Genomic DNA, 54,385 nt, shown 5'->3' on the forward strand with positions numbered 1-54,385 from the left:
GCGCTTCACCCCATCACCGGCTCACACCGACGCCATGATGGACGACCTGGCCGCGACCCTGGAAATGCTCTGGGCCCACTGCAACATCAAGCGCGTCGGCGGCTACGCCGCCTGAGCGCGAATTCGCCACCCCCTGGTCGGCTTGCGATTCGGCGCGCGGGGGCGCATACGAAGGGCGTCGTCACCGCTTCGGAGAAGCCTCAACTTCGCAATCCATCTGAACGATCCGGCGGCTCGGCCGCCCAAATCACGTCCGCCGCCGCACACCCTTGCCGAGGCCGATCTGCTTGGCGAAGTCCGAGCGCCGCGCCGCATAAGCCGGCGCCACCATCGGATAGTCCGGCGGCAGTCCCCACCGACGTCGATAGTCATCCGGGCTCATGTCGAAGCGCGAGCGCAGGTAGCGTTTGAGCATCTTCAGCTTCTTGCCGTCTTCCAGGCAGACGATGAAATCGTGTTGAATCGACTTGTTGATCGGGACCGCAGGCTTGGGCCGTTCTTCCGGGGCGGCAGGCGCGGCATGGCCAAGCCCGTGCAGAGCCTGGTGCACCGCCCGGATGAGGTCTGGCAGGTCGTTCTGCGACACAGAGTTGCGGCTGACAAAGGCCGAGACGATGACGGTGGCGAGGGAGAGAACCTCCTCCACACCGGTGTCGGCGTCCATGTCGATACTCATCAAGCGTCCCCTGGGTACATGGCATTGCAAGCGCCAGAGGACCCCTTCGCCCAGGGTCGTCGGACTTGGCGTCAACGCCTCCATGCCGACTTGGTTCCAATGTTTGGCCCCGGGCCCGCAAGGCGCTAAAGAGCCGCCCAGGCCCGTCCCTCCCAGATTCCCGAAAGGCCCTCCCATGACCGCCCAAGCCGCCACTTTCATCGACGCCTTCTTCACCGCCACCGCCTCCGAGAGCGACCCGGCCGTCTCCAGCGTGCTGACGCGGGAGCTGAAGCGTCAGCAGGATCAGATCGAACTGATCGCGTCGGAAAACATCGTCAGCCGCGCCGTCCTGGAGGCGCAGGGCTCGGTCCTGACCAACAAGTACGCCGAGGGCTACCCCGGCAAACGCTACTACGGCGGCTGTGAGGTGGTGGACGAGGTCGAAACGATCGCCATCGAGCGCGCCAAGCAGTTGTTCGGCTGCGAGTACGTCAATGTGCAGCCCCATTCCGGCAGCCAGGCGAACCAGGCGGTGTTCATGGCGACGATGAGCCCCGGCGACACCTTCATGGGCATGGACCTGGCGGCCGGCGGGCACCTGACCCACGGCAAGAGCGTCAATCAGTCGGGCAAGTGGTTCCGCCCGGTGGCCTATGGCGTGCGCCAGCAGGACCACATGATCGACTATGACCAGGCGGCAGAGGTCGCCCTGGCCGAGAAGCCCAAGGTGATAATCGCGGGCGGCTCAGCCTATTCCCGGGCCATCGACTTCGCGAAGTTCCGCGAGATCGCCGACAGCGTCGAGGCGCTGCTGATGGTGGACATCGCCCACTATGCCGGCCTGGTGGCCGGCGGCGCCTATCCCAACCCGTTCCCGCACGCTCACATCGTGACCACCACCACGCACAAGACCCTTCGCGGCCCCCGCGGCGGCATGATCATGACCAACTCCAAGAAGTGGGCGAAGAAGATCGACAGCGCGGTCTTCCCTGGACTGCAGGGGGGGCCGCTGATGCATGTCATCGCCGGCAAGGCGGTGGCCTTCGGCGAGGCCCTGCGTCCGGAGTTCAAGCAGTACGCCCGCCAGGTGATCGACAACGCCAGAGCCCTGGCCGACAGCCTGCAGGCGGCGGGTTTCAAGATCGTCTCGGGGGGTACTGACAGCCACCTCATGCTGGTGGACCTGACGCCCAAGAACGTCTCGGGCGCCGACGCCGAGATCGCCCTGGAACGGGCCGGCATCACCACCAACAAGAACGGCATCCCCTTCGACCCGCTTCCGCCCATGCAGACGTCGGGCCTGCGGGTCGGGACGCCGGCCGGTACGACGCGGGGCTTCGGACCTGCTGAGTTCCGTCAGGTGGGATCCTGGATCGGTGAAGTCCTGGATGGTGTCGCGGCCGGCGGTGACAATTCCGCCATCGAAGCCAAGGTGAAAGCCGAGGTCCTGACCTTGACGAAACGCTTCCCGATCTACAGCTAATCCCTCTAATAGGGGTTGGATTGGCCAGGAGGGGCTAGATCATGCGCTGCCCGTTCTGCGGTCATCTCGAAAGCCAGGTGAAGGACAGCCGTCCGTCGGAAGACGGCGCGGCCATCCGGCGCCGGCGGCTGTGCCCGGAATGTGGTGGCCGGTTCACCACCTTCGAGCGGGTGCAGTTGCGTGAATTGACCATCCTGAAGCGTTCGGGGCGGCGCACGCCCTTTGAGCGCGACAAGCTGGCGCGTTCGATCGCGATCGCCACCCGCAAGCGTCCCATCGAGCCGGATCGTATCGAGAAAATGATCTCGACCATCGTCCGTCAGCTCGAAAGCATGGGTGAGACCGAGCTGCCATCCTCCGCCGTCGGCGAGATGGTGATGAAACAGCTCAAGGTCCTCGATGACGTGGCCTATGTCCGCTACGCCTCGGTCTACCGCGACTTCCGCGAGGCCGGCGAGTTCGCGACCTTCCTCGGCGAAGAGGGCCTCAGCGAAGGCTCTGAGGATGAGCGTTAGCCTCAAGCTCGCAACCTCTCTCGACGGCCGCATCGCCACCGCGACGGGAGAGAGCCGCTGGATCACGGGCGAGGCCGCGCGGGAACAGGTGCATCGCCTGCGCGCCGAGCATGACGCCGTCGTCGTGGGGGTCGAGACGGCCCTTGCCGACGATCCGGAGCTTACCGTCCGCCTGCCGGACTTTCGCGGCCCGCAACCCGCTCGCGTGGTCCTGGACAGCCGCCAGCGGTTGGCCGACGGCTGCAAGCTGGTGGCCACGGCGCGCGATATTCCGACCTACCTGATCTCCACCACGCCGCCGGAGCCTCGTCTGACCGAGGCCGGCGTGCGCGTGCTGCAGGTCCATGCCGTCGGCGACGAGCGCCCCGAGCTGCACGATGTCGTCCGCGCATTGGCCGCCCAGGGCCTGACCCGTCTGTTCGTCGAGGGCGGCGGGCAGGTGGCGGCCAGCTTTCTGCGCTGCGGCCTGGTGGACCGGCTGGAGTGGTTCCGGGCGGCCATGATCATCGGCGGGGAGGGTCGGCCGGGGATCGGCGCCTTGGCCATCCAGGCGCTTTCCGAGGCGCCAAAGCTCAAGCGGGTTGATCTTCGCGCGCTAGGTCCCGATGTGTGGGAACGTTACGAGAGGATCTGAATGTTCACCGGCATCGTCACCGATGTGGGCCGCGTCCGCGCCGTCCGCGACACCAACCGCGACCGCAGGTTCGAGATCGAAACCAAGTTCGATCTCGCCACCGTCGATATCGGCGCCTCCATCAGCCATGCAGGCTGCTGCCTGACGGTGGTGGAGAAGGCCGAGGGCTGGTTCGCCGTGGAGGTCTCTGGTGAGACGCTTTCCCTGACCACCCTGTCGGACTGGCAGGAAGGGCGTCCTGTCAATCTGGAGCGGGCCGCGCGGATCGGCGACGAGCTTGGCGGGCACATCGTCTCCGGTCACGTGGACGGTATCGGTGAGGTGATCTCCATCGAAAGCGAAGGCGGATCCCACCGGGTCCAGGTCCGCGTGCCCCGGCCGCTGCACCGCTTCATCGCCCCCAAGGGCTCCATCACCATCGAGGGCGTTTCGCTGACGGTGAACGAGGTGGAGGACGACGTCTTCGGCGTGAACCTGATCCCCCATACCTGGGACGTGACCACGCTGGGAATGTTGAACGTGGGCAGCCGCGTCAATCTAGAGATCGACATGCTGGCTCGGTATCTCGCCCGCTGGCGAGAAACAGCCTAAAGGGGGCGGCCAACGCCTTCCGGAAAGAACACATGCTCGAAGACAAAATCCGCATCCTCATCGTCGAGGCGCGCTTCTATTCCGACTTGGCCGACGCCCTGCTGCAGGGCGCCGCTGACGCCATCACCTCTCAGGGCGCGGAGTATGATGTGGTCACCGTGCCCGGGGCGTTGGAAATCCCCGGCGCCATCGCCATCGCCGACGAGGGCGGCGCCACCGGCGTTCGCTATGACGGCTATGTGGCCCTCGGCACTGTGATCCGTGGCGAGACCTATCACTTCGAGATCGTCTCCAACGAGTCGGCCCGCGGCATCATGGATCTGGCCGTCGGCAAGCGGCTGGCCATCGGCAACGGCATCCTGACGGTCGAGGACGAGGAGCAGGCCTGGGCCCGCGCCAAGGTCAGCGAGGGCGACAAGGGGGGCGGGGCGGCCCGCGCCGCGCTGACCATGATCTCCCTGAAGAGCCAGCTGACGGGCGCCCGATGAGCAAGCCCAAACAGGCCCGCTCCGTCGCGCGCCTCGCGGCTGTCCAGGCCCTGTACCAGATGGAAGTCTCCGGCGTCGGCGTCGAGGCGGTGATCCGCGAGTTCACCGACCACCGCTTCGACCGCGGCATTGAGGGCGACGGGGAGGGCGATCCCTTGGCCGCCGCCGATGAGGCCTTCTTCGCCGAGCTGGTGCGCGGCGTGGTGGGAAGCCAGCGTGAAATCGACGCCGCGGTCGTCAAGCGGCTGGCCACCGGCTGGAAGCTGGACCGGCTGGACGCCACCGTTCGCGCTATCTTGCGATCTGGCGCCTATGAGCTGTCCCATCGCGACGACGTGCCGGTCGAGGTGGTGATCGACGAGTATGTCGAACTGGCCAAGTCGTTCTTCGAAGGGCCGGAACCGGGCTTCGTCAACGGCGCCCTCGACAAGGTGGCGCAGGATGTCCGCGCCGGATGAATTCGAACAGATAGCCCGGCTGTTCCGCCCACTGACCCGCGGTGCGGCCGAGGCCCTGGACCTGCTCGACGACGCGGCGGCGATTCCCTCGCGGCCGGGCTTCGATCTGGTGGTGACCAAGGACGCCTTGGTGGCTGGCGTGCACTTTCGGCCGGACGATCCGCCCGACATCGTGGCGCGCAAGCTGTTGCGGTCCAACCTTTCCGACCTGGCCGCCAAGGGCGCCGAGCCCTACGGCTACTTCCTGATGACCGCCTGGCCTGCTGGGTTTGGCTGGGACCAGCGCCAGGAGTTCGCCCGGGGCCTTGATGAGGACGGCCTGGCCTTCGACGTCATCCTCTTGGGAGGCGACACGGTCTCCACGCCGGGACCGCTTATGGTCTCCATGACCTTGCTGGGCTGGGTTCCGAGCGGGACCATGATCCGTCGCGGCGGGGCCGAGGCCGGCGATCTGCTGCTGGTGAGCGGTCCGATCGGTGACGGCTGGCTGGACTGGGGTCCTGGCTGGGGCGAACTGGACCGCCGGTGGCTGCCTGAGACCCATCGCCTGCCAAATCCGCGCCTGGACCTCCGCGAGGCTCTGCGCGCCCATGCCAGCGCCGCCGCCGACGTCTCCGACGGCCTGGTGGCCGACGCCGGTCACATCGCCCAGACCAGCGGCCTGAGGCTCAAGATCGACCTGGACAGGATGCCGCTCTCCAAACCCGCCCGTAGCTGGCTGGCGACGCAGGACGATCAGGCCGCGGCGCTCCTGCGCCTGGCCACCGGCGGCGACGACTATGAGATCGTGTGCACCGCGTCGGCCGATCATCCGTCCCTCATCGGACTGACGGTCATCGGCGAGGTGGTGGAAGGCGAGGGGATCGAGGTCCGGGTGGGCGACCAGGTGATCGACCCCGGCCAGGGCGGCTGGACGCACAGGTAGGCTTCCGGAAACCATATCCTGCCAAGGTGCGCGCATGGACCGTCGCGCCCTCCTCGCCCTCGCGCCCCTCGCTCTGATCTCCGCCCCGGCGCGGGCGTCGGAGGCGAAGAAACCGGCCAAGACCGACGGCCAGTACGTGGACTTGTCGCCCGTGGCCCTGCCGATCGTCGTGCGGGGCTTGCTGATCAACTATGTCTTCGTCTCGGTTCGCATCCAGCTCTCGACGCTGGCCAATACGAGCAAGCTGCGCACCCGCGAACCCTATTTCCGCGACGCCCTGGTTCGTGCGGGACACCGGTCGCCGTTCTTCACCCTGGCCACCGACTACACCAAGATTGACGAGGCCAAACTGAAGGCCGTCCTGCTGCGGGAGGCGATCGCCATCGGTGGGGCCAAGGAGGTCAAGGACGTGACCCTGATCTCCCAGTCCCCCAAGAAGCGCACAGGCCTGCCGGATCCCAAAACCTTCGGGGCGCGGGCGGCCCGGTCCTAGGCCCCATTTGGGCAACACCGTTGCTTCCGGGCGCCAGTTTTGGCACCTTCACCTTCTCAATTATAAGGGGCGTCGCCAAAGGCGCTCCACTGGGGAAACACCATGGGGCCGGGAACATACCGACGCGCACGCCTTAGGCTGGCGTCGTCCCCCCTCCGCGCAATTGCAAAAGGGGCTTTCAGATAATGAGTGTTACGCTTGAGCTGGTGATCGGCGCCGGCGTTCTGGCGGTGCTTTACGGCATCCTCCAGACCGTCGCGCTGCTCCGGGAATCTCCCGGAAATGCAAGAATGCAAGAGATCGCCGCCGCCATCCAGGAAGGTGCGCAGGCCTATCTGAAGCGCCAGTACACCGCCATTTCGATCGTGGGCGTCGTCGTCCTGATCGCGCTGTACTTCCTGATCGGCGCCTATTCCGCCGTCGGCTTCCTGATCGGCGCGGTGCTTTCGGGCGCGGCCGGCTTCGCCGGCATGTTGATCTCGGTCCGCGCTAATGTGCGTACGGCCCAGGCCGCTTCCGAGAGCCTGGCCAAGGGTCTGAAGCTCGCCTTCACCTCAGGCGCCATCACCGGGCTGCTGGTTGCGGGCTTCGCCCTTATCGGCGTCGCCGGCTACTACACCTACCTGATCCAGGTTCAGGGCCTGGCGCCTGCCGACCGCGATGTCATCGACGGCCTGGTCTCCCTGGGCTTCGGCGCGTCGCTGATCTCGATCTTCGCCCGTCTCGGCGGCGGGATCTTCACCAAGGGCGCCGACGTTGGCGGCGACATGGTCGGCAAGGTCGAGGCCGGTATCCCGGAAGATGACCCGCGCAACGCCGCGACCATCGCCGACAACGTGGGCGACAATGTCGGCGACTGCGCCGGCATGGCCGCCGACCTGTTCGAAACCTATGCGGTGACCACGGTCGCCACGATGGTGCTGGCCGCCATCTTCTTCGGCGGTTCGGCCCTGCTGCCGAATATCATGCTGCTGCCGCTGGCCATCTGCGGTGTCTGCATCATCACCTCGATCATCGGCACCTTCGCCGTTCGCCTGGGCAAGTCGGGTTCGATCATGGGCGCCCTCTACCAGGGCCTGATCGTCACCGGCGTGCTCTCTGCCATCGCGCTCTGGTTCCTTCTCCCCTCGCTGGTGACCGAACCTCTGACGGTCAACGCCGGCACCCCGCTTGAGAAGACCTTCGACTCCCTGTCGTTGTTCTACTGCTCGATGGCGGGCCTGGTGATCACGGCGCTGATCGTGATGATCACCGAGTACTATACGGGCACGAACTTCCGCCCGGTGAAGTCGGTCGCCCAGGCCTCGGTCTCCGGCCACGGCACCAACGTCATTCAGGGCTTGGCCATGAGCCTCGAGGCCACTGCGGCCCCGGCCCTGGTGATCATCGTCGGCATCATCGTCACCTATAACCTGGCGGGCCTGTTCGGCATCGCCATCGCCACCACCGCCATGCTGTCCCTGGCGGGCTTCGTCGTCGCCCTGGACGCCTTTGGTCCGGTCACCGACAACGCCGGCGGCATCGCCGAAATGGCGGGTCTGCCCCCGGAAGTGCGCGTCACCACCGACGCTCTCGACGCCGTCGGCAACACCACCAAGGCGGTCACCAAGGGCTATGCGATCGGCTCGGCCGGTCTCGGCGCCCTGGTGCTGTTCGCGGCCTATACCGAGGACCTGAAGTACTTCGCGGCCAATGCTGAACCCGGTTCGTTCTTCGATGGCCTGGGGCCGGTGGCCTTCGATCTGTCCAACCCGTACGTGGTGGTCGGCCTGCTGTTCGGCGGCCTGCTGCCGTTCCTGTTCGGCGGCATGTCGATGACCGCCGTCGGCCGCGCCGCGCAATCGGTGGTGGTCGAGGTCCGTCGTCAGTTCCGCGAAAACCCGGGGATCATGACCGGCGAGGTGAAGCCCGAATACGGCCGCGCCGTCGACATCCTGACCAAGGCCGCGATTCGCGAGATGATCGTGCCGTCGCTGCTGCCCGTGGCTTCGCCGATCGTGCTGTTCTTCGTCATCAACGCCATCGCCGGCAAGGTCGACGCCTTCGCCTGCGTCGGCGCGATGCTGATGGGCGTGATCGTCACGGGCCTCTTCGTCGCCATTTCGATGACCTCGGGCGGCGGCGCGTGGGATAACGCCAAGAAGGTGATCGAAGAAGGCTTCACCGACTCTGACGGCGTCGTGCACGGCAAGGGTTCGGAGGCTCACAAGGCCGCCGTGACCGGCGACACCGTCGGTGACCCCTACAAAGACACCTCGGGTCCCGCGGTGAACCCGATGATCAAGATCACCAACATTGTGGCTCTGCTGCTGTTGGCGGTTCTGGCGGCCCAATAGTCCGCCGCGCCGACCGAACGTGAAGACGCCCCGGAGAGCGATCTCCGGGGCGTTTTTCTTGGGTCGGTAGGGCGGTGTGTCTTAGCGGCGATCGCCCGGGCGGCTGCCGGGGACGCCATCGTCGTCATTCGGAAGCATGGTGCCGCGGCCAACCGTGCCGATCAGCTGCTCGAAGATCGTCAGCTCGCGGCCCCGGGTCGGGGTTTCACGGCCATTGAAGGCGATGACCTTGCCGTCCTTCAGGCTGTACTGGCTGACGCTTTCCACCACCTCGGTGTCCTTGTTGAAGGCGATGGCGGTGACGTCGCGCCGGGTGGTCTTGGGCATCCGGAAGGCCACGGTCTCTTTGACCTGGTCGATATAGAACCAGACGTTGGGGTCGAAGGTGGAGGTGGCCGAGGGCGAGCCCAGCCGGCCGCGCACGATGGACTTGGTGTCGGCTCCGACCTTCACGTCCTTGGGATCGGCGTCGATGGCCTGGAACCCGGAATAGGTGGTGATCGGCGCGCAGGCGGCCGTGGCCATGAGACCGGCGGCGATTGCGGCGAAGGCGACACTGCGAAACATGTGCGGATCAGACCCGTTCAATTTTCCTGGGCTTTGACCTATCGCTCGCGGCCCCTTACTGCAATGCCGCCCTTAAAGACCCCTTCGGGCGAAATCGAGGCCGATATGCTTCTGGACCGTTTGTTCCGCCCCAAGCCCGCCCTGACCGCCGGCCGTGCGCTCTATGCCGCCGTGGTCGATCAGTCGCGGACGCCGGCCCTCTACGAGGCCTATGCCGCCCCGGACACCGTCGAAGGCCGATTCGAGATCTACACCCTGCATGTCTTCCTGCTGCTGGACCGCCTCAAGCGCCAGGGACCGCAGGCCAGTGAGACCGCCCAGGCCCTGTTCGACACCTATGTGTCGGCCCTGGACGCCGCCCTGCGCGAGATGGGCGTGGGCGACCTGTCGGTGGGCAAGAAGATGCGCAAGCTCGGGGAGGCCTTCTATGGCCGGGTGAAGTCCTATGAGACCGCCTTCGATTCGCTGCCGGACATCGCGGCGCTCAACGCCCTGCTGGTGCGCACGGTCTATGCCGAGGCTCCGTCGGGCGGAGCGCCGAAACTCCTGGACTATGTGCTTGCCCAGCGCGCGGCGCTGGCCGACCAGCCGTTGGACCGCCTGCTGACCGGTGACGTCGCCTGGAGCCCCGCATGAAGCGCGCCTGGAGTCAGACGATTCGGCTGCAGGAGCTGTCCAAGGGGCCGGTGAAGGTCCGCCTTGAGCCCGACGCCGAAACCCGCGCCCTGATCGCCAAGGAGATCGGGCTGGAAAGTCTGCCGGCGCTCACGGCCGACATAACCGTTCACGCGTGGCTGGATGGGGCCGAGATCCTAGGCCAGTTCGACGCCGTGGTGGAACAGGTGTGCGGCGTCAGCCTCGACGCCTTTGAGCAGTCCCTGACCGCCGACATCGAGTTCCGAGTGGTCCCGGCCGGCAGCCCCAATGCGCCGGCTGAGTCGGAAGCCGCCACCGTGGAGCTGGAATTCGACCCCGACGAACCCGATCCGCCGGACGTCCTAGCGGACGAGGAAATCGACCTCTCGGCCTACCTGATCGAGCAGCTGGCCCTGGAGATCGATCCCTTTCCCCGCAAGCCTGGCGCGGTCTTCGACTACACGCCTGACACCGCTGACCTCTCGCCTTTCGCGGCCCTGAAGAAACTGAAGGGGGAGGGCGAATGATCGCGCCATCCCTGCGCGGTTTGCATCGCCTTGCCCTGGCTGTATCGTCCTGGCGCGGTCGCAATAGAGGGCTGGACGCATTCTCTTGACCCGATCCCTGGTCATTTCAATCGATGCGATGGGCGGCGACCACGGACCTTCCGTGACCGTTCCCGCGCTTGCGCTCGCCGCCAGGGCCATGCCCGCCGACACCCGCTTCCTGGTGCACGGCGATCAAGCGGCGCTGGCCCCCGAACTGGCCCGGCACCCGGCGCTGAAGGCCCAGGTCGAGGTCCGCCATACCGACAAGGTCATCGCCTCGGACGAAAAGCCCGCTGTCGCCCTGCGCCGCGGCAAGGGCAGCTCAATGTGGAACGCTGTCGAGGCGGTGAAGTCCGGCGAAGCTGTCGCCGCCGTTTCCTCCGGCAATACCGGTGGCCTGATGGCCATCTCCAAGCTGATCCTGCGGATGAGCGTCGATGTCGACCGGCCTTGCCTGGTGGCGAGCTGGCCCGGCGCCAAGGGGCTGACCACGGTGCTGGATGTCGGCGCCAATATCGATTGCGACGCCGAGCGCCTCGTGGAGTTCGCCATCATGGGCGAGGCCTTCCACCGCGCCTTCCACGGTGTGGCCAAGCCGACCGTCGGCCTGGTCAATGTCGGCTCGGAGGACGTTAAGGGCCACGAGGAGGTGCGCCTGGCGCACGCCATCCTGCGCTCAGGCAAGTTCGACCTCGACTATCGCGGCTTCATCGAGGGCGACGACCTCTCGAAGAACACGGTTGATGTCGCCGTCACCGACGGCTTCACCGGCAACATCATGCTCAAGGCCGCCGAGGGCACCGGACGCTATGTCGAGGCCGAGCTCCGCGCGGCCCTCACCAGTTCGCTGATCACCACCGCCGGGGCCCTGTTGGCTCGGGCCGGCCTGCGCAGGTTCGCACAGAAACTGAACCCGCCCCGCGCCGCGCCCCTTCTTGGCCTCAATGGCGTGGTGGTGAAGTCACACGGGGGCGCCAAGGCCCAGGACTTCGCCGACGCCATCCGCATGGCCGCCAGCCTTTCGCAAAGCGACTTCGCCAACGAGGTCGAAAAGAATATGACGCGGCTCACCGCCGCCGTGGCCGAGTCGAGCGCGCCGGCCGTCGATGGAGCTGCAACTGTTGACTAAAGTCCTGCGTAGCGTCGTGACCGGGGTCGGGGGTTATCTGCCCGACGAGATCGTCACCAATGCCGATCTGTCGAAGACGGTCGACACCAGCGATGAGTGGATCATCGAACGCACCGGCATCCGCCAGCGCCACCGCGCCGCGCCGGACCAGCCGGTGTCGGACCTGGCCGTGGAAGCCGCGAGGAAGGCTCTGGCCGCCGCCGGCAGGACCCCGGCCGATGTCGACCTGATCATCGTGGGCACCACCACGCCGGACCTGACCTTCCCCGCCGTGGCCACCATCGTGCAACGCAAGCTGGGCTGTCCCGTCGGCATCGCCTTCGACGTCCAGGCGGTGTGCTCGGGCTTTGTCTATGCGCTGTCGACCGCCGACGGTTTCGTGGCCCGCAATCGGTCCAAGTGCGCCCTGGTGATCGGGGCCGAGACCATGACCCGGCTGATGGACTGGACCGATCGCGGCACCTGCGTGCTGTTCGGCGATGGGGCCGGCGCCGTGGTGCTGGAGCCGGGCGAAGGCGAGGGGACCACGGACGACCGCGGCCTGCTGGGCTTCGCCCTTCGCGCCGACGGGACCAAGCAGGACCTGCTCTATGTGGATGGTGGGGTCTCCACCAACGGCCAGATCGGCCACCTGCGAATGCAGGGCAACCAGGTGTTCCGCCACGCTGTGGTGAATATCTCGGAGGCCGTCGTGGCCGCCGCGGCCGATGCGGGCGTGAATGTCGCCGATGTCGACTGGTTCATTCCTCACCAGGCCAACCAGCGAATTCTTGAGGGGGTGGCGCGTCGGCTGGGCATCGACGAGAAGAAGGTCATCTCCACGGTGGCCAAGCACGCCAACACCTCGGCGGCGTCGATCCCGCTGGCGCTTTACGAAGGCATCACCGATGGCCGTATCAAGCCCGGCCAACTCCTGCTTCTGGAGGCCATGGGCGGCGGTCTGACCTGGGGCGCCTGCGTCGTGCGCCTATAGGCGAAAGCTTCAGGCCCGTACCCAGTTACGCCTTGAAGTCTTTGACCTGATGCGACAATCAGGTCATGACGGTAATCCGACGTTTCCGCGATTGCGGCCCGTCGACAGTGGTTCAGTAGGGGCGGGCGAGGATGAAGGGCGCGACAGTAACGCGAGCCGACCTGTGCGAGGCGGTTCACGAGGAGGTGGGTCTGACCCGCCAGGATTGTTCCGAACTCGTCGAGCGCACGCTCGAACTGGCCGCCCAGGCTCTGGAGCGCGGTGAACAGGTCAAGCTTTCGGGCTTTGGCGTGTTCCAGGTGCGCGCCAAGCGGGCCCGCATGGGCCGCAATCCGAAGACCGGCGAACCCGCCGCGATCGAACCTCGGCGTGTGATTGGTTTCCGCGCTTCGCAGGTCATGAAGGCGCGAGTAGACCGCGCCCTCGGAAAGTAGCCCAGGCGCCCCTGTGGCCAAGGGCCCGGACGCCTTCCGCACCATTTCGGAAGCAGCCGATGAGCTGGGTGTGCCCCAGCATGTGCTCAGGTTCTGGGAGACCAAGTTCTCCTTCATCCGACCCATGAAGCGGGCCGGCGGGCGACGGTTCTACCGCCCGCAGGACATCTCGATGCTGCGGGGGGTGAAGACCCTGCTGCACGAGGATGGCTACACCATCAAGGGCGTCCAGCGCCTGCACAAGGAACAGGGGCTCAAGCGCCTGCTCTCGGCCGCAAACGGGGAGGGCGCACGGGTGGCCGCGCCGGTGCGTGACGCAGGCCCGGTCCTGGGCCTCTCCAGCGCCCGCCTCGGCGTCGACGACCGCGAACGCCTGGTCTTCGCCCTCGACGACCTCCAGGCCGCCAAGCGCCGCCTGGACGCCCTGCTGAAGCGCGGCTGATCAGGCTGAGCCCTGGGCTTGGCGCAGATATCGCTCCTGCCGGAAATTCGCGCTTGCCCATGCGCCGCAAGAGGTTAGAAGGGCCGCCTTGCCGATGTCGGAGCGTGGCGCAGCCTGGTAGCGCACTTGACTGGGGGTCAAGGGGTCGCAGGTTCGAATCCTGTCGCTCCGACCATCGACAAGCCGAAAGGGCGCTCCCGCTAGGGGGCGCCTTTTGCGTTTGGGGCTACTTTCCCCGGTTCATCCAGGACAGCAGCGGCAGGATGGGCACGCCCCAGCCGATGCCGGCCACGGCGTAGAACAGCGTCCTGAAGAAGATCTGATCTGGGACATGTTCCCCGATCGCCGTAACCGCCCAGATATAGGCGGCCAGGAAAATCAGGATGCCGATCCCGCCGACGAACTTCCGGACACGTGCGCTCATGGCGCCGGTATAGGGCGGGTCTAGCGGCGGCGGAAGATGGCGAAGGGCGCCAGGAACAGGATCGATCCGACGGTCGCCGCGATCAGACTCCCCCAGACCCCAACCAGGTGGACTTCCAGCGCGGTGGCGATGGCGTGGCCAAGGATAGCCCCCGCCAGCCCCAGGCCCATATAGGCGAACAGGCTGTGGCGCCGGCCGAGCGCCAGGGCCGCGAACCAGCCGGCCAGCATCCCGATCAAGATCTGCGCAAACAGCCCGACGCCTTCCATAAATCCGCCTCAAGGCTCCAGTCTGGCTGTCCCGGACCATCCCCGGTTCACAAGTCACGTGCAAGTGGCGTGCAAGCGTGGACGCCAGAGAGCTTCTCAGGTAGCGGGTCGCCCAGGAACGCCGCGAAAGGTTCTCAGTCACCCCCATGACGTCTTTTCTCCGCTCGGATCGGTCGCGCCCGGTCGCCCTCTGGCTTTTCGCCGTCGCGCTCATCGTCCTGGCCCTGGTGGTGGTGGGCGGCGCCACGCGCCTTACCGATTCCGGCCTCTCCATCACCGAGTGGAAACCGCTGACCGGCGCCCTGCCGCCCATGTCGGCCGGCGACTGGAACGAGGAGTTCGCGAGATATCGCGAGATTCCCCAGTACCAGCAGCTCAACAAGGGGATGAGCCTCGAAGCCTTCAAGGCCATCTACTGGTGGGAGTGGAGCCACCGGCTGCTGGGCCGGCTGGTGGGCGCCGCCTTCGCCATTCCCTTCGCCTACTTCCTGGTTCGTCGACAGCTTCCCAAGCGCCTCATCTGGCGCTGCGCGGCGCTGTTTGCTCTCGGCGGACTTCAGGGCGCCGTGGGGTGGTGGATGGTCTCCAGCGGACTGTCGCAGTCGCAACTGGTGTCGGTGGCGCCTGAAAGGCTGACGGTTCATCTCGGTCTGGCGTTCGCCCTGCTGGCGGGCCTTGTGTGGACGGGACTGGACGCCTGGACCGGCGCGCCGCGCCAGACCGTGCCCAGCGCCTGGAACTTCCGCGCCCTAGGCCTGGCCGCCCTGATCTATGTGCAGATCCTGCTGGGCGCCCTGGTGGCGGGGAACGATGCGGGGCTGGTCTACAACGACTGGCCGCTGATGAACGGGGCCTTGTTCCCCAAGGACTATGCCGGGGCCAGCCTCTGGGCGACGCTGGCGCACAGTCAGGCGGCGGTGCAACTGCACCATCGCCTGATCGCCTACGTGCTCTTGATCCTGGCCTTGGTGGTGGCCGTGGCCGCGCAGCGCTCACGCTACCTGCCCACCGCCGCCAAGGTCCTGGCTCTCGTGGTGGCCGGGGTGGTCGTGGTTCAGGCCGCCCTGGGAATCGCCGCCCTGATGGCCGGGGTGCCGATCTGGCTGGGTATTCTGCACCAGGTCACCGCGGCCTTGCTGCTGGCGCTCGCCACCGCCTTCGCGTGGCGGGTTCGGAGACCCTAGCTCTTGAAGCTGGCCCAGGGTCCGGTGATGGCCAGGGTCACGCCCGGCCGGTAGATGTTGACGAACATTGTGGTGCCGTCGGGAGAGAAGCAGACCCCGGCCAGTTCGGCGTTGGCGGCCACGTCTCCGCCGCTGATCGCGGCGTTGCGGCCCAGGGTGTAGATTTTCCCCTGTGGGGTGATGGCCCGCAGGAAGTTGATCCCGCCGATCTTGTCCTCGCAGACCATGAGATGGCCCCAGGGCGAGACGGCGATGTTGTCGCCCATCTCCATGACCTTGATGTCGCTCGGCTCGACAAAGAGTTGCAGGCGGCCGGGCGCGTCGCGCTCTCCCGCCTGGCCCTCGTGCGGGCTGGGGACGTAGCGCATGATCTGACCGCCGCCGGCCGGGCCGCCGCTGGTGCAGGCGAAATAGAGCTCTCCCTGGCCGTAGAAGATTCCCTCTCCCCTGGCGAACCAGGCGGCCCCCTGGGTATGGCCGCGGTAGCGCAGGTCCTCGTAGGGGTTGTCGACACCGTCCAGATCTACCCAGCGCACCGGCCGGGACTCACCCTGCTTCCAGTAGACGCCTTCCCAGTTTCGGGGGTCGCCGTCAGCGCCTTCCGGCAGGCACAGGGCCTGGAGCTTACCGCCCGCCAGCAGCTTGGTCGGGTCGTTGGGCAGATAGCGGTAAAAGAGACCAAAGCCATCGCCGACGTCCTCGGTCATATAGACGACCCCCGTGCGTGGATCGACGGCGGCGGCCTCATGGCGGAAGCGGCCCATGGCCTTGATGGGGGTAGGGTCGGCCAGCCCCTTGCCGCGCGACGGCACCTCGAACACCCAGCCGTGGTCCTTTCCGGCTTCCTGCCCTGCGTTCTGGGTGGTCTCCTCGCAGGACAGCCACGACCCCCAGGGCGTGATCCCGCCCGCGCAGTTGGTGGAGGTGCCGGCCAGGCTCAGGTGTGAGCGCTCCAGGGTGCGTTTGCGCAGGTCATAGACCAGGGTCGTGGTCCCGCCGCCGAAGGCCACGCCGTCTTCGCCCCGGTCATAGACGCGGTCGGCGGCCACCTTGGCGGCCAGGGCCCGGCCAGGGCCGTAGGGGCCGATGTCGTGATCCAGAGGCTTGAGCTCGTGATTGCGGACCAGGGCGACGCGGTCATTGTCGAGAGCGAAGCAGCCCATGCCGTCCATCTTGCCCGGCGTGACCAGCCCATCGTTCATCGGGTCGCCGGCTTTGGAGACCACGGTGTAGGAGAAGCCCTCGGGCAGGTCGAAGACGCCGTCCGGGTCACGTTTCAGCGGCCCATAGCCCGCCACCTCGTTACGATAGGTCTGGGCGTCCACGCCGCCTTCCTGCGCGGCGGCGAAGCGGGAGAAGCCGGAGAAGGCGAGGGTGGCCGCCGTGGCGCGGATCAACTGACGTCGCGAAGTGAACATGGGGTGTCCGGTTTTCGGCCCCGCTGCGGCGCCGCTGATCGAGGTTTCACCATAGTCACGTGACGTTCGTTTGACGTGGTATTATAATACCCATGCCGGGAAACCCTTGTGGAGCAAGGATTTCCGCTGCATCGCTTTTCGAAGTTGTTGACAGCTGTGTCCAGTCGACGTATCAGCGCGCCTCTTTCGTCGGGATCGCCTGGTCCCAACCCAATTACGGACCCGTTCCCATGATGAAGACGACGGCTTCTCTGAAGCCCGCCGACGTCACGAAGAAGTGGATCGTGATCGATGCCGAGAACGCCGTCGTCGGCCGTCTCGCCTCGTTCATCGCCATGCGTCTTCGCGGCAAGCACCGCCCCGACTACACCCCGCACGTCGATTGCGGCGACTATGTCGTCGTGATCAACGCCCACAAGGTGAAGTTCACCGGCAAGAAGCTGACCGACAAGATCTACTATCGCCACACCGGTCACCCCGGCGGCATCAAGCAGCGCAGCGCCGGCCAGGTGCTGGACGGCAAGTTCCCGGAACGCGTCCTGGAAAAGGCTGTCGAGCGCATGCTGCCCAAGGAGAGCCCGCTGGCCCGCGCCCAGCTGACCCACCTGCGGCTCTACAATTCGCCCGAGCACCCGCATGAGGCGCAAGCCCCTGAGACCATCGCGTTCAAAGAGATGAACGCCAAGAACGTGCGGAGCGCCTAAGCATGTCGGAATCCCAAGGCTTCGAGGCTCTGCAAAGCCTCTCCTCGCAACCGGCCGCCGAGCCGGCCGTGCAAAAGATCGACAAGTTCGGCCGCGCCTATGCCACCGGCAAGCGCAAGAACGCGATCGCCAAGGTCTGGATCAAGCCGGGCAAGGGCACGATCACGATCAACGGCCGCGACCAGGAAGTTTACTTCGCCCGTCCGGTGCTGCGCATGATGATCGCTCAGCCCTTCCAGGTCACCGATCGTGAAGGCCAGTTCGACGTCGTCGTCTCGGTCATGGGCTCGGGTCTCTCGGGCCAGGCCGGCGCGATCCGCCACGGCCTGTCCAAGGCGCTCACCTACTATGAGCCGGGCCTGCGCCCGGTGCTGAAGCCGCACGGCTTCCTCACCCGCGACAGCCGCGTGGTCGAGCGGAAGAAGTACGGCAAGGCGAAGGCGCGACGCAGCTTCCAGTTCTCGAAGCGCTAAACCCGCGCGCGTTCACTCGCGTTTTGCAAAGGGGCGCTTCGGGAAACCGGGGCGCCCTTTCTGCTATCTGGACTTTGGTTTTGGTTGGATCAGCGACATGACCCACACGGTATTCATCGACGGCGAGGCCGGCACCACGGGCCTTCAGATTCGCGAGCGGCTGGTTGGCCGCACCGACTTGACGTTGCTCTCCATCGACCCGGCCAAGCGCAAGGACGCCGCCGCCCGCGCCGAGCTGCTGAACGGCGCCGATGTGGTGATCCTATGCCTGCCCGACGACGCGGCCAAGGAAGCTGTCAGCCTGATCACCAATCCGGCGGTGAAGATCGTCGATCCCTCCACGGCCCACCGGGTGTCGCCGGACTGGGCCTATGGATTCCCCGAGGCCATCCTGGGGCAGCGCGAAGCTATCGCGGCCTCCAAGCGGGTCTCGAACCCCGGCTGCTATTCGACGGGCGCCATCGCCCTGATCCGGCCCCTGGTGGACGCAGGGCTGCTGCCGGCCGACCAGCCGGTCACCATCAACGCCGTCTCCGGCTATTCCGGCGGTGGCCGGCAGATGATCGCCGAGTTCGAGGACGAGAGCGCCGCCGACTACACGAGGGCGGCCTACCGCATCTACGCGACCGGCCTGTCCCACAAGCACGTGCCGGAGATCGCCGACCGTAGCGGCCTGACCCATAGACCGATCTTCACCCCGGCCGTGGGCCGCTATCATCAGGGCATGATCGTCGAGATCCCGCTGCACCTCTGGTCGCTGCCGAAGACGCCGACCCTGGCGGCCGTGCAGACAATTCTCGCCGAGCGCTATCAGGGCGAGCAGTTCGTGGAGGTCGCCTCGCTGGAGGAAGCCCTGGCGACCAAGGCTCTTGAGCCCGAGGCCCTGAACGGCACCAACCGCATGAAGCTGTTCGTGTTCGGCGACCAGGCGCAGGGCCAGGCGCGGCTGGTGGCCCTGCTGGACAACCTGGGCAAGGGGGCCTCGGGGGCCTGCGTGCAGAACATGAACCTGATGCTGGGCCTGGACGAGGCGGCGGGACTCTAAGGTCGTCTGGAGTCAGGGATGAAACCTTCGGGCTTCCCGGCACGTATCACCTGACATGACCCAGATGCTCGATCGTCGACGTTTCCTCACCACCTCCGCCGTCGCCGTGGTGTTGGCGCCCGCGGGCTCCGCCCTGGCCGCAACGCCGGCCGCGCCCGATCCGAAGTGGAAGAAGCTCACCGACGCCCAGTGGAAGGCGCGATTGCCGGGCGACAGCTATCGCGTCCTTCGCCACGAGGACACCGAACGGCCGGGGACCAGCCCGCTGTTGAAGGAGCACCGCAAGGGAACCTTCGTCTGCCTCGGCTGCAACTGGCCGCTGTTCAAGAGCTCGGCGAAGTACGAGAGCGGCACCGGCTGGCCTTCCTTCTTCACCTCCATCGGCGGCGGCCTGATCAAGAAGCCCGACTACGCCCTGGGCATGCTGCGCACCGAATACCATTGCGCCCAATGCCTGGGTCACCAGGGCCATGTGTTCAACGACGGCCCGCGCCCCACCGGCCTGCGCTACTGCAACAACGGCGTCGCCCTGCGGTTCGTCCCGGGCTGATCACGGGCTAGGCTGTCGGCCCGTTCCGACGAGTCGCCATGCCCCGCATCTACTTCCTCACCCATCCGCAGGTGGTCATCGATCCCGCCGTGCCTGTCCCGCGTTGGCCCTTGTCGGAAACCGGCCGCCGCCGCGCGCATCTGTTCGCCGATCGCCTGAGCGGCGGGGAGGTCACCGCCGTCTGGTCCAGCGGCGAGCAGAAGGCCCTGGATGGCGGCGCCATCATCGCCGAGCGCCTCGGCGTCCCGCGCCGCATTGATCCGGAGCTGGGGGAAAACGACCGCTCGACCACCGGCTATATCGCCCCACCGGAGTTCTGGGAGGTCGTCGCCGAGTTCTTCGGCAAGCCCGACGAGAGCGTGCGTGGCTGGGAGACCGCCCGCCACGCCCAGGACCGCATCGTCACCGCCATGCAGCGCCTGGCCCGCGACGAGCCGACCCGCGGCGACATCGTGGTCGTGGCCCATGGCGGAGTCGGCGAACTGCTGATGGCCCACCTCCAGAAGGTGGCCGTCGGTCAGCACGACAAGCCCCAGCATTCCGGCGGCGGTTGCTGGATCGAGATCGACAAGTCGAGCTTCGGTCTGCTCGCCGGCTGGCGGAATATTCCAGACTAATTCAAATCCGCTCGTCCGGGCGATGGTCTTGGCCGCCCTAGGACTTCACCTTCACATAGGAGCCCGGTGCGTCCTCCAGCGGCTTGAAGGGGCCCTTGGTGGGGTCGCGGGCGGGGACCTGGTCGCCAGACTTGGCTTTCAGCCAGACGGCCCAGTGCGGCCACCAGGAGCCGGGGGTTTCCTTGGCCGCCTCCATCCACTGTTCCACCGAGCCCGGCAGGTCGCTGTTGGTCCAATGCTGGTACTTGTTGGCCACCGGCGCATTGATGACGCCGGCGATGTGGCCAGAGCCGGCAAGCGTGAAGGTCACCGGGCCGCCGAACAGTTTGGCGCCGCGATAGACCGAACGGGCCGGGGCGATGTGGTCTTCCTTCGACGACTGCACATAGACCGGGGTCTTCACCGTGGAGAGGTCGAGCTTGATGTTGTCCATCACCAGCTCGCCCTTGGCCAAGGCGTTCTCGCCGTAGAACTTGCGCAGGTAGAACAGGTGCAGGGCCTTGGGCATGCGGGTCTGGTCGGAGTTCCAGAACAGCAGGTCGAAGGGTTTGGGCTCCTTGCCCATCAGGTAGTTGTTCACGAAGAACGACCAGATCAGGTCGTTGGCCCGCAGGGAGTTGAAGGTCTCGGCCATCGCCTGGCCCGACAGCACGCCGCCGGCGGCGTCCATCTGCTTTTCCAGGTCGCCGATCCAGTCTTCATTGGTGAACAGCAGCAGGTCGCCGGCTTCGGCGAAGTCCTGCTGGGCGGCGAAGAAGGTGGCCGAGGCGATCCGCTTGTCCCCCTTGGCCGCCATATGGGCCAGGGTGGAGGAGAGCAGGGTGCCGCCGATGCAGTAGCCGACAGTGTTCACCTGGTCGACACCGGCCTGCTTCATGGCCGCCGCGGTGCCCTCATAGATGCCCTGCTGCATGTAGTCTTCGAAGGTCTTGGCGGCCATCTCCACATCGGGATTGACCCAGGAGGCGACGAAGACCGTGATCCCCTGATCGGTGAGCCAGCGGATCATCGAGTTCTCGGGGCGCAGGTCCAGGATGTAGAACTTGTTGATCCAGGGCGGGAAGATCACCAGCGGGATGTCGAACACCGTTTCCGTGGTGGGGTTGAACTGCAGCAGCTGCAGCACCTCGTTCTGGAAGATCACCTTGCCGGGCGCGGTGGCGACGTTCTCGCCGATCTTGAACATCTCGTAGTCGGTCTGGCTGATGGCCAGGCTGCCGCCGCCACGGGTCAGGTCGGCGGCGAAGTTCTCCATGCCCTGCAGCAGGCTCTGGCCCTGGGTCGACATCGCCTCGCGCAGGGCGGCGGGGTTGGAGGCCAGGAAATTCGACGGGGAGAAGGCGTCGGTGAGCATCTTCATGAAGAACTCGACGCGGCGCTTGGTCATGGGATCGACGCCATCGACCTCGGAGACCAGGGCGTTCAGCCAGTTGGAGGTGACCAGGTAGGACTGCTTGATCACATCAAAGACCGGATTGTCGCTCCAGTCGGGGTCCATGAACCGCTTGTCGCCCTTGGCGGGGGTGACAGTGGGCTCGACCGTTTCACCCCCGGCTCGGCGTGCGGCCGACTGCCAGAGTTCCAGATAGCGCTGGAAGAGGTCGGCCTGGGCACGGACCAGCCGGTCGGGCTGGGAGGCCAGCCGGCCCATCACGTCGGTGAGGGCAGGGGCCACATGGAACGGGTCGGGCTGCAGGGCGGCGGGACGCTCGGCCTGACGCAGGGCGGCCTCGGCGATGGCGCCTTGGGCGGTCAGCGCCGCGCGGGCCAGGTTGGCCGACAGCTTCTCCACCATCTCCCGCTGCTCGGCGTTGAGCTGGGCGGGCGCGAAGTCGACGCTGGCCCCGAAGGCGGCGGCGGCGGCGGCGGCGGGGTTCACGGCCATGCGTGGCGCTTCAGCCCGGGCGGACTGGTCGCGTGGCGCCTCGACACGGGGGGATTCCGGGGCGGACTTCGGCGCCTTGGCCTTGGGCGTTGCGCCCTTCGCGGCCTTGGTCTTGACCTTGTCGGAGCCGGTCTTGGCCTTGTCCGACGCCTTGGCCTTGGAGGCCTTGGTCTTGGTCGGCTGTTTGCTCATGACCGTCTTCTCCCAGGTTTGTCTTGCCGGCTCGGCGCTCGCGCTCTTTCGCCCAACGCAATCATGGCATAAGACCAGCGCCAAGATGAACGCGTCGCCTAGACTTTTCGTGATGAGTCGCTTGGAATCCTCGCGGACCAGCCTGCTGGTCTGTGCCTGCGCCGCCGCGATGCTCAGCGGCTGCGCGGTTGCCAACCCCTTCGCCACGGCCGCCGTCGACCCGGCCTCGCCTGTCGCCGCCGAGGTCGCGGCCAAGGCGCGCGCCAGCCGCAACTATCCGACCTTCGCCGATATTCCCCCCGTTCCCACCGATGTACGCCCCCTGCCGGCCTTTGGCCGCGCGGCGACCGCGGTTGAAGTGGCCGGCGCCGACCTGATGCGCGAAACCGCGCCCGGAACCTGGACGCTGACCGGCACGGAGGCCTTCGCCGGCCGTGCGCGCGATCTGGCGGGCCCCGAGATTGCCGGCGCGGAATCCACCACCGCAGCCACCGAGGCCTTCGCCAAGGCCCAGCGGGCGCGAGCTACACCGCCTCCGCCGCCGAGATAGGCCCGCGGAGGCTGACGACCTTGAACCTGCTTGGCGAAGCCCCGCACCGGGACCCGCCATGTGCGATTTCAGCTCCCTACCGCCGCGAGGCCCGCGGCCCGAGCTCAACATGACCCCTGAATTCCACCGTATCCGACGCCTTCCCCCGTACGTCTTCGAGGAAGTGAACCGCATCAAGGCGCGCCTGCGCGCCCAGGGTGTCGACATCATCGACTTCGGCATGGGCAATCCCGACATGCCGACGCCCAAGCATATCGTCGACAAGCTGATCGAGACCGCCCGCGACCCCAAGGCCGGGCGTTACTCCGCCTCCAAGGGCATTGTCGGCCTGCGCCGGGCCATGGCCGGCTACTACAAGAAGCGCTTCGGCGTGACCCTGAACCCCGACACCGAGGTGATCGCCACCCTGGGATCGAAGGAAGGCTTCGCCAACCTGGCCCAGGCGCTCACCGCGCCGGGCGACGTGATCCTGTGCCCCAACCCGGCCTATCCGATCCACGCCTACGGCTTCATCATGGCCGGCGGCGTGATCCGCCATGTGCCGGCGCCGTCGCCGGAGGCGTACCTGTCTGGGGTCAGCGCCGCCATGCGGCACTCCAGCCCCGCCCCCAGCGTGCTGATCCTGTCCTACCCGTCCAACCCGACCGCCCAGTGGGTGGACCTGGACTTCTACAAGGAGGCCGTGGCGCTGGCCAAGAAGCACGACCTGCTGGTGCTCTCCGACATCGCCTACTCCGAGATCTATTTCGACGACAACCCGCCGCCGTCCATCCTCCAAGTGGACGGCGCCAAGGACCTCGCCGTCGAGGTCAATTCGCTGTCCAAGACCTACGCCATGGCCGGCTGGCGGGTCGGCATGGTGGTGGGCAATGAGCGGATGTGCGCGGCGCTGGCCCGCGTGAAGTCCTATCTGGACTACGGCGCCTACACCCCGATCCAGGTGGCCGCCGCCGCGGCGCTGAACGGCCCGCAGGACTGCGTCGACGAGATCCGGGCCATCTACAAGAGTCGCCGCGATACGCTGGTGACCTCCATGAAACGGGCTGGTTGGGATATCCCCGCGCCACCCGCCTCGATGTTCGCCTGGGCGCCGTTGCCCGAGCAGTACAAGGATGCCGGCTCCATGCTGTTCGCCAAACTGCTGATCGAGGAGGCCGGCATCGCCGTCGCGCCGGGCGTGGCCTTTGGTGAGTACGGCGAGGGCTATGTGCGCATCGGCCTGGTGGAGAACGAACATCGCATTCGCCAAGCCGCGCGCAACGTGAAGAAGTTCCTGGCCAATTCCGAAGAGATCCTCGGCCGGGCCCACAACACCCTGGCGGCCCAATGACCAAAGATGTCTGGCGTATCGGCATAGCAGGACTCGGCACCGTCGGGGCCGGCCTGCTCAACTTCCTCTCCGAACGGCCGGGCTTCGCCCCGGCCGGTGGAAAGTCCGTGGTGACCGGGGTCTCGGCGCGCTCGCGCTCGCGGTCCCGGCCCTTCGACATCTCGAATCTGCCCTGGTTCGACGATCCGGTGGCGTTGGCGGCCTCGCCCGACAACGACCTGTTCGTGGAACTGATCGGCGGCTCCGACGGCCCCGCCAAGGCCGCGGTGGAGGCGGCGCTCAACGCCGGCAAGCCCGTGGTCACCGCCAACAAGGCCTTGATCGCCGAGCATGGCGCGGAACTGGCCAAGCTGGCCGAGGCCAAGGGCGTCCCGCTGCTGTTCGAAGCCGCCGTCATGGGCGGCACCCCGGCGGTGAAGATGCTGCGCGAGGCCATGGTCGGAGACGACATCAAGTCCGTCGCCGGTATCCTCAACGGCACCTGCAACTACATCCTGACCGAGATGGATTCCGGCGGCCGGGCGTTCGCCGAGGTCCTGGCAGAGGCACAGCGGCTGGGCTATGCCGAGGCCGATCCGACCATGGATGTCGGCGGCTTTGACGCCGCTCACAAGATCTCGATCCTGGCGGCCCTGGCCTTCGGCTGCGCGCCCACCTACGCCGCCGCGGAGATCGAGGGCATTGACGGTATCGAACTGCTGGACATCAAGCTGGCCCGGGACCTGGGCTACCGGGTCAAGCTGGTGGCCTCGGCCGATCGCTCGCCCGATGGGGTGCTGGTGCGGGTGCATCCGTCGCTGGCGCCGATCAACCACCCCCTGGCCCAGGCCGGCGGGGCGCTGAACGCCCTCTTCATCGAGGGCGCCCGGATCGGCACCATCTACATCCAGGGCCCCGGCGCGGGAGCCGGCCCCACGGCCGCCGCCGTGGCCGCCGACATCGCCGACGTGATGACCGGCGCGGTGCGTCCGGTCTTCCAGAGGCCGGCCGGCGAGCTGAAGCCCTTCACGCCCGTCGACCCGTCCAAAAGCATGGGCCGCGCCTATCTCCGCTTCCTGGTCAAGGACGAGCCCGGCGTCATCGCCGCGGTGTCCGAGACCCTGGCCGAGGCCGGGGTGTCCATCGAGAGCTTCCTGCAGAAGCCCGTGGAGAACGCCGACGGCGTGCCCATCGTGCTCACCACCCACGCGGTGGCCGAATCGGTCCTGACGGCGGCGATCGACCGCATCGCGAATCTGCCCTCAGTGCTGGAGAGACCGCGCCTCTTGCGCATCGCGCGCATCTGAGAATCTCACGATAGTCCCCGGCTATGCCGGATTCCGGCAGGAGACGTGTTCATGAGTTCCGAAGTCCTTGATCGCGGTTTGGTTATCGACGCTGTTCGGGTGACCGAGATCGCCGCCATCGCCGCCTGGAAGCTGGTGGGCCGCGGCGACGAGATGGCGGCGGACCAGGCGGCGGTCGACGCCATGCGCACGGCCCTGAACGACCTGGACATCGACGGCGAGATCGTGATCGGCGAAGGCGAGCGCGACGAAGCCCCGATGCTCTACATCGGCGAGAAGGTCGGACGCGGCAAAGGCCCCAAGATCGATATCGCCCTGGACCCGCTGGAGGGCACGACTCTCACCGCCAAGGCGATGTCCAATGCGCTGGCGGTCATGGCCTGGGCGCCAAAGGGCACCCTGCTGAACGCGCCCGACACCTATATGGACAAGATCGCCTGCGGGCCGGGCTATCCGCCCGGCATCATCGACCTCGACAAGACCCCGGCCCAGAACGTCGAGGACCTGGCCGAGGCCAAGGGCGTTGATCCCAGCGAGATCACGGTCTGCATCCTGGACCGCCCCAGGCATGCCGAAATCATCGCCAGCGTCCGCTCAGTGGCCGCGCGCATCTATCTGATCACGGACGGCGATGTCGCCGGGGTCATGAACACCGCCGATCCCTCGACGGGCGTGGACCTCTATCTCGGCCAGGGCGGGGCGCCGGAGGGCGTGTTGGCCTGCGCGGCGCTGAAGTGTGTCGGCGGCCAGTTCCAGGGTCGGCTGGTGTTCCGCAACGCCGACGAGAAGGCCCGCGCCAAGCGCATCGGCATCACCGACTTCGACCGCAAGTACGACCTGCACGAGATGGTCCGCGCCGACGCGATCTTCGCCGCCACCGGTGTCACCAACGGGGCCTTGCTGGACGGCGTCCACTATGAGGACGGCTTCGTCCACACCCACACCATCGTCATGAACTCCGCCACCCAGACGGTGCGCGAAGTGCGGATGAAACGGCCGGTGTGATGGCCGACGGTTCAACCCCGGCGGGCTATCTGGGCGTCACCAAGTCGCTCAGCGGTCGGCTGTGGCGTGAGCGGGCCGCCGATCCAGAGACCGTGCGCCGCCATGAGATGGCCCTGGGCCTGCCCGAACCCCTGGCCCGCGCGCTCGCCTCCCGTGGGGTCGAGGACGGCCAGGGAGAGCACTACCTGAACCCGACCCTCAAGGCCCTGTTTCCCGATCCGTCCAGCTTCATGGACATGGACAGGGCTGCGGCCATCCTGGTGGACGCGGTGGCCAGAAGCCGCCCCATGGCGGTGTTCGCCGACTATGACGTGGATGGCGCTTCCAGCGCCGCTCAGCTGGTTCGCTGGACCCGCGCCATGGGCGCGCCGCTGCGCATCTATGTCCCCGACCGCATCACCGAGGGCTATGGCCCGTCGCCCGCCGCCTTCCGCCGCCTGAGGGACGAGGGGGTCGAGCTGGTGATCACCGTCGACTGCGGCGCGGCGGCGATGGAGGCGGTCACCTACGCCGTCGAGATCGGCCTGGAGGTGGTGGTGATCGATCACCACCTGATGCGTGGCGACGAGGTTCCGCCGGCCACCGCGCTGGTGAACCCCAATCGGCCCGGCTGCGGTTCGGGGCAGGGGGTGTTGGCCGCCGCCGGGGTCACCTTCGTCCTGATGGCCGCCCTGAACCGCGAGGCGCGCAAGCAGGGTCTGTTCACGGCCGCGCGCCCAGAGCCCGATATCCGCGAGTGGCTGGACCTGGCCTGCATGGGCGCCATCTGCGACGTCACCCAGCTGGTGGGCTTCAACCGTGCCCTGGCCTCGCAAGGCCTGAAGGTGATGTCCGGCTGGCGCAATCCGGGCCTCAAGGCTTTGCTGGACGTCGCCAAGAGCCAGGGGCCGGCCACCGCCTTCCATGTGGGCTTCGTCCTGGGGCCGCGGATCAACGCCGGGGGCCGTATCGGGCGCGCTGATCTCGGCGCGCGCCTGCTCTCCACCGACGATCCCCGGGAGGCCGCCGATCTCGCCGCCGAACTGGATGCGCTGAACGCCTCGCGCAAGGAGGTCGAGCGCGAGGTGCTGGAGCAGGCTGTTCAGATCATCGAGCGTGAAAGCAACCAGGCCGACCTGCCGGTTTTGCTGGTGGCCGCCGACGACTGGCACCCGGGTGTAATCGGCATCGTGGCCGGACGCCTGCGCGAACGCTACCGCAAGCCGGTGATGGTGATCGGCGTCGACCGGGCCGCCAATGTGGGCAAGGGCTCGGGGCGATCCCAGCCGGGAGTGAACCTCGGCCGCGCCGTCCAGGCCGCCTATGAGGAAGGCCTGCTGATCGCCGGCGGCGGCCACGCCATGGCTGCGGGGCTCAGCGTCAAGCCCGACACCATCCCCGAACTTCGCGCCTTCCTCTGCGAGCGTCTGGCCGACGAGAGCCAGGTCGCCGCGGCGGAGGACGGCCTGGACATCGACGCCCTGATCACCACGCGCGGCGCCGACCGTGCGCTCTATGAAAGTTTCCAGCGGATGGCCCCTTTCGGACCCGGCAATCCCGAGCCGGTCTTCGCGCTCTCCGACGTGCGCGTGGAGCGGGCCATGGCGCTCAAGGGCGGCCACGTGCGGGTCACCTTGACCGATCGCACCGGCGGCAAGCTGAAGGCGGTGGCGTGGCGTTCGGAGGGCACCGAGATTGGCGCTCGCCTGCTGGCCGAGGGCGGCGGGTTGCATATCGTCGGTCGCTTGAAGCCGGACGATTGGCAGGGCCGGTCCAGTGTCGAGCTGGAGATCGAGGATGTCGCCGACCTTCGCCGTGTCGGCTGAAACCCGCGCTTTGGGGGGAACTGCGACAAGTCGTGGCGAGTGCGCTTGCACACCCCCAGGAACGCAGATATAGAGCCGCCCTTCGCCGCTGCGGTCCCTTCGTCTATCGGTTAGGACGCCAGGTTTTCAACCTGGAGAGAGGGGTTCGACTCCCCTAGGGACTGCCACGCGAAACCGCCCTCCTGCGGGCAGCCGGTACGGGCTCGGCGCCAATCCATCGCGCAAAGCGCGAGAAACACACCAAATGCGTGCATTTGGGTGAAAAACCCCCATTGACGGCTCTCCTGTTACGAGAACAGTGTTATAACTGGCCAGTATCCGTAGGGATTGGGAGATCGGGCCAGAGGGGCAAATGTCTGGTTACGAATTTGAGGGTGTGGATGCGCACGAAGACGCCGTGCGGATCAGTGGGCGGATCAAGTGGTTCGACGCGGGCAAGGGCTATGGCTTCATTGTCCCCGACGATCCTGGCCAGACCGATCTGAAAGATGTTCTCCTGCATGTGACGTCGCTGAGGAACTCCGGGCGTGAGAACGCCCTGGAGGGCGCCGTCATCGTCTGCGACGTGATCCGCCGGCCCAAGGGCTGGCAGGTGTCGGAGGTGGTGGACCTGGACGAGAGCTCGGCGCCGCCCGCCCCCGAACGGCGACCCCGCGAGGACCACGGCTTCCGCCGCGATCGCGACAGCTTTGATCGCCACGGCGGCGGCTTTGATCGGCAGACCGGTGGGTTCCCCGCCCGCAGCGCCAGACCGGCGCCCCACTCGGATGGACCGCTGGAACGGGCCAAGGTGAAGTGGTTCAACCGCGCCAAGGGCTATGGCTTTGTGGTCCGCGACGGGGAGCCCGGCGACATCTTCGTCCACATAGAGACCCTGCGTCGTTCCGGCATCGAGGACCTGCAGCCCGGCGATGATGTGATGGTCCGCTTCGCCGAGGGGCCCAAGGGTCTGGTGGTGGCGGAACTGGAGTCCATCGGGATGGCCTGAGCCTGACAGCTCCGCCTTGCCTCCGCCGTAAGCCTCCCGCAAAGGATAGGCCTCTGTCCTAGCCTGGGAGCCCGGCTTGTCGTCTCTGTCCCTCAAGCCCCTGTGGCTCGCGGCGATGGTCTTCGCCGCTGTCATGGTGGGAAGCCCTGCCGCCGCGCTGTTGCCCGTCCAGGGCTACGAGATCCGCGCCACCTATCCCCACGACACCGGGGCGTTCACCGAGGGTCTGTTCTTCCTCGACGGCGTGATGTTCGAAAGCACCGGCATGGAGGGCGCTTCCTCGATCCGCAGGGTCCGGCTGAAGGACGGCGTGGTGCTGCAGTCGGTGACAACCGACGCCGACAAGTTCGGCGAGGGCATCGTCAACTGGGGCGCGGAGATCGTCAGCCTGACCTGGCGGAACGGGGTCGGCTATCGCTGGGACCTGAAGACCTTCACCCGCAAAGGGACCTTCAAGTATCGGGGGGAGGGCTGGGGGCTCACCCAGGACGGCAAGAGCCTGATCATGAGCGATGGCACCGCGTTCCTCCGCTTCCTGGACCCCAAGACCCTGCAGGAGACCCGGCGGGTGAGAGTGACCGCCGAAGGCCGTCCGGTCACCAACCTCAACGAGATCGAGTGGGTGAAGGGGGAGGTCCTGGCCAATGTCTGGATGACCAACCGAATCGCCCGTATCGATCCCAAGACCGGCGCCGTGAAGGGCTGGATCGACTTGACGGGTCTGCCCGAGACCCTGTCGCGCCGTGATCCCGACGCCGTGGCCAACGGCATCGCCTATGACCGGCAGACCGACCGCCTGTTCGTCACCGGCAAGTACTGGCCGAACCTCTATGAGATCGGGCTGAAGCCCCTGAAGGACGCCCGATGACGCAGCCCGCTCAGATCATTCCGCCCGAGGGGTTCATCAAGTCGAGCGGCCGTGGCGACTTCTCCACGATCAACGGTCCCTATTATCACCGCGCCCAGCAGCCGGAGGGCCTGACCGAACAGGCGTTCTTCGCCGAGCAGCGGCACGCCAACGGCCTGGGCCTGGTCCACGGCGGCATGCTGACCGCCTTTCTGGACGGCCTGCTGGCCGCCGCCGTCTGGCGTGAGACCCAGACGCGCTCAGTGACCATCCACCTGTCGGTGGATTTCCTGCACATGGCCCGGATCGGAGAATGGGTGATGGGCGATGCGAGAGTGACTCGCGCCACCCGCGACGTGGCCTTCGTGGAGGGGCGCGCCTATGTGGGCGGGCACGACGTGGTCCGCGCCTCAGGCGTCTTCAAGCTGATGCACCGCCGGGCGCCGACCAGCTAGCCCAAGGCGACCTTGGCCACGAGGGTGGCCAGAAAGATCGCGCCGCCGCCGATCAGGGCCAGACGGATGCTTTCGGCATGCCGATCGAGGAACTGGGCGCGCTTGCGCATCTCCATGCGGCGCGCGCGTTTGGACTTAGATCTTGATTTTGGCATTCACGTCCCCCGCTGCCAGATTTAGCAGACGCAGGCTGTAAAGGTCGAGCCATCGCGCCCTGCGGCCTCCTATCGTTTGCGGGAAAGGCCAAAGCCTTATATCCCACGCCCGCCGGTGCTTTTCGGGGTGTAGCGCAGCCTGGTAGCGCATCTGGTTTGGGACCAGAGGGTCGGAGGTTCGAATCCTCTCGCCCCGACCAGCACCGGCCAAAACGACTTACCGCCAGGGATCCTACATGCTCGCGCGCATCTACCGTCCGGCCAAGAACGCCATGCAGTCCGGCAAGGCCAAGACCAAGGACTGGTTGCTGGAATTCGCGCCCGAAGACGCCAGAGCGTCGGACCCCCTGATGGGCTGGACCCAGACCCGGGACACCGATGGCCAGATCCGCCTGTCCTTCGATACCTCCGAGGACGCGGTGGCCTACGCCCAGACCAACGGCATCGCCTTCCAGCTCTTCGACCCCAAGCCGGCCAAGCGCATCGTCAAGGCCTACGCCGACAACTTCGCCTTCAACCGCAAGCAGCCCTGGACCCACTAGCCCAGGGTGCTCCAGGGTTTACAAAATGCCGTCGAGGCGCAGAGCTTCGGCGTCCGAGATGCGACCGGTTCGTGTGCCGACAACCGCTGAAACGGGCGTTCCGGCCTCTTCGGCGGACCGCGCCGTCGAGACATTGCGACGAACCGCATAGCTGTTCTGAATCAGATCAAAGCGAGCTTTGGCTTCATCGGCCACATTGAACCGGCGAACAGGTGCGCTGGGACCCGCCAGGATCGATCGCGCATTCAGATACGCGTACTGCCCGTCCTGCGCCAGACCACGGTAGATCGCCGCAGCTTCCTGGCGACGGAAGGTTCTTTCGTATGCGACGGCGAGGTTGAACCGATTTCTCATGGAGGGACGGGCCTCCACGGCGCGCTCAAACAGGTTGGTCGCGGTGTAGCGATCGCCGTACTCAAGTGATGTCAAACCCGTGATCATGTTCGCGTTTTGTGGAACATTCGGCGCAGACGCCAATGTTTCCGTTGCGTCCAGTCGAGCGGTTTGTTTGGTCGCGCACCCAGTGGCAAGTGCACCGAGCGCCAGGACTGTAATTAGGCGAATGGAAGTTCTCACGGCATGGCTCCAATACGTAAGAGATCGCGAGCTTCCACGGCGTATGGCGATGTGAGAGCTACAATCGCAACGTCTTGTACTCACGCTGATTTCTTAATACGGATTAACCATGGTTGGTTCCTGGGCTCTCGTGGCTTTCTCTGAAAATCGCTGATTGGAGTGGTGACCGGACGGCTTGCGAACACCGGCGCAACGCCCTATCGGCTAGTCCGCTTCAGCGATGCGCCCTTAGCTCAACTGGATAGAGCACCTGCCTTCTAAGCAGGCGGTTGCAGGTTCGAGTCCTGCAGGGCGCGCCAGGCTTAGCCGCCCGCGGCGCTGAAGGCGTCCAGGCCCTTCCGCAAATCCGCGATTAGGTCGTCGACGTTCTCCAAGCCGATGTGCAGCCGCATCAACGGCCCGCCGTAGTCGGGGCGGAACTTGCGCGTGCCGAGCTGGGGATCGCAGGAAATGGCCAGGCTCTCGAAGCCGCCCCAGGAAAAGCCCAGGCCGAACAACTCCAGTTCGTCGAGGAAGGCGTTCACAGCTGCTTCGGACGAGGGCCTGAAGACAAACCCGAACAGGCCGCACGCGCCGCTATAGTCGCGCCTCCACAGCGCGTGGTCCGGACATCCGGGCAGGGCCGGGTGCAGGATACCTGCCACCTCGGGCTGGTCGCGCAGCCAGGCGGCGATGGCGAGACCGCTTTGCCCCTGTCGCGCGAGGCGGGTGGGCAGGGTGCGCAGGCCGCGCAGCATCTGGTAGGCGTCCTCGGGCGCCACCGCCCAGCCCAGGTGGGTGACGCCGTTTTCCAGCACGCCCACCAGGGTCGGATCGGTCGCGGCTGCCGAGCCCATGAAGACGTCCGAGTGGCCGCCGACGTACTTGGTCAGGGCCTGGACACTGATGTCCACGCCCTGGACCAGGGGCTTGATCAGGTAGCCCGCCCCCCAGGTGTTGTCGGCCAGGGTCAGAATTCCCCGGGCGCGAGCCAGTCGGGCGATGGCGGCCAGGTCCTGCATCTCGAAGGAGAGGGAGCCCGGGCTCTCCATGACGATCAGGCGGGTGGCGTCACCCGCGCCGCCCACCAGATCCTCGGGTGTCTGGCGTGGATCGAAATAGCGGACCGCGATACCGAACCGCTTCAACACATGGTCGCAGAAACGGCGGGTGGGCTTGTAGATGTTGTCGACGACCAGAATCTCGTCGCCGCCCTTCAGGACGGCGAGCATGGCGCCCGTCAGCGCCGCGAGACCGGAGGGATAGAGGCAGACGCCTGCCGCCCCCTCCATCTCGGTCAGGGCGTCGCGCAAGGCGTCGTGGGCCGATAGACCCTGTCGGCCATAGGTGATGAAGCTGTCGTCGTCGTAGAGCGCCCGGGCGTTGGGCAGCAGGACCGTGGAGCCCTTCTGGATCGGCGGTCCCACGGTCTTGGCCAGCGACTTTGGCGCGGCGCCGGCGCGGATCAGGCGGGTTTCTTCGGCCATGCGGCTTGACGGCTCGGAACGAACAGGGGCGACAATGCCCGCACTCCCATAGAGCGGGTGAGGGTTGAGTGGAACCCGGTTCACCCGCACACGCTCTCTATCTTCTTTGAACTGGAACCTGAGTGAGGTCCGTGATCAAGGCGCTCCGCCAAACCGCCGCTGCCGCGATTGTATTCGGCCTCGCCGCCTGCGGTGGCGGCGACAAGGCCTCGACGCCCCCCGCGCCGCCGGCAGGGGTTCCCGCGGCGACGGACCCGGCGACCCAGGTCTTGCGCTCAAAGGCCAGCCCAACCCTGGCCGCGGTCCGGGCTCGCGGTTATCTAGCCTGCGGCGTACACCCCGGCCTGGCCGGCTTCGCCTTCCCGGATGGCAAGGGCGCCTGGCACGGGTTCGACGTCGAAATCTGCCGCGCCGTCGCCGCCGCCGTGCTGGGGAACGCCAAGGCGGTGCGCTTCACCGCCGTCCAGGCGCAGGATCGCTTCAAAGCGCTGTCCTCGGGCAAGATCGACATCCTGTCGCGAAACACCTCCTGGACCTTGGCAAGGGACGCCGCCGGCCTCGATTTCCCGGCGGTGACCTATTTCGACGGTCAGGGGTTCCTGGCCCCCAAGGCCCTGGCGCTGGCCACCGCCGACGAACTGAACGGCGCGCGGGTGTGCGTCCAGGCCGGGACCGCCAGCGAGGAGAACGTCGCCGAGTACTTCAAGGCGCGGGGCCTGAAGTACCGCGCCGTCGTGGCGGCCTCCGAGGCTGAGGCCCGTGACACCTATCAGGGAGAGGGCTGCGACGCCTTCACGGCCGATATCTCCGCGCTCGCCTCGGCCAGGTCGTTGATGAACAACCCCAACGCCCACGTCATCCTGCCCACGGTTATCTCCAAGGAGCCGCTCGGACCCGTCGTGCGCCAGGACGATCCCGCCTGGACCGACATTGTCCGCTGGAGCGTCTACGCCCTGATGGTGGCGGAGGAATTGAAGCTGACTTCGGACAATGTCGCCAAGGCCCGTGACGACGCCACCGACATCCGTGTGCGTCGCCTGCTTGGCGTTGAGGGCGATCTCGGGCCGCTATTGGGGCTCAAGGCCGACTGGGCCTTCCAGGAGATCCGTCAGGTGGGCGCCTATGACGAGGTGTTCCGCCGCAATCTGGGGCAGGGCTCGCCCCTGAAGCTCGAACGCGGCCTCAACGCCCTGTGGAACGCCCCTGCGCCAGGGTTGCACTATCCGCCGCCGGTGCGATGACCCAGGGTCAGATGGTTCTTGCAATACAGCGTTCGGTTCGGCGTCATCAACTCAACGACAGGTGAGTGGGCCCGCCAGAGGCCCTCCAGTCAGGGAGAGACGACCATGAGCGACGGTTCCGTCGATATCCGCCACGAGGCCCGCCAGCAGGCCAACGCCCTGCCGCTGGACAAGCTCAACCCGGCCCAGTCCGAGCTGTTCACCAGCGATGTCATGTGGGCGCAATTCGAGCGTCTGCGCCGGGAAAGCCCGATCCACTACACGGCTGAGAGCGACTACGGCCCCTACTGGTCGATCACCAAGTACAACGACATCATGGCCATCGACACCAATCACCAGGTGTTCTCCTCGGCCGACGGCATCGTCCTGCAGAGCCTGGAATCCAAGGCCGAATCAGCAGGCCGGCCGGTCCGTCCCAGCTTCATCTCCATGGACCCGCCCAAGCACGATGTGCAGCGCAAGGCGGTCAGCCCGGCCGTGGCGCCCAACAATCTGCACCTGATGGCTCCGGTGATCCGCGAGCGCGCCGGGGCGATCCTCGACGGACTGCCGATCGGCGAAACCTTCGACTGGGTGGACCTGGTGTCGAAGGAACTGACGGCCATGACCCTGGCCACCCTCTTCGACTTCCCCTTCGAGCGGCGGCGTGACCTGACCTACTGGTCGGACATGATGACCAATCCGCCCGGCCACGGCGTGTGCGACAGCTGGGAGCAGAAGCGCGAAGTGCTGGGCCAATGCTTCGACGCCTTCGACGACATGTGGAACGCGCGGAAAGACGCGGTGGAACCGCAGTTCGACATGATCTCCATGCTGGCCCACAACCCGGCCACCCGGGACATGGACGCCCACGAGTACCATGGCAACGTCACCCTGCTGATCATCGGCGGCAACGACACCACCCGGAACACCATTTCCGGCTCGATCTACGCCCTGAACCAAAACCCGGCTCAGTACCGGAAGCTGCGGGAAAATCCGTCGCTGATCCCGTCCATGGTGTCGGAGACAATCCGCTGGCAGACCCCGCTCGCCCACATGGCGCGGACCGCCACGGAGGATTACGAAATCGGCGGCAAGACCATCAAGAAGGGTGACCGGGTGGCCATGTGGTACGTCTCGGGCAACCGCGACGACGAGGTCATCGCCAATCCCGACAACTACATCATCGACCGCGAGCGGCCCCGACAGCACCTGTCCTTCGGATTCGGCGTCCATCGCTGCGTCGGCAACCGCCTGGCCGAGTTGCAGCTACAGATCATCTGGGAAGAAATCCTCGCCCGTTTCCCCACCATCGAGGTGGTGGGCGAGCCCCAACGGACCCACTCTGTGTTCGTGAAGGGCTACGAGACCCTGCCGGTGATCATCCCGACGCGGAACTAGAGGATCAGGCGCATCGCGCAGCGTTCCTCGAGGTTGCGAGCGCGCTCGGCCTTCAGGGTCTCGGCGAGATGCGACGGCATGTCGGCGTCGGAAATCTCGGCGAAGCCCATCCTGGCGTAGAACGGGCCGTTCCAAGCGATGTTACGGAACGTTGTCAGAGTCAGCTCGAACAGGCCTTCGGCGCGAGCCCAGTCGATGACGTGGCGAAGGAGCAGGCGGCCCAGCCCCTTGCCCTGATGACCGGCCTCGACGTCGAACTCAAGGATATGCAGGCCGCCACCCTCGCGGTGCGCGCCCAGGAACCCGATCGGCGTCCCCTGTTCCCCATCGACCACCCAGAGGGTGCCGTGGTTCAGGGCGTCTCGCCATCCTTCGGCGGGGGTCGCGGTGGATAGCGGCCCCGGTGGGATCGAGGTGTTGATGAAGGCGTCAACTGCAGAGAGCTCGATCTCCGGCAGCCGTGGCAAGTCTGCTTCAGTGGCGAGCCGAACCCTCAAGGACCGGTCACGACGCGCGTATCCGTCCTGCCTCCCCACTCGGTCCAGGAGCCATCATAGACAGCCACGTCCCGCCGCCCCAGCCGAGCTAGGGCGAGGGCCACCACGGAGGCCGTAACGCCCGACCCGCAGGTGGTGACGATGGGGGCTCCGAGATCGACCTTGGCCCCGGTGAACAGGGGGCGCAGCTCCTCGGCCGGCTTCATCGTGCCGTCGGGGTTCAGCAGGCTGTCGAAGGGGGTATTGCGGGCGCCCGGCATATGGCCCGAGCGCAGGCCGGCGCGGGGCTCGGGGACCTCGCCTCGGAAACGGGCTGCGCCGCGGGCGTCCACCAGTTGGGCGGCCTTGGATTGCAGCAGGTTCTTTACCGCCTCGACGTCACGCACCAACCTTGCGTCCAAGCTGGGTGAAAGCGTCGTCTGGGGTAGGGCGCCGTGTCCGCTCTCGGTGGCGCGTCCCTCGGCCAGCCATTTCTTGAAGCCGCCATCGAGGACGAAGACCTTGGCGAACCCCATCACCCGCAAGGTCCACCAGACCCGGGCGGAAGACCGGATGCCGAAGCTGTCATAGGCCACGACCGTGGCGTCCCGTGACAGTCCGAGCTCTCCGGCCGCGTCGGCGAAGGCCTCCGCGGTCGGCAGCATGTGCGGCAGGTCGACGGTCCTGTCGGCGATGGCGTCGATGTCGAAGAAGACCGCGCCGGGGATGTGGGCGGTCAGGTAGTCGGCGTGGCCTTCGCGGCCCTCACTCGGCATGAACCAGGTGGCGTCCACCACCTGGACCTCGCCCAGATGCACGGCAAGCCAGTCGGTGGAAACCAGGGGATCGGTCATAGCCAGCCGGGGAGGGGTAGGCCCCGCTCCTTGAGGAAGTCTGGATTGTAGATCTTGCTCTGATACCGCGAACCCTGATCACAGAGGATGGTCACGATGGTGTGGCCGGGGCCGAGATCCTTGGCCATGCGGATGGCGCCGGCGACATTGATGCCGGTGGAGCCGCCCATCACCAGGCCCTCGTGCTCGACCATGTCGTAGATCGCCAGCAGCATCTCCTCGTCGCCGATGCGATAGGCGTGGTCGATCTTCAGGTCTTCAAGGTTGGCGGTGATCCGCCCCTGGCCGATACCTTCGCTGATCGAGGACCCCTCCGACTTCAGTTCGCCGTCGGTGAAGTAGCTGAACAGCGCCGCGCCGTGCGGATCGGCCAGGCCGATGGCGACCTTCGGGTTGCGGGCGCGGAGCGCTTGCGCGATTCCGGCCAGGGTGCCGCCCGAGCCCACGGCGCAAATGAAACCGTCCACCTTGCCGCCGGTCTGTTCCCAGATTTCCGGGCCCGTGGTCTCGACGTGGGCCTGGCGGTTGGCGACGTTGTCGAACTGGTTGGCCCAGATCGCGCCGGCCGGTTCCTTGGCGTTAAGCTCCTCAGCCAACCGCCCGGAATAGCGGACATAGTTGTCGGGATTGGAGTAGGGGACCGCGTCCACCTCCACCAGCTCGGCGCCCAGCAGCCGGATGGCGTCCTTCTTCTCCTGGCTCTGGGTGCGCGGGATGACGATGGTGGTCTTGTAGCCGCTGGCTGCGGCGACCATGGCCAGGCCGATTCCGGTGTTCCCCGCCGTGCCCTCCACGATCCGCCCGCCGGGCTTCAGCAGGCCGCGCCGCTCGGCGTCGCGCATGATGTAGAGCGCCGCCCGGTCCTTCACGGACTGGCCGGGATTCATGAACTCGGCCTTGCCGAGGATTTCGCAGCCCGTGGCCTCGCTGGCGCGGGCCAGGCGAATGAGCGGCGTGTTTCCGATGGCGTCCAGGACGCTGTGTGCGACGGTCATGCCCGCTACTTAAGGGGCGTTGGCGCGTCCGAACAGGGGTCGATCAGGCCTTTACGAGACCAAGCTGCACAACATCGGTGCGGCCGGTGCGGAACCCGGCGTCGCAATAGCTGAGATAGAACCGCCAGATCTTGCGGAACTTCTCATCGAATCCGAAGTCCTTGATGTCATCCCAGCGAGCGTCGAACCGTTGCGCCCATTGGGCCAAGGTGTCGGCATAATCCGGACCGAAGCGCGAGATTCCCGTCCAGACCAGGCCCGCCTTGTCGGTCTCGGCCTTCAGTTTGCTTTCCGAGGGCAACATGCCGCCGGGGAAAATGTACTTCTGGATGAAGTCAGCGTGACGACGATAGTCCTCGAACAGCTCTTCCTGGATGGTGATGATTTGCAGGCCGGCCCGGCCGCCGGGCGCCAGCACGGTGTGGATCTTGTTGAAATAGGTCGGCCAGTAGCGCTCGCCCACGGCCTCGAACATCTCGATCGAGGCCACGCGATCGAAGGTCCCCTCGACGTCGCGATAGTCGATCAGCTTGATCTCCGCACGATCATTCAAGCCCTGGTCGAACATCCGCCTGGCGGCGAAATCGTACTGCTCCTTGGAGATGGTGATGCCCGTGACCTGGGCGCCGATCTCCTTGGCCGCGTACTCGGCGAATCCGCCCCAGCCGCAGCCGATCTCAAGCACGCTCTGGCCAGGCTTCAGGTCCATCTGCTGCGCCAAGGCCCGGTATTTGTTGGCCTGGGCCGCCTCCAGGCTTTGACCAGGGTGAGCGAACTTCGCCGAGGAATAGGTCATGCTGGGGTCCAGCCAGCGGGAATAGAAGTCGTTGCCCAGGTCGTAGTGGGCGTGGATGTTGCGCTTCGAACCCCTGCGGGAATTGCTGTTCAGGGCGTGGCTGACGAAGTTGAACACCCCGACGACGGGATTGCCCTGGGTCACCCGGCGCAGGTTTTCGAAGTTCAAGCTGAACACGCTGAGCACGGCGGTCAGGTCCGGGGTGTCCCATTCGCCGGCCGCGTAGCCCTCCGCGAAGCCGATGTCGCCGGCCGCCAGGGCCCTGCGGATGAACCGGAAATCGCGCACGATGATCCGCGCCTTGGGCCCGGGTTCGCCCTCCAGCCGCAGTTCGTGCCCGTTGGGAGTGACGAAGGTCAGGTCCCCGGCCATCCAGTTGCGCGCCATCATCCGCAGGGCGTTGCGGAATATGATGGGCACGTCGGCCAGGGCGGGCAGGCGCCGGAAGGCGCGAGGTGAGGCCGCCAAGGCGGTCAGGGATGATTCATGCGCCAGGGTCATGGCTGCAACTCCCGATCTCTAACTGGATACTAACATTGGTTTGGCGTCGGGAAAATTCGAGAACCCTTGCTGGACCTACGGCCATGTTCTGGCCCCGGATGCAGCCGACGAATTCGGACTTGTGAAGACAACGCCCGCGCGCCACTTAGGCGCCATCGCAAAGCCTTGATCGATCCGGAGTTCCGTCCATGGCCATCCTGACCCTGAACAAGTGGAACATCTCGATCGGGGACAGCCAACCGCTGGTGGTTATCGCGGGTCTGAACGTGCTGGAAGATATCGAGCTCGCCCGCGACACCGCCCGCCACCTGAAACAGGTGACCCGCGAACTCGGCCTGCCCTATGTCTTCAAGGCCAGCTTCGACAAGGCGAACCGCTCCTCGATCCATAGCTATCGAGGCCCCGGCATCACCGAGGGCCTGAAGATGCTGAAGGCCATCAAGGCTGAGTTCGACCTGCCCATCGCCACCGACCTGCACGAGTTGGATCAGGTGGAGGCCGTCACAGAGGTCGCGGATTTGGTGCAGATCCCGGCCTTCCTCTGCCGCCAGACCGATCTGGTGGTCGCCGCGGCCCGAGCCACTCAGGCCGCCGGCGGCCTGCTGCACGTCAAGAAGGGTCAGTTCCTGGCCCCCTGGGACTGCCGCAACATCCTCGATAAGATCAAGGAAGCCATCGGCGAGGACCTGGTCATCCTGTGCGAACGGGGCGTCTCCTTCGGCTACAACAACCTGGTGGTCGACATGCTCGGCATCGAGGAGATGAAGCAGTTGGGCGCGCCCGTGACCATCGACGCCACCCACGCGGTGCAACTGCCCGGCGCCAATCCGAAATCCAACGGGGCCTCAACCGGCGGCCGCCGTGAAGGCGTGCCGATCATCGCCAAGGCGGCGGTGGCGGCCGGCGCCGACGGTGTGTTCCTGGAATTCCACCACGATCCGGACAAGGCGCTCTGTGACGGCCCCAGCTGCCTGCCGCTGGATAGCGCCGAGGGGCTGCTGAAGACCCTCAAGGCCCTGCACGCGGCCCGCTGATGGACCTTTCCACCCTCCAGCAATTGCTGACCCGTCTCTCCGGCGCGCGGATCGTCTGTGTCGGCGACCTGATGGTGGATCGCTTCGTCTACGGTGACGTCACCCGCGTCTCGCCCGAGGCGCCCATCCCGGTCCTGGCCCGCGAGCGCGAGCTGGTGATGCTGGGCGGGGCGGGCAATGTGGCGCGAAACGTGGCGGCCCTGGGCGGCGACGTCGCCCTGGTGGGCCTGGTTGGCGGCGACAGCGAGGGTCACGAGGCCCTGCGGTTGATTGGAGACCAGACCGGTATCGAGGGTTTCCTGGTCACCGATCCCGGTCGACCCACCACGCTCAAGACCCGGTTCGTCTCCGGTGGTCAGCAACTGCTGCGAGTCGATCTCGAGGCCAGCATCCCGGCGGTGGGCGACGTCGAACAGCGCCTGGTCCGCACGGTCCGCGATGTGGCCAAGGGCGCGGGCGTCGTGCTGATCTCCGACTACGGCAAGGGCGTGGTCACCGACGCGGTGATCGCCGCCTGCCGGGAAGCCGGCGGCATGGTGATCGTCGATTCCAAGGCTCGCAGCTTCCTGCGCTATGGCGAGGTCGATGTGATCAAGCCCAACGCCGGCGAACTGGCCTACGCCACCGGCCTGCCCACCAGCACCAATCCCGAGATCGAGGCGGCGCTCGCCCACGCCCTGAACCTGTGCGAGGCCAAGGCGATCCTGGTGACCCGCGCGGCCAAGGGCATTTCGCTGGCCGTGCGCGGCGAAGCCGTCCAGCATTTCCCGGGCGTGCCCCGCGATGTGTTCGACGCCTCGGGGGCCGGCGACACCACCATCGCGGCGCTTGGCCTGGCCCTGGCCGCCGGGACGCCGGTCGAACAGGCGATCGAGTTCGCCATGCTGGCCTCCGGCGTCGCGGTCGGCAAGGCGGGCACCGCCACGGTCCTGCCCGAGGAACTGATCGAGGCTTCGTTGACGGCCCACATGGCCCCGGCCGAAGGCAAGATCGTCACCCCCCAGCGCATGGCCGACGAGATCGCCCGCTGGCGGGCCAAGGGTCTGCGGGTCGGCTTCACCAATGGCTGCTTCGACATCCTGCATCGCGGCCACGTGACCTATCTCAACCAGGCCCGGTCCTGGTGCGACCGGCTGGTGGTGGGCCTCAACTCCGACCGCTCGGTCACCGCGCTCAAGGGCGAGGGGCGTCCGGTCAACGATCTCGAAGGTCGGGCCATGGTGCTGGCGGGCCTTGGGGCCGTCGACCTGGTGGTGCCCTTCGACGAGGATACCCCCATCAAGCTGATCGAGGCGGCGCGTCCCGAGGTGCTGATCAAGGGCGCCGACTATTCGGAAGACCAGGTGGTGGGCGGCGACCTGGTCAAGACCTGGGGTGGCGAGGTGCGCCTGGCCCAGATCGTCGACGGCTATTCCACCACCGCCGCCATCGCCCGCATGACCGCCAAGGAGCCGACATGACCCGTCGTATCGCCTTCGTCACCGGTGGGGCCGGCTTCATCGGCTCCAATATCGCCGCCAAGCTGGCGGAGGATCCGACCCTGGACGTGGTGGTCTGCGACTGGCTGGGCGAGGCCGAGCTTGGCAAATGGCGGAACATCGCCAAACATCCCATTGGCGACTTCGTGGCGCCGGAGGCCATGTTCGAATGGCTGGAGAAGCGCTGGCGCGACATCGAGATCGTCGTCCACATGGGCGCCATCTCCTCCACCACCGAGCCCGACGCCGACAAGATCATCCACAACAACTTCACCCTCAGCCGCGACCTGTTCCGCTGGTGCGCCGACCGGCAGCGAAGGTTCATCTACGCCTCCTCGGCGGCCACCTACGGCGACACGGACGACTTCGACGACAAGGACGACCTGGCCTCGCTGGCGGCCCTGCGGCCGCTGAACACCTATGGCTGGTCCAAGGCGCTGTTTGACCTTTTCGCCGCCCGTCAGGCGGCCCGCGATTACGCGCCGCCGCAGTGGGTGGGCCTGAAGTTCTTCAACGTCTACGGCCCCAACGAGGAGCATAAGCACTCGATGAAGTCGGTGGCGTCGCAGATCTGGCCCAAGGTGGCGGGCGGCCACGCTGTGCAGCTTTTCAAGTCTTACCGCGAGGGCGTGGCCGACGGCGGCCAGACCCGCGACTTCGTCTATGTCCGCGACGTCGCCGACGTGGTGTCCTGGCTGGCCAGCTCGGAGCAGGTGAACGGGGTCTACAACCTCGGCTCTGGCAAGGCGCGGACCTTCGAGGACATGGCCAAGGCTGTGTTCACCGCCGCCGGAAAACCGGTTCAGATCGAATACACCCCCATGCCGCCGGCGATCCGTGACAAGTACCAGTACTTCACGGAGGCCAGGATGGACCGCCTCAAGGCCGCCGGGTTCAACCAGCCGATGACCGCCCTTGAGGATGGCATCACCGACTACGTGCAGACCTACCTGTCCCAGCCAGATCCCTACAGGTAGTCGATGGCGGAGCGTCCCAAGGGCTTCAAGCGGGCGGTGAGCGCGGCGGTGGCGACCTTGCTGGCCCTGGTGGTCATGGCCGCCTTCGTCTGGCGCGATGACATCGCCAGCAACGCCCTGGACCCCAAGGAACCCTTCCAGACCTACGAGCCGCCGCCCACGCCCGACTACCGCCAGCGTGCCGCCTGGGCGCTACTGCCGGCCCACCCGGACGTGTGGACCGCCGCCGATCCGCCCGCCGATGTCTTCTTCATCGGCCCTACCAGCTACGACGGCGGACAGGACTGGAATGGGCCCATCGACGACGTCCAGGCCGACAAGTTCTTCCGCCGCGTCGTGGCGCCGAACTATGCCGGGCCGTTCGTTCGCGTCGGTCGGCTGTTCGCGCCACGCTACCGTCAGGCCAGCCTCTACACCCTGCTGACCTTGCGCGAGGACGCCCGCGACGCCCGGCGCTTCGCCTATGGCGACGTGCTGGCCGCCTTTCGGGAGTACATGATCGCCGACAACAAGGGCCGCCCCTTCATCGTGGTCGGAGTGGAGCAGGGCGGGACCCTGGCCTCACGCCTGATCGCCGATGAGATCGCCCGCGATCCCGCCGTCCGGGCACGCCTGGTGGCGGCCTATCTGATCGAGACCGTGGTGCCGGCCGGCGCGCCGCCGCTGACACCCTGTGTCCGCCCTCGGGAGGCGGGTTGCCTGGCGGCTTGGGCGTCTGCGTTCGAGCACGACAGCGAGCGGGTCCAGGCCCTGAAAGACCGGTCCCTGGTCTGGGACGCCAACGGCGAGTTGGGAAACATCTCCGGCCGCACGCCCCTGTGCTTCAATCCCCTGCTGGGTGCGACCAGCAACGCCGCGGCCCCCGCGAAGCTCAACCTGGGGGCGGCTAACGCCACCGGCCTGGAATGGGGGGCTCGCCCGGCCTTCCTGACACGGCAGGTCTCGGCAAAGTGCGAAGATGGCATCCTGCGGGTTTCGCGACCCAAACCCAAGATGCTGAAGAACACCGGCTCCTGGGCCGACAAGCGCAAGGTCCCCGGCTACAACCTTTTCTACGGTGACCTGGAGGCCGACGCGAAGGGAAGAGTGGTGGCGTTGACCTCAAGCCCCGAGTTTTCGCCCCCCGCGCCGCCGATCACCAAGGTGCGGGCCGTGAAGGGCTCGGCGGTTCACCAGATTGACCGCTAGCCCGCATCCTTCAACGGCGAACTCGCCCGCCAGTCGAACAGTTCTTGCAGCACCCGCAGCGCCCTGCCGCGCTCGCTGGTGAGCTCCGGATCGCGCCCGATGATCATCCGGGCGTCGTCGCCGGCCGCCGCGATCAGGTCGCGGTGGGCGAAGGGGTCGGCGAAGACGTAGGCGGGGAAACCGCTCTGGCGCAGGCCGAGCGCGTCGCCGCCGCCGCGCAGTTCCAGGTCGGTCTCGGCGATCTGGAAGCCGTCGTCGGTGCGCCGCAGGATATCCAGCCGCCTCTGGGCGGTTTCCGACAGCGGCGGGTCGTAGAGCAGGACGCAGGAACTCTCCCGTCGACCGCGACCCACCCGGCCGCGAAGCTGATGCAGCTGGGCCAGGCCGAAGCGCTCGGCCTGTTCGATGACCATGATGGTGGCGTTGGGCACGTTGACGCCCACCTCCACCACCGTCGTTGCCACCAGGACCTTGATCCTGTTGTCGGCGAAGTCGGCCATGACGGCGTCCTTCTCCGGCCCGGTCATCTTGCCGTGCACCAGGCCGACGCCGTCGCCGATGGTGGCGCGCAGCTCGATGGCCCGCTGTTCGGCGGCTTTCAGGTCCACCAGCTCCGACTCCGAAACCAGGGGGCAGATCCAGAAGGCCTGGGCGCCGCCGGCGACCGCCTCGCGTAGCCGGGCCTCGACCTCGTCGACCCGGGTCATGGGGGCGGCGCGGGTGGCCACGGGGGTGCGGCCCGGCGGCTTCTCGTCGATGCGGCTGACGTCGAGGTCGCCGTACACCGTCAGTTCCAGGGTGCGCGGGATTGGGGTCGCCGACATGGCCAGCAGATGGACCGACTGGCCCTTGGCCTGGAGCAGTTGCCGCTGGGCCACCCCGAAACGGTGTTGCTCGTCCACGACGGCCAATTGGAGCGCCTGGAAATGCACTTCATTTTGAAAGAGCGCGTGGGTGCCCACCGCCACCTGAACCGCGCCGCTGGCGATGGCTCGCAGCTTCTCAGCCCGTGCCGCGCCCTTGTCGCGGCCCGTCAGCAGCACGGTCGTTATGCCGTGGGCGGCGAGGGGGGCGGACAGGGTCTCGTAGTGCTGGCGGGCCAGGATCTCGGTGGGCGCCATCAGGGCGCTCTGGGCGCCGGAGGCCGCCACATCGGCCATGGCCAGCATGGCGACGACGGTCTTGCCGGACCCGACATCGCCCTGCAGCAGCCGGCTCATCCGTTCGCCCGCCGCGAAGTCGCGCCGCACGTCGCCCAGGGCCCGCTCCTGGGCGCCGGTCAGCTTGAAGGGCAGGTCGGCCACAATGGCGGCGGCCTTGGGGCCGGGCGGGATTTTCTCGGCTGGCTCGGCGCGCCGGTCGGCCTTGCGCTGGGCCATGGCCAACTGGTGGGCCAGCAGTTCGTCATAGGCGAGCCTGCGGATATGGGCCGCCATCGGCAGCAGATCGCCTTCGCTGGCCGGGGCGTGCAGACGTTGGAGCGCTTCCTTCCAGGTGGGAAAGCCGCCCTTGGCCAGCCAGGCGGCATCCTGCCACTCCGGCAGGTCGGCGGCCTGGGTCAGGGCCTGCAGGGCCAGCTTACGCACGGTGCGGGCTGGCAGGCCGGCGGTGGCGGGATAGACCGTCTCCACCTCGGGGATCTCATCGGCCTTCTCCGGCGCGACAAGGTAGTCGGGGTGGCTGATCTGCCATTCCGAGCCGAACCGCTCGACCTTGCCCGAAACGATCCGCTTGGCGCCCACCGGGTTCTTCTCGGCCACCGCGTGCCCGAAGCTGCCGAAATAGACCAGGGTCAGGAACCCCGACCCGTCAAAGGTGCGGATCTTCCACGGCTGCTGCGGGTTGCGCGGCTTCTGGTGCTCGTCGATCTCGATGGTGAAGGTCTGTATCTCGCCCTCGATGGCGGTGTTCACCGTCGCGGGCCGCCGCCGAACGAGGGAATGGGGCGCCAGGAACAGCACATCGCGCACGATGGGGCCGGCCAGCTTCTCCAACAGCGGCGCCACCCGCGCGCCCACACCCTTCAGGGTGGTCACCGGGGCGTAGAGGGGAAACAGAATCTCGGGCCGCATGGCGCGATCATAACCCGAAGCTGGACGCTCGGAGCCGCCCATGATGATCTCCCGCCATGCTTTGGGGGATTTCGATGCGCAATCTGTGGACCGTGGCGGCTGTGGGCGCGCTGATGGCCGGCTGCAACCCGCAATCTGGGGCGGGTAACCAGACCGTGACGCCTGGGCCCGCATCCGTGGCTCCTGTCGAACCGGCCTCCGACACCCCGGCGCCGGACTCCGCCGTCACCGGTTTCAGCCATGCGAAGGGCGAGGACCTGTTCGGCTACTACATCCCCAACACCGAGGTGAAGAGCGGAACCTGGAAGCTCGACAACATCGCCATCCTGGACGAGGCGGAGTTCGCCAAATGGGAGGCCGGCGATACGGCCGGTCCTGCCGGGCCCGTCATGTTCGAATTCTCCGACACCTCCAGCGCCACCAGCGAGAACGAGTTGGGCCAGACGGTCTACGCCAAGCGAACCCGTATTCTGCCCACCAGCTACAGGATCGGCGGCGGCGACATCCAGGTCACCGGAACCGATGTGACTCTAGGCCAGGTGACCTTGGACGGAACCATCGACATGGCCGCCCTGAAGCGCGCCCGCGCGACGGGGCCAGGCGCCAAGGAGACGATCCTTCGCACGGGCCTGATGATCGGCTCCACGCCCTTCAAGAACCTCTCCTTCAACTGGTTCGGCGGCGACTGACCGACTGGGGTGGCGTCGGAGGGCGGGTGGCCCTATATCGGCCCGTCCACATGTCGATCGACGATACCCGCCTGCGAAAACTGAAGTTCCGTGCGTGGCACCGGGGCTTCAGGGAAGCGGACCTCATTCTGGGGCCGTTCGCGGACACCCATGCCCAGGACCTGACGCCCGAGGACCTCGATCTCTTCGAGGTGCTGCTGGAGCAGCCCGATCACGATCTCTACGAATGGATCATGGAGCGGACGGACGTGCCGCCCGAGTTCGACGGATCGCTGCTGAACCAGATCAAGGCCTTCCGGTTCAAGGTGCACGAAATCCGGGGCGACAGACATGGCGGCTGACGGTTCGCGCGCGCCCAGCGCGGCGGAGACCCGCCGCATCGCGACGGACCCCGGCCGCCTCGACCTGATCGGCGCGCCGGAGGGGTTCGACGCCCTGGTAATGGCCGACATCGTTCGCGCCCGTGGCGGCCTGTCGCTATTCGTGGCGCGCGACGGTTCGCGACTCTCGGCCTTCATCGACGCCTTCCGGTTCTTCGCCCAGGGCATCGAGGTGCTGCAGTTCCCGTCCTGGGATTGCCTGCCCTATGACCGCACCGGGCCGTCGCCGGGTGTCGCCGCCCAGCGGATGACCACCCTGGCGCGCCTCGCCGAAGGCCTGGACGCCAAGAAGCCCTCCCTGCTGGTCACGACCACGCCGGCCCTGATTCAGCGCGTGCCGCCCAAGGCCGTGGTCCAGGCCGCCGCGTACTCGGCGCGCACCGGCAATGTTGTGGAGATCGCCGATCTGGAGCGCTATTTCGCCGTCAACGGCTATGCGCGCGCCTCCACCGTCTCCGAGCGCGGCGAGTTCGCCATTCGTGGCGGCGTCATCGACGTCTTCCCGCCCAACGCCGACGAGCCCGTCCGCCTGGACCTGTTCGGCGACACCCTGGAATCCATCCGCGGTTTCGACCCTGACACCCAGCGTTCCACCCGCCAGCTCAAGGAGATCAGTCTCCATCCGGTGAGTGAGGCCCTGCTGGACAAGGACTCCATCTCCCGCTTCCGCCGCGGCTATGTGGAGGCCTTCGGCGCCCCCGGCGGCGATCCGCTCTATGAGACCGTCAGTGGCGGCGGGCGACGGGCGGGCATGGAGCATTGGCTGCCGCTGTTCTATCCGGACATGGCGACCCTGTTCGACTACCTGCCGGACAGCGCCCTGATCGGCGTCGATCACCTGGCCGGCCAGGCGCGAGACGAACGGCTGGCGATGATCGCCGACGCCTACGATGCGCGGGCCCAGGCTGACCGCAAGGTCCACTACCACCCGCTGGAGCCGGACCGCCTCTACCTCACCGCCGAGGAATGGCGCGCCCGCTTGGCCGAACGCGCCACCCGCCAGTTCTCCGCCTTCCAGGAGGCCGAGGGCGAACTGGTGGTGGACATGGGCGCGCGCCAAGGCCGCGCCTTCGTCGCCGAACGCCAGCAGGATTCGGTCAACCTGTTCGAGGCTACGGCAGCCCACGCGCAAGCTTTAGCTGCGTCGGGAAAACGGGTGCTGTTCGCCTCCTGGTCGGAAGGGTCGTCAGAGCGTCTGGGCGTCATGCTGGCCGATCACGGCCTGACCAACGTCACCCAGGCGCCCTATTGGGACGCCGCCAAGGCCGCCAATCCGAAGTTCCCGCAGCGGGTCGTGCTGCCGCTGGAGTCGGGCTTCGAAACCGACACCCTGGCGGTCATCTCCGAGACCGACATCCTGGGCGACCGCCTGGCCCGGCCGCGCCGCAAGCGCCGGGCGTCGAACTTCCTGGCCGAGGCCTCGTCGCTCAGCCCCGGCGACCTGGTGGTCCATATCGACCACGGCATCGGCCGCTATGAGGGCTTGAAGACTCTGGAGGTCCAGGGCGCGCCGCACGACTGCCTGGAGCTGCAATACGGCGCCGAGGCCAAGCTCTACCTGCCCGTGGAGAATATCGACCTGCTGACCCGCTACGGGTCGGAGGGGGACGGTGTGCAGCTGGACCGCCTGGGCGGCGCGGCCTGGCAGGCGCGCAAGGCCAAGGCGAAAGAGCGCCTGCGCGACATGGCCATCGGTCTGATCCAGATCGCCGCGGCCCGCGCAACCCGCACCACCGACCCGGTCGACCCGCCGCACGGGGTGTTCGACGAGTTCTGCGCCCGCTTCCCCTACGAGGAGACAGACGACCAGCTCTCGGCCATCGGCGACATTCTCGAAGACCTGGGGGCCGGCAAGCCCATGGACCGCCTGATCTGCGGCGACGTCGGCTTCGGCAAGACCGAGGTCGCCCTGCGCGCCGCCTTCGTGGTGGCGATGAGCGGCCAGCAGGTGGCCATCGTGGCGCCCACCACCCTGTTGGCGCGCCAGCACTACAAGACCTTCACCGAACGCTTCCAGGGCTGGCCGATCAAGGTCACCCGCCTGTCGCGCCTGGTGCCGCCCAAGGAGGCCGCCGAGACCCGCGAGGCGCTGAAGAACGGCGAGGTCGAGATCATTGTCGGCACCCATGCGGTGCTGTCCAAGCAGGTGGGCTTCAAAAACCTCGGCCTGGTGATCGTCGACGAGGAGCAGCACTTCGGGGTCAAGCACAAGGAGAAGCTCAAGGAGCTTCGCGCCGACGTGCACATGCTGACCCTGACCGCCACACCGATCCCGCGCACCCTGCAGATGTCGCTGTCGGGCATCCGGGAGATGTCCATCATCGCCACCCCGCCGGTGGACCGCCTGGCGGTCCGCACCTACGTCACCCCCTTCGACCCCATCGTCATCCGCGAGGCCCTGCTGCGGGAGAAGTACCGTGGCGGCCAGGCCTACTACGTGGTTCCCCGCATCTCCGACCTGACCGAGTTGGAGCGGTTCCTGCGCGAGCAGGTGCCGGAGGTCCGCTACGTCGTCGGCCACGGCCAGATGGCGCCGACCCAGCTGGAAGACGTGATGAGCGCCTTCTACGAGGGCCAGTACGACGTCCTGTTGTCGACCACCATCGTCGAGAGCGGCCTGGACATCCCCACCGCCAACACCCTGATCATCCACCGCGCCGACATGTTCGGCCTGGCCCAGCTCTACCAGCTGCGCGGCCGGGTCGGCCGGGCCAAGGCGCGCGCCTACGCCTACATGACCACGCCCGCCGAGAAGCAGATCACCATCTCGGCCGAGCGCCGCCTGAAGGTGCTGCAGTCGCTCGACAGCCTGGGCGCCGGCTTCCAGCTGGCCAGCCACGACCTGGACCAGCGCGGCGGCGGCAACCTGCTGGGCGAGGAACAGTCAGGCCATATCCGCGAGATCGGCGTCGAGCTGTACCAGCAGATGCTGGAGGACGCGGTCAACGACCTGAAGGAACTGGCCGGCAAGGGCGAGGGCGCCGCCGACCGGGGCTGGTCGCCGCAGATCAACACCGGCGCCGCGGTGCTGATCCCCGAGGACTATGTGCCGGACCTGCACGTGCGCCTGTCGCTCTATCGCCGCCTGTCCGACGCCGAGAAGTCCGGCGACCGCGAGGCCCTGGCCGCCGAGATGATCGACCGCTTCGGCCCCCTGCCGCCGGAAGCCGGCCAATTGCTCAAGGTCGTGGCCATCAAGGGCCTCTGCCGCGAGGCCAATGTCGCCAAGATCGACGTGGGGCCCAAGGGCGCCGTGGTCACCTTCCGCAACGAGGACTTCCCCAACCCCATGGGGCTGATGGCCTTCGTCACCAAGAACCAGGTCGCCTGGAAGGTCCGCCCCGACAACAAGGTCGTGGTGCGCGGCGAGTGGGAAACTCCGGAGCAGCGCCTCAACGCCGCCGAGCGCGTGCTGTCGGAGTTGGCCAAACTGGCTGGGGCTGCGGTCGCGGCGTAGCGGGTTGCCTCTTTGTTCCGGAACGCTAAGCTGCACCGGTCAAGAGGAGGCGGCGAATGAGAGCTTTGTGGATTGGCGCGGCGGCTGCGTGGCTAGTCGCCTGTGGAGCCCGAGCTGAGACGGCCGAGACCACCAAGGATATCAGGTGCTCGGTGATCTATTCCTATCTCATCGGCACGTCGGATGACGAAGCGGAGAAGGGCTCTCTCGCCATCGGCCTGTTCTATTACCAGGGACGTATCGAGGGTCGGGAACCCGCCCTGGACTTCGCGTCGGCGTTCAAGCGCGAGATGCTCAGCATTCCCGACGAAGCGATCGAGCCCGAGCTGAAGCGTTGCAGCGACGCGCTTCAGGCCAGTTCAAAGGAAATGCAGGCGATAGGCCAGCGGGTGGCAGCTGAGGTGAAGCCCTAGCTCGCCCGCTCCACGGCCCTTGCCGCCGCCTCTTCCAGCGCCTTGCCCACACCCGCCGCGAGGCTGACCTCGGCGACGCCGATGTCGAACTCCACCACGAAGGGCGCCTTGCCGTCTCCGGCCTCGAAGGCGGTGCAGCCGATGACGGCGGCGATGCGCTCGCCGGCCGCCCGCGCCGAGGCCTGGGGCGTGGCGGGCAGGGCCAGGGCGAAGACCTCGGGCCCGAGGCGCGCGGCGGTGTCCTCCACCCGCACCAGGCGGCCGATCATCGAGCCGATCTGCGGGATGGCGCGGTCCAGCCAGCCGCCCTGGCGCGCGGCGCCCACGTCGGGGCGCTCGGACACCTTCAGCACGCAGACCGACAGCGGCCGGTTGCGCAGGCGCGAGGCCTGGGCCAGGCGGCCCAGGTGGGTGGCGAACAGATCCCGGGTAAAGAGGCCCGTCGCCGGATCCATCAGGCCCGAGGCCCGGGCCTTTTCCAGCGCCTTGCGAATGGTGGTCTGGCGGCGATAGCTGCGCGCCAGTTCGATGACCCGCTTGGCGGTCTCGGTCTCCGGCGTCTCGGGCGAGGCCACGTCGGAGATGCCCCGGTGATAGGCCTCCGACATGGTCACATAGCTCTCCTGCTTCATGTAGAGCAGGGCGGGCGTGTGATAGAGCCGGGTGTTGCGGCGCATACCGGCAGCGATGGACAGCGCCTCCTGGCTGTTGTCCCCGGCCCACAGCACCACGGCGTCGAAGGGGCGCTCGTGCAGGTAGTCGAAGGCGGTATAGGCCGTGAAGGCGCCGACCACCTCGGCGCCCGACCGGGTCAGGGCGTTGGACAGGGCCAGGAACTGCGGTGCGGGTTCGCCGATCGCCAGCACCCGGAAAGCCGATGCATCGGGATCGGGTGTTTCCAGGCGCCGGCCGCGCTCGCTGAAGGTCTCCAGCCGCAGCTCGAACTCCTCCTCGGCGATGGCCATGCGCACCAGGGTTTCCAGGCGCAGCACCACCTGGGCCGGATGCACCGGCGCGGTCAGGGTGAGGTCGAAGTTGAGGCCGTCCAGTTCCGGGCCCGGTGCGCCGATGGCGATGACCGGCAGGCGTCGCGGCGCGCAGGCGGCCTTCAGGCGCTTGGCGAGCGTCAGGGCTTCGTGGCCGCCGCTGGCCAGGTCGACGATGGCGGCTTCCACCTGCAGGTCGCTGAGCGAGGCGATGGCGGCATAGGGGCCGCGCGCCGTGACAGTGCGCCAGCCAAGCCGGTCCAGGCCCTCGGCGAGGGGACCCGCCAGGGCGTCATCGCGCGCGACGATCAGAACTCGCGCATGGACGCCCAGAGCCATTCCTCAAACCCTTGAAACAACAAGACAGCCGACCTCGCCGCTTATAGGCGGGAATCGGCTCGCAGGCAGAATATACAGAGGTGCGCGACCGCGACAGGGACGCGCAGGTCATGAGTGTGGAGCATCGCCATGGACAAGCCGCTTTCGGGCCAGACGGCCATCATCACCGGGGCGTCCGGCGGGCTGGGAACTCACTTCGCCAAACTGCTCGCGGGAGCCGGGGCGGCCGTCGCCCTGACCGCGCGAAGGTTGGATATGGTTGAGGCCCTGGCCGGCGAGATCGCCGGGGCGGGCGGCCGCGCCATGGCCCTGCGCCTGGATGTCGCCGACGCCGCCTCCATCGCGCCCGCCTTCGCCGAGATCGAGGCAGGGCTGGGTCCGGTCTCCATCCTGGTCAACAACGCCGGGGTCGGCGGGGAGGGGCTGGCGTTGGACCTCACTGTCGAGGCGTGGGACCGCACCTTCGACGTCAATGTCCGGGGCGTGTTCTTCGCGGCCCAGGCCGCCGCCAAGCTGATGTTCGCCAATGGCGCGGCCGACGGCGGCAAGGCCCGCATCGTCAACATCGCCTCCATCGCCAGCCATACGGTGCTGCCGGGGCTGGCGGCCTACAACGCCTCCAAGGCCTCGGTCGCCATGCTGACCAAGAGCCTGGCCCGCGAGTGGTCACGGCGCGGCATCGCGGTCAACGCTCTGGCCCCCGGCTATATCGACACCGACATCAACAGCTTCTGGTGGGGCACCGAGGGCGGCCAGAAGCAGCTCAAGGGCTTCCCGCGCCGTCGGCTGATGGAGGCGGAGGATCTGGACGCGGCCTTCATGATGCTCTGCGGTCCCGCCGCTCGCGCCATCGCCGGAACCCTGATCACCATCGACGATGGGCAGTCGCTGCCGGGTGGCGGGTAGGGCGCTTGGCTCACCCGGCGTCATTGCCACTAAGCTCACCGAAAATCGCCAGGGAGTTGAGACCATGCGCCAGGGGCCGTTGACCGGACTGAAAATCATCGAGTTCGCCGGGATCGGGCCGGGCCCCTTCTGCGGCATGCTGCTGTCGGACCTGGGCGCCGACGTGGTGCGTATCGATCGCAAGGGGCAGGGGCGAGGCTCCCCGGCTGACGTGACGGCGCGGGGCCGCCGTTCCGTGGGCCTGGACCTGAAGAACCCCCAGTCCATCGAGACTTGCCTGAAGCTGCTGGAAAGCGCCGACGCGGTGTTCGAGGGCTTCCGACCGGGCGTCATGGAACGCCTGGGCCTGGGTCCCGAGGTGGTGCTGAAGCGCAATCCGAAGATCGTCTATGGCCGCATGACCGGCTGGGGCCAGACGGGCCCCTACGCCAACGCCGCCGGCCACGACATGAACTACATCGCCATCACCGGCGCCCTGCACGCCATCGGGACCAAGGACAAGCCGATCCCGCCGTTGAACCTGGTGGGGGATTTCGGGGGCGGGGCGCTCTATCTCGCCTTTGGCCTGATGGCCGGGATCATCAGTGCGCGGGAGACCGGCAAGGGCCAGGTGATCGACGCCGCCATGAGCGACGGGGCGGCTTCGCTGATGGCCATGTTCTACGGCTTCAAGGCCAGCGGCATGTGGACCCATGACCGCCGGGCCAACATGCTGGATGGCGGCGCCCACTTCTACGACACCTATCAGTGCTCGGACGGGAAGTGGATTTCCATCGGCTCGATTGAACCGCAGTTCTATGCTCTACTTCTTGAAAAAACAGGAATTACTGACCCTGCGTTCGCAGGCCAGATGAACCGTGGCGAATGGGACAACCTGCGGGCCAAGCTGGCCGAGGTGATCGCCCGGAAGAGTCAGGACGAGTGGACCGCGATCATGGGCGGCACCGATGTCTGCTTCGCCCCGATCCTCGATCTTGATGAGGCGCCCAAGCACGCCCATAACGTCGCCCGCCAGACCTTCGTGGAGGTCGCCGGCGTCACCCAGCCGGCCCCGGCGCCGCGCTTCTCGGCCACGCCGGGCGCCATCCAGGGTCCGCCCCCGGCCATCGGCGCGCACGATACCGAGGCGCTGACGGACTGGGGCTTC

At 67.0% G+C, this 54,385-nt stretch carries 57 protein-coding genes and 4 tRNA genes (1 of these 61 cut by a window edge); 47 read left to right on the forward strand and 14 right to left on the reverse strand.

Annotated features, from left to right (window positions below):
* The coding region (locus AAC997_RS08315; protein ID WP_340645304.1) for a hypothetical protein at positions 1-115 on the forward strand (115 nt) is incomplete at its 5' end.
* 132 nt (positions 116-247) lie between these two features.
* Here the strand turns inward: AAC997_RS08315 and AAC997_RS08320 are convergent.
* The gene (locus tag AAC997_RS08320) at positions 248-676 is read right to left on the reverse strand and encodes a MucR family transcriptional regulator (protein ID WP_340645232.1); all 429 of its coding nucleotides are present in this window, start codon (positions 674-676) and stop codon (positions 248-250) included.
* Between the two features lie 175 nt (positions 677-851).
* On the opposite strand from AAC997_RS08320, the gene glyA reads away from it, so the two are divergent.
* From glyA to AAC997_RS08365, 9 genes are all read left to right on the forward strand, one after another.
* A complete protein-coding gene (glyA, locus tag AAC997_RS08325; protein WP_340645233.1) occupies positions 852-2,141 on the forward strand; it encodes a serine hydroxymethyltransferase in 1,290 nt (429 codons plus the stop codon).
* Between the two features lie 41 nt (positions 2,142-2,182).
* The gene (gene nrdR, locus AAC997_RS08330; protein ID WP_293497634.1) at positions 2,183-2,656 is read left to right on the forward strand and encodes a transcriptional regulator NrdR; all 474 of its coding nucleotides are present in this window, start codon (positions 2,183-2,185) and stop codon (positions 2,654-2,656) included.
* Complete coding sequence (locus tag AAC997_RS08335; protein ID WP_340645234.1) at positions 2,646-3,290, forward strand: RibD family protein; 645 nt, start codon at positions 2,646-2,648, stop codon at positions 3,288-3,290. The genes nrdR and AAC997_RS08335 overlap by 11 nt, the downstream gene beginning before the upstream one ends.
* Positions 3,291-3,881: a riboflavin synthase gene (locus tag AAC997_RS08340; protein ID WP_340645235.1), complete on the forward strand. Its 591-nt coding sequence runs from the start codon at positions 3,291-3,293 to the stop codon at positions 3,879-3,881.
* Positions 3,882-3,913: 32 nt separating this feature from the next.
* Positions 3,914-4,369: a 6,7-dimethyl-8-ribityllumazine synthase gene (gene ribH / locus AAC997_RS08345; protein WP_340645236.1), complete on the forward strand. Its 456-nt coding sequence runs from the start codon at positions 3,914-3,916 to the stop codon at positions 4,367-4,369.
* Entirely contained in the window at positions 4,366-4,827 is a 462-nt protein-coding gene (gene nusB, locus AAC997_RS08350; protein ID WP_340645237.1) for a transcription antitermination factor NusB, read from the forward strand. The genes ribH and nusB overlap by 4 nt, the downstream gene beginning before the upstream one ends.
* A complete protein-coding gene (thiL, locus tag AAC997_RS08355) occupies positions 4,811-5,752 on the forward strand; it encodes a thiamine-phosphate kinase (protein WP_340645238.1) in 942 nt (313 codons plus the stop codon). The genes nusB and thiL overlap by 17 nt, the downstream gene beginning before the upstream one ends.
* 34 nt (positions 5,753-5,786) lie before the next feature.
* Positions 5,787-6,245, forward strand: a complete 459-nt coding sequence (locus AAC997_RS08360; RefSeq protein ID WP_340645239.1) for a hypothetical protein — start codon at positions 5,787-5,789, stop codon at positions 6,243-6,245.
* A 185-nt stretch (positions 6,246-6,430) separates the two neighbouring features.
* The gene (locus AAC997_RS08365) at positions 6,431-8,581 is read left to right on the forward strand and encodes a sodium-translocating pyrophosphatase (protein ID WP_340645240.1); all 2,151 of its coding nucleotides are present in this window, start codon (positions 6,431-6,433) and stop codon (positions 8,579-8,581) included.
* An 81-nt stretch (positions 8,582-8,662) separates the two neighbouring features.
* On the opposite strand, the gene bamE is transcribed toward AAC997_RS08365, so the two are convergent.
* A complete protein-coding gene (bamE, locus tag AAC997_RS08370; RefSeq protein WP_340645241.1) occupies positions 8,663-9,148 on the reverse strand; it encodes an outer membrane protein assembly factor BamE in 486 nt (161 codons plus the stop codon).
* Between the two features lie 105 nt (positions 9,149-9,253).
* Here bamE and AAC997_RS08375 point away from each other — a divergent pair, with 105 nt between their 5' ends.
* The 7 genes from AAC997_RS08375 (at position 9,254) to AAC997_RS08405 (ending at position 13,485) form a co-directional block, all read left to right on the forward strand.
* Positions 9,254-9,784 (forward strand): ubiquinol-cytochrome C chaperone family protein, encoded by a 531-nt coding sequence (locus AAC997_RS08375; RefSeq protein ID WP_340645242.1) that lies wholly within the window; start codon positions 9,254-9,256, stop codon positions 9,782-9,784.
* On the forward strand, positions 9,781-10,311 hold the full coding sequence (locus AAC997_RS08380) for a DUF177 domain-containing protein (protein WP_340645243.1): 531 nt from the start codon (positions 9,781-9,783) through the stop codon (positions 10,309-10,311). The genes AAC997_RS08375 and AAC997_RS08380 overlap by 4 nt, the downstream gene beginning before the upstream one ends.
* Positions 10,312-10,396: 85 nt before the next feature.
* The gene (gene plsX / locus AAC997_RS08385) at positions 10,397-11,461 is read left to right on the forward strand and encodes a phosphate acyltransferase PlsX (protein ID WP_340645244.1); all 1,065 of its coding nucleotides are present in this window, start codon (positions 10,397-10,399) and stop codon (positions 11,459-11,461) included.
* Positions 11,439-12,434: a beta-ketoacyl-ACP synthase III gene (locus AAC997_RS08390; RefSeq protein WP_340645245.1), complete on the forward strand. Its 996-nt coding sequence runs from the start codon at positions 11,439-11,441 to the stop codon at positions 12,432-12,434. The genes plsX and AAC997_RS08390 overlap by 23 nt, the downstream gene beginning before the upstream one ends.
* A gap of 131 nt (positions 12,435-12,565) precedes the next feature.
* The gene (locus tag AAC997_RS08395; RefSeq protein ID WP_293497622.1) at positions 12,566-12,868 is read left to right on the forward strand and encodes an integration host factor subunit alpha; all 303 of its coding nucleotides are present in this window, start codon (positions 12,566-12,568) and stop codon (positions 12,866-12,868) included.
* A 13-nt stretch (positions 12,869-12,881) separates the two neighbouring features.
* Positions 12,882-13,310, forward strand: coding sequence for a MerR family transcriptional regulator (locus AAC997_RS08400; protein ID WP_340645246.1), 429 nt, complete (start codon positions 12,882-12,884; stop codon positions 13,308-13,310).
* Between the two features lie 98 nt (positions 13,311-13,408).
* Positions 13,409-13,485 (forward strand) — tRNA-Pro (locus AAC997_RS08405).
* Between the two features lie 51 nt (positions 13,486-13,536).
* On the opposite strand, the gene AAC997_RS08410 is transcribed toward AAC997_RS08405, so the two are convergent.
* Entirely contained in the window at positions 13,537-13,734 is a 198-nt protein-coding gene (locus AAC997_RS08410; protein ID WP_340645247.1) for a DUF2842 domain-containing protein, read from the reverse strand.
* A gap of 20 nt (positions 13,735-13,754) precedes the next feature.
* Positions 13,755-14,003, reverse strand: a complete 249-nt coding sequence (locus AAC997_RS08415) for a GlsB/YeaQ/YmgE family stress response membrane protein (protein WP_340645248.1) — start codon at positions 14,001-14,003, stop codon at positions 13,755-13,757.
* Positions 14,004-14,149: 146 nt separating this feature from the next.
* Between AAC997_RS08415 and AAC997_RS08420 the strand changes: the two genes are divergently transcribed.
* Positions 14,150-15,187, forward strand: coding sequence for a COX15/CtaA family protein (locus AAC997_RS08420; protein ID WP_340645249.1), 1,038 nt, complete (start codon positions 14,150-14,152; stop codon positions 15,185-15,187).
* Here the strand turns inward: AAC997_RS08420 and AAC997_RS08425 are convergent.
* Positions 15,184-16,605: an alkaline phosphatase PhoX gene (locus tag AAC997_RS08425; RefSeq protein WP_340645250.1), complete on the reverse strand. Its 1,422-nt coding sequence runs from the start codon at positions 16,603-16,605 to the stop codon at positions 15,184-15,186. The genes AAC997_RS08420 and AAC997_RS08425 overlap by 4 nt on opposite strands.
* Positions 16,606-16,835: 230 nt before the next feature.
* Here AAC997_RS08425 and rplM point away from each other — a divergent pair, with 230 nt between their 5' ends.
* The 5 genes from rplM (at position 16,836) to AAC997_RS08450 (ending at position 19,994) form a co-directional block, all read left to right on the forward strand.
* Positions 16,836-17,309: a 50S ribosomal protein L13 gene (gene rplM, locus AAC997_RS08430; protein ID WP_304819288.1), complete on the forward strand. Its 474-nt coding sequence runs from the start codon at positions 16,836-16,838 to the stop codon at positions 17,307-17,309.
* A gap of 2 nt (positions 17,310-17,311) precedes the next feature.
* Positions 17,312-17,782 (forward strand): 30S ribosomal protein S9, encoded by a 471-nt coding sequence (rpsI, locus tag AAC997_RS08435; protein WP_340645251.1) that lies wholly within the window; start codon positions 17,312-17,314, stop codon positions 17,780-17,782.
* Between the two features lie 97 nt (positions 17,783-17,879).
* Positions 17,880-18,827, forward strand: a complete 948-nt coding sequence (gene argC, locus AAC997_RS08440; RefSeq protein WP_340645252.1) for an N-acetyl-gamma-glutamyl-phosphate reductase — start codon at positions 17,880-17,882, stop codon at positions 18,825-18,827.
* Between the two features lie 55 nt (positions 18,828-18,882).
* Positions 18,883-19,377: a peptide-methionine (R)-S-oxide reductase MsrB gene (gene msrB, locus AAC997_RS08445; RefSeq protein WP_340645253.1), complete on the forward strand. Its 495-nt coding sequence runs from the start codon at positions 18,883-18,885 to the stop codon at positions 19,375-19,377.
* Between the two features lie 38 nt (positions 19,378-19,415).
* The gene (locus tag AAC997_RS08450) at positions 19,416-19,994 is read left to right on the forward strand and encodes a histidine phosphatase family protein (protein ID WP_340645254.1); all 579 of its coding nucleotides are present in this window, start codon (positions 19,416-19,418) and stop codon (positions 19,992-19,994) included.
* 37 nt (positions 19,995-20,031) lie between these two features.
* Here the strand turns inward: AAC997_RS08450 and phaC are convergent, their stop codons facing one another.
* Positions 20,032-21,789: a class I poly(R)-hydroxyalkanoic acid synthase gene (gene phaC, locus AAC997_RS08455; RefSeq protein WP_340645305.1), complete on the reverse strand. Its 1,758-nt coding sequence runs from the start codon at positions 21,787-21,789 to the stop codon at positions 20,032-20,034.
* 394 nt (positions 21,790-22,183) lie between these two features.
* Between phaC and AAC997_RS08460 the strand changes: the two genes are divergently transcribed.
* From AAC997_RS08460 to AAC997_RS08510, 11 genes are all read left to right on the forward strand, one after another.
* Positions 22,184-22,621: a hypothetical protein gene (locus AAC997_RS08460; protein WP_340645255.1), complete on the forward strand. Its 438-nt coding sequence runs from the start codon at positions 22,184-22,186 to the stop codon at positions 22,619-22,621.
* A 109-nt stretch (positions 22,622-22,730) separates the two neighbouring features.
* Positions 22,731-23,951, forward strand: a complete 1,221-nt coding sequence (locus tag AAC997_RS08465) for an LL-diaminopimelate aminotransferase (protein WP_340645256.1) — start codon at positions 22,731-22,733, stop codon at positions 23,949-23,951.
* Positions 23,948-25,237 carry a homoserine dehydrogenase gene (locus AAC997_RS08470; protein ID WP_340645257.1) on the forward strand — a complete coding sequence of 430 codons (1,290 nt, stop codon included), beginning with the start codon at positions 23,948-23,950 and terminating at the stop codon, positions 25,235-25,237. The genes AAC997_RS08465 and AAC997_RS08470 overlap by 4 nt, the downstream gene beginning before the upstream one ends.
* Positions 25,238-25,288: 51 nt before the next feature.
* On the forward strand, positions 25,289-26,242 hold the full coding sequence (gene glpX, locus AAC997_RS08475) for a class II fructose-bisphosphatase (protein WP_340645258.1): 954 nt from the start codon (positions 25,289-25,291) through the stop codon (positions 26,240-26,242).
* Positions 26,242-28,047: a single-stranded-DNA-specific exonuclease RecJ gene (gene recJ, locus AAC997_RS08480; protein ID WP_340645259.1), complete on the forward strand. Its 1,806-nt coding sequence runs from the start codon at positions 26,242-26,244 to the stop codon at positions 28,045-28,047. Before glpX ends, recJ begins: the two co-directional genes overlap by 1 nt.
* 92 nt (positions 28,048-28,139) lie before the next feature.
* Positions 28,140-28,214 (forward strand) — tRNA-Glu (locus AAC997_RS08485).
* A 185-nt stretch (positions 28,215-28,399) separates the two neighbouring features.
* Complete coding sequence (locus AAC997_RS08490; RefSeq protein ID WP_340645260.1) at positions 28,400-29,035, forward strand: cold-shock protein; 636 nt, start codon at positions 28,400-28,402, stop codon at positions 29,033-29,035.
* Between the two features lie 76 nt (positions 29,036-29,111).
* A complete protein-coding gene (locus tag AAC997_RS08495; RefSeq protein WP_340645261.1) occupies positions 29,112-29,903 on the forward strand; it encodes a glutaminyl-peptide cyclotransferase in 792 nt (263 codons plus the stop codon).
* A complete protein-coding gene (locus tag AAC997_RS08500; protein WP_340645262.1) occupies positions 29,900-30,337 on the forward strand; it encodes a PaaI family thioesterase in 438 nt (145 codons plus the stop codon). Before AAC997_RS08495 ends, AAC997_RS08500 begins: the two co-directional genes overlap by 4 nt.
* Positions 30,338-30,615: 278 nt before the next feature.
* Positions 30,616-30,692 (forward strand) — tRNA-Pro (locus AAC997_RS08505).
* A 36-nt stretch (positions 30,693-30,728) separates the two neighbouring features.
* Positions 30,729-31,034, forward strand: a complete 306-nt coding sequence (locus AAC997_RS08510; protein ID WP_340645263.1) for an ETC complex I subunit — start codon at positions 30,729-30,731, stop codon at positions 31,032-31,034.
* Between the two features lie 18 nt (positions 31,035-31,052).
* On the opposite strand, the gene AAC997_RS08515 is transcribed toward AAC997_RS08510, so the two are convergent.
* The gene (locus AAC997_RS08515; RefSeq protein WP_340645264.1) at positions 31,053-31,610 is read right to left on the reverse strand and encodes a hypothetical protein; all 558 of its coding nucleotides are present in this window, start codon (positions 31,608-31,610) and stop codon (positions 31,053-31,055) included.
* Positions 31,611-31,832: 222 nt separating this feature from the next.
* Between AAC997_RS08515 and AAC997_RS08520 the strand changes: the two genes are divergently transcribed.
* Positions 31,833-31,909, forward strand: a tRNA-Arg gene (locus tag AAC997_RS08520).
* Positions 31,910-31,912: 3 nt separating this feature from the next.
* On the opposite strand, the gene metC is transcribed toward AAC997_RS08520, so the two are convergent.
* Positions 31,913-33,076: a cystathionine beta-lyase gene (gene metC / locus AAC997_RS08525; RefSeq protein WP_340645265.1), complete on the reverse strand. Its 1,164-nt coding sequence runs from the start codon at positions 33,074-33,076 to the stop codon at positions 31,913-31,915.
* Between the two features lie 131 nt (positions 33,077-33,207).
* Here metC and AAC997_RS08530 point away from each other — a divergent pair, with 131 nt between their 5' ends.
* Positions 33,208-34,317: an amino acid ABC transporter substrate-binding protein gene (locus AAC997_RS08530; RefSeq protein WP_340645266.1), complete on the forward strand. Its 1,110-nt coding sequence runs from the start codon at positions 33,208-33,210 to the stop codon at positions 34,315-34,317.
* Positions 34,318-34,422: 105 nt separating this feature from the next.
* The gene (locus AAC997_RS08535) at positions 34,423-35,697 is read left to right on the forward strand and encodes a cytochrome P450 (protein ID WP_340645267.1); all 1,275 of its coding nucleotides are present in this window, start codon (positions 34,423-34,425) and stop codon (positions 35,695-35,697) included.
* Here the strand turns inward: AAC997_RS08535 and AAC997_RS08540 are convergent.
* The 4 genes from AAC997_RS08540 to AAC997_RS08555 are packed head-to-tail and all read right to left on the reverse strand — an operon-like array spanning position 35,694 to position 39,319.
* Positions 35,694-36,164 (reverse strand): GNAT family N-acetyltransferase, encoded by a 471-nt coding sequence (locus AAC997_RS08540; protein ID WP_340645268.1) that lies wholly within the window; start codon positions 36,162-36,164, stop codon positions 35,694-35,696. The two genes, AAC997_RS08535 and AAC997_RS08540, sit on opposite strands and share 4 nt — an antisense overlap.
* A gap of 26 nt (positions 36,165-36,190) precedes the next feature.
* Positions 36,191-37,027, reverse strand: a complete 837-nt coding sequence (gene sseA, locus AAC997_RS08545; RefSeq protein WP_340645269.1) for a 3-mercaptopyruvate sulfurtransferase — start codon at positions 37,025-37,027, stop codon at positions 36,191-36,193.
* Complete coding sequence (locus tag AAC997_RS08550; RefSeq protein ID WP_340645270.1) at positions 37,024-38,022, reverse strand: cysteine synthase A; 999 nt, start codon at positions 38,020-38,022, stop codon at positions 37,024-37,026. The genes sseA and AAC997_RS08550 overlap by 4 nt, the downstream gene beginning before the upstream one ends.
* A 43-nt stretch (positions 38,023-38,065) precedes the next feature.
* Positions 38,066-39,319, reverse strand: coding sequence for a cyclopropane-fatty-acyl-phospholipid synthase family protein (locus AAC997_RS08555; RefSeq protein ID WP_340645271.1), 1,254 nt, complete (start codon positions 39,317-39,319; stop codon positions 38,066-38,068).
* A gap of 188 nt (positions 39,320-39,507) precedes the next feature.
* Here AAC997_RS08555 and kdsA point away from each other — a divergent pair, with 188 nt between their 5' ends.
* Genes kdsA through AAC997_RS08575 form a run of 4 tightly spaced genes read left to right on the forward strand, consistent with a single transcriptional unit; the run spans position 39,508 to position 43,996 of the window.
* Positions 39,508-40,353: a 3-deoxy-8-phosphooctulonate synthase gene (gene kdsA / locus AAC997_RS08560; RefSeq protein ID WP_340645272.1), complete on the forward strand. Its 846-nt coding sequence runs from the start codon at positions 39,508-39,510 to the stop codon at positions 40,351-40,353.
* Positions 40,353-41,813, forward strand: a complete 1,461-nt coding sequence (gene rfaE2 / locus AAC997_RS08565) for a D-glycero-beta-D-manno-heptose 1-phosphate adenylyltransferase (RefSeq protein ID WP_340645273.1) — start codon at positions 40,353-40,355, stop codon at positions 41,811-41,813. The genes kdsA and rfaE2 overlap by 1 nt, the downstream gene beginning before the upstream one ends.
* Complete coding sequence (rfaD, locus tag AAC997_RS08570; protein ID WP_340645274.1) at positions 41,810-42,808, forward strand: ADP-glyceromanno-heptose 6-epimerase; 999 nt, start codon at positions 41,810-41,812, stop codon at positions 42,806-42,808. The genes rfaE2 and rfaD overlap by 4 nt, the downstream gene beginning before the upstream one ends.
* Before the next feature lie 3 nt (positions 42,809-42,811).
* Positions 42,812-43,996: a DUF3089 domain-containing protein gene (locus AAC997_RS08575; protein WP_340645275.1), complete on the forward strand. Its 1,185-nt coding sequence runs from the start codon at positions 42,812-42,814 to the stop codon at positions 43,994-43,996.
* On the opposite strand, the gene recG is transcribed toward AAC997_RS08575, so the two are convergent.
* A complete protein-coding gene (recG, locus tag AAC997_RS08580) occupies positions 43,993-46,068 on the reverse strand; it encodes an ATP-dependent DNA helicase RecG (RefSeq protein WP_340645276.1) in 2,076 nt (691 codons plus the stop codon). The two genes, AAC997_RS08575 and recG, sit on opposite strands and share 4 nt — an antisense overlap.
* Before the next feature lie 74 nt (positions 46,069-46,142).
* Here recG and AAC997_RS08585 point away from each other — a divergent pair, with 74 nt between their 5' ends.
* From AAC997_RS08585 to AAC997_RS08600, 4 genes are all read left to right on the forward strand, one after another.
* The gene (locus AAC997_RS08585; RefSeq protein WP_340645277.1) at positions 46,143-46,757 is read left to right on the forward strand and encodes a hypothetical protein; all 615 of its coding nucleotides are present in this window, start codon (positions 46,143-46,145) and stop codon (positions 46,755-46,757) included.
* A gap of 50 nt (positions 46,758-46,807) precedes the next feature.
* A complete protein-coding gene (locus tag AAC997_RS08590; RefSeq protein ID WP_340645278.1) occupies positions 46,808-47,098 on the forward strand; it encodes a succinate dehydrogenase assembly factor 2 in 291 nt (96 codons plus the stop codon).
* Positions 47,088-50,594: a transcription-repair coupling factor gene (gene mfd / locus AAC997_RS08595; RefSeq protein ID WP_340645279.1), complete on the forward strand. Its 3,507-nt coding sequence runs from the start codon at positions 47,088-47,090 to the stop codon at positions 50,592-50,594. Before AAC997_RS08590 ends, mfd begins: the two co-directional genes overlap by 11 nt.
* Positions 50,595-50,746: 152 nt before the next feature.
* Positions 50,747-51,007, forward strand: a complete 261-nt coding sequence (locus AAC997_RS08600) for a hypothetical protein (RefSeq protein ID WP_340645280.1) — start codon at positions 50,747-50,749, stop codon at positions 51,005-51,007.
* Here the strand turns inward: AAC997_RS08600 and AAC997_RS08605 are convergent.
* A complete protein-coding gene (locus AAC997_RS08605; protein ID WP_340645306.1) occupies positions 51,004-52,326 on the reverse strand; it encodes a diguanylate cyclase in 1,323 nt (440 codons plus the stop codon). The genes AAC997_RS08600 and AAC997_RS08605 overlap by 4 nt on opposite strands.
* A gap of 135 nt (positions 52,327-52,461) precedes the next feature.
* Here AAC997_RS08605 and AAC997_RS08610 point away from each other — a divergent pair, with 135 nt between their 5' ends.
* The gene (locus AAC997_RS08610) at positions 52,462-53,238 is read left to right on the forward strand and encodes an SDR family NAD(P)-dependent oxidoreductase (RefSeq protein WP_340645281.1); all 777 of its coding nucleotides are present in this window, start codon (positions 52,462-52,464) and stop codon (positions 53,236-53,238) included.
* A gap of 64 nt (positions 53,239-53,302) precedes the next feature.
* A protein-coding gene (locus AAC997_RS08615) for a CaiB/BaiF CoA-transferase family protein (protein ID WP_340645282.1) crosses the window boundary here: on the forward strand, positions 53,303-54,385 show its 5' portion. It continues 51 nt past the right edge of the window; the window shows 1,083 of its 1,134 coding nt (coding positions 1-1,083); the start codon lies at positions 53,303-53,305; its stop codon lies beyond the right edge, outside the window.

This window comes from Phenylobacterium sp., assembly GCF_037968635.1.
Lineage (GTDB): Bacteria > Pseudomonadota > Alphaproteobacteria > Caulobacterales > Caulobacteraceae > Phenylobacterium.

Excerpts from the sequence above, each read along its gene's own strand:
- AAC997_RS08320 (WP_340645232.1), bottom strand. The coding sequence starts at position 676 with ATGAGTATCGACATGGACGCCGACACCGGTGTGGAGGAGGTTCTCTCC.
- glyA (WP_340645233.1), top strand. The coding sequence starts at position 852 with ATGACCGCCCAAGCCGCCACTTTCATCGACGCCTTCTTCACCGCCACC.
- nrdR (WP_293497634.1), top strand. The coding sequence starts at position 2,183 with ATGCGCTGCCCGTTCTGCGGTCATCTCGAAAGCCAGGTGAAGGACAGC.
- AAC997_RS08335 (WP_340645234.1), top strand. The coding sequence starts at position 2,646 with ATGAGCGTTAGCCTCAAGCTCGCAACCTCTCTCGACGGCCGCATCGCC.
- AAC997_RS08340 (WP_340645235.1), top strand. The coding sequence starts at position 3,291 with ATGTTCACCGGCATCGTCACCGATGTGGGCCGCGTCCGCGCCGTCCGC.
- ribH (WP_340645236.1), top strand. The coding sequence starts at position 3,914 with ATGCTCGAAGACAAAATCCGCATCCTCATCGTCGAGGCGCGCTTCTAT.
- nusB (WP_340645237.1), top strand. The coding sequence starts at position 4,366 with ATGAGCAAGCCCAAACAGGCCCGCTCCGTCGCGCGCCTCGCGGCTGTC.
- thiL (WP_340645238.1), top strand. The coding sequence starts at position 4,811 with ATGTCCGCGCCGGATGAATTCGAACAGATAGCCCGGCTGTTCCGCCCA.
- AAC997_RS08360 (WP_340645239.1), top strand. The coding sequence starts at position 5,787 with ATGGACCGTCGCGCCCTCCTCGCCCTCGCGCCCCTCGCTCTGATCTCC.
- AAC997_RS08365 (WP_340645240.1), top strand. The coding sequence starts at position 6,431 with ATGAGTGTTACGCTTGAGCTGGTGATCGGCGCCGGCGTTCTGGCGGTG.
- bamE (WP_340645241.1), bottom strand. The coding sequence starts at position 9,148 with ATGTTTCGCAGTGTCGCCTTCGCCGCAATCGCCGCCGGTCTCATGGCC.
- AAC997_RS08375 (WP_340645242.1), top strand. The coding sequence starts at position 9,254 with ATGCTTCTGGACCGTTTGTTCCGCCCCAAGCCCGCCCTGACCGCCGGC.
- AAC997_RS08380 (WP_340645243.1), top strand. The coding sequence starts at position 9,781 with ATGAAGCGCGCCTGGAGTCAGACGATTCGGCTGCAGGAGCTGTCCAAG.
- AAC997_RS08390 (WP_340645245.1), top strand. The coding sequence starts at position 11,439 with ATGGAGCTGCAACTGTTGACTAAAGTCCTGCGTAGCGTCGTGACCGGG.
- AAC997_RS08395 (WP_293497622.1), top strand. The coding sequence starts at position 12,566 with ATGAAGGGCGCGACAGTAACGCGAGCCGACCTGTGCGAGGCGGTTCAC.
- AAC997_RS08410 (WP_340645247.1), bottom strand. The coding sequence starts at position 13,734 with ATGAGCGCACGTGTCCGGAAGTTCGTCGGCGGGATCGGCATCCTGATT.
- AAC997_RS08415 (WP_340645248.1), bottom strand. The coding sequence starts at position 14,003 with ATGGAAGGCGTCGGGCTGTTTGCGCAGATCTTGATCGGGATGCTGGCC.
- AAC997_RS08420 (WP_340645249.1), top strand. The coding sequence starts at position 14,150 with ATGACGTCTTTTCTCCGCTCGGATCGGTCGCGCCCGGTCGCCCTCTGG.
- AAC997_RS08425 (WP_340645250.1), bottom strand. The coding sequence starts at position 16,605 with ATGTTCACTTCGCGACGTCAGTTGATCCGCGCCACGGCGGCCACCCTC.
- rplM (WP_304819288.1), top strand. The coding sequence starts at position 16,836 with ATGATGAAGACGACGGCTTCTCTGAAGCCCGCCGACGTCACGAAGAAG.
- rpsI (WP_340645251.1), top strand. The coding sequence starts at position 17,312 with ATGTCGGAATCCCAAGGCTTCGAGGCTCTGCAAAGCCTCTCCTCGCAA.
- argC (WP_340645252.1), top strand. The coding sequence starts at position 17,880 with ATGACCCACACGGTATTCATCGACGGCGAGGCCGGCACCACGGGCCTT.
- msrB (WP_340645253.1), top strand. The coding sequence starts at position 18,883 with ATGACCCAGATGCTCGATCGTCGACGTTTCCTCACCACCTCCGCCGTC.
- AAC997_RS08450 (WP_340645254.1), top strand. The coding sequence starts at position 19,416 with ATGCCCCGCATCTACTTCCTCACCCATCCGCAGGTGGTCATCGATCCC.
- phaC (WP_340645305.1), bottom strand. The coding sequence starts at position 21,789 with ATGGTGGAGAAGCTGTCGGCCAACCTGGCCCGCGCGGCGCTGACCGCC.
- AAC997_RS08460 (WP_340645255.1), top strand. The coding sequence starts at position 22,184 with ATGAGTCGCTTGGAATCCTCGCGGACCAGCCTGCTGGTCTGTGCCTGC.
- AAC997_RS08465 (WP_340645256.1), top strand. The coding sequence starts at position 22,731 with ATGACCCCTGAATTCCACCGTATCCGACGCCTTCCCCCGTACGTCTTC.
- AAC997_RS08470 (WP_340645257.1), top strand. The coding sequence starts at position 23,948 with ATGACCAAAGATGTCTGGCGTATCGGCATAGCAGGACTCGGCACCGTC.
- glpX (WP_340645258.1), top strand. The coding sequence starts at position 25,289 with ATGAGTTCCGAAGTCCTTGATCGCGGTTTGGTTATCGACGCTGTTCGG.
- recJ (WP_340645259.1), top strand. The coding sequence starts at position 26,242 with ATGGCCGACGGTTCAACCCCGGCGGGCTATCTGGGCGTCACCAAGTCG.
- AAC997_RS08490 (WP_340645260.1), top strand. The coding sequence starts at position 28,400 with ATGTCTGGTTACGAATTTGAGGGTGTGGATGCGCACGAAGACGCCGTG.
- AAC997_RS08500 (WP_340645262.1), top strand. The coding sequence starts at position 29,900 with ATGACGCAGCCCGCTCAGATCATTCCGCCCGAGGGGTTCATCAAGTCG.
- AAC997_RS08510 (WP_340645263.1), top strand. The coding sequence starts at position 30,729 with ATGCTCGCGCGCATCTACCGTCCGGCCAAGAACGCCATGCAGTCCGGC.
- metC (WP_340645265.1), bottom strand. The coding sequence starts at position 33,076 with ATGGCCGAAGAAACCCGCCTGATCCGCGCCGGCGCCGCGCCAAAGTCG.
- AAC997_RS08535 (WP_340645267.1), top strand. The coding sequence starts at position 34,423 with ATGAGCGACGGTTCCGTCGATATCCGCCACGAGGCCCGCCAGCAGGCC.
- sseA (WP_340645269.1), bottom strand. The coding sequence starts at position 37,027 with ATGACCGATCCCCTGGTTTCCACCGACTGGCTTGCCGTGCATCTGGGC.
- AAC997_RS08550 (WP_340645270.1), bottom strand. The coding sequence starts at position 38,022 with ATGACCGTCGCACACAGCGTCCTGGACGCCATCGGAAACACGCCGCTC.
- AAC997_RS08555 (WP_340645271.1), bottom strand. The coding sequence starts at position 39,319 with ATGACCCTGGCGCATGAATCATCCCTGACCGCCTTGGCGGCCTCACCT.
- kdsA (WP_340645272.1), top strand. The coding sequence starts at position 39,508 with ATGGCCATCCTGACCCTGAACAAGTGGAACATCTCGATCGGGGACAGC.
- rfaE2 (WP_340645273.1), top strand. The coding sequence starts at position 40,353 with ATGGACCTTTCCACCCTCCAGCAATTGCTGACCCGTCTCTCCGGCGCG.
- rfaD (WP_340645274.1), top strand. The coding sequence starts at position 41,810 with ATGACCCGTCGTATCGCCTTCGTCACCGGTGGGGCCGGCTTCATCGGC.
- AAC997_RS08575 (WP_340645275.1), top strand. The coding sequence starts at position 42,812 with ATGGCGGAGCGTCCCAAGGGCTTCAAGCGGGCGGTGAGCGCGGCGGTG.
- recG (WP_340645276.1), bottom strand. The coding sequence starts at position 46,068 with ATGCGGCCCGAGATTCTGTTTCCCCTCTACGCCCCGGTGACCACCCTG.
- AAC997_RS08585 (WP_340645277.1), top strand. The coding sequence starts at position 46,143 with ATGCGCAATCTGTGGACCGTGGCGGCTGTGGGCGCGCTGATGGCCGGC.
- AAC997_RS08590 (WP_340645278.1), top strand. The coding sequence starts at position 46,808 with ATGTCGATCGACGATACCCGCCTGCGAAAACTGAAGTTCCGTGCGTGG.
- mfd (WP_340645279.1), top strand. The coding sequence starts at position 47,088 with ATGGCGGCTGACGGTTCGCGCGCGCCCAGCGCGGCGGAGACCCGCCGC.
- AAC997_RS08610 (WP_340645281.1), top strand. The coding sequence starts at position 52,462 with ATGGACAAGCCGCTTTCGGGCCAGACGGCCATCATCACCGGGGCGTCC.